Below are 44,603 nucleotides of genomic sequence, written 5' to 3'. Positions count from 1 at the left end.
GGCGAGCTCGCGGCCCTGCTGGCGGAGCTGGTGGAGCGGCACTTCGCGACGCGCCTGACCGACGCCGAGCTCGCCCAGCTCGCGATCCTGATGACGACGTCAGCGACGTCGACGCGCGGTGGAGCGCGCGTCCACGTCCAGCGCTTCGGCACCTTCCTCTCGGGAATGGTCATGCCGAACATCGCGGCCTTCATCGCCTGGGGCTTCATCACGGCCCTCTTCATCCAGACCGGATGGCTCCCGCTCCTCGGCATCGACGCCACCTGGGTCCAGCAGTTCGGCGGCTGGAGCACGGATCCCGACGTGGTCAACACCGGCCTCGTCGCCCCGATGATCACCTACCTCCTCCCGCTCCTCATCGCGAACACCGGCGGCCGCATGGTCTACGGCGCCCGCGGAGGCGTGGTCGGCACCATCGCGACCATGGGCGTCATCGTCGGCGCCGGGATCCCGATGTTCATCGGCGCCATGATCATGGGCCCGCTGTCGGCGTGGCTCATGAAGAAGGTCGACTCGATCTGGGACGGCAAGATCAAGCCCGGCTTCGAGATGCTGGTCAACAACTTCTCCGCCGGAATCCTCGGCCTCCTGCTCGCGCTCCTCGCCTTCGCGGGCGTCGCGCCGCTCGTGGTCGGCCTCTCGACCGCCCTCGGCGCGGGCGTGGAGTTCCTGGTCAACGCGGGCCTGCTCCCGCTGACCTCGCTCTTCATCGAGCCGGCGAAGATCCTCTTCCTCAACAACGCCATCAACCACGGCATCCTCACGCCGCTGGGCGTGCAGCAGGCGGAGGAGGCGGGCAAGTCCTACCTCTTCCTCCTCGAGGCCAACCCCGGCCCCGGCATGGGCGTGCTCCTGGCCTTCGCGTTCTTCGGCGTCGGCGCGGCCCGCGCCTCCGCTCCCGGTGCGGCGATCATCCACTTCATCGGCGGCATCCACGAGATCTACTTCCCGTACGTGCTGATGAAGCCGGCGCTGCTCGCGGCCGTCATCCTCGGCGGTGCGACCGGTGTCGCGACGAACGTCGCGTTCAACTCCGGCCTCCGCGCCCCCGCCTCGCCCGGCTCGATCATCGCGGTGCTCCTGCAGACCGCGAACGACAGCTTCCTCGGCGTCATCCTCTCGGTGATCCTCGCGACCGCCGTGTCGTTCCTGGTGGCCTCGGTCATCATCCGGTCCGGCCGCAAGCGCGACCTGGCCGCGGAGCAGGAGGGCGACGACAAGCTCGCGGCCGCCGTCGCCGCCAACGAGGCGAACAAGGGCAAGGAGAGCGCCGTCGGCTCGCTCATCAACGCCCGCGGCGCCAACGCTCCGCAGGACTCGGCCGGCGCCTCGACCGCGGGGGCCACGGCCACCGCGACCCAGGTCCGGAACATCGTCTTCGCCTGCGACGCCGGCATGGGCTCGTCCGCGATGGGCGCCTCGGTGCTGCGGAACAAGATGAAGAAGGCGGGCTTCGAGGACGTCACGGTCACCAACAAGGCGATCGCCGCTCTCGAGGACGACGTGGACCTGGTCATCACCCAGGCTGAGCTCACGGAGCGCGCCCGCCAGCGCACCCCGGGCGCCATCCACGTCTCCGTGGACAACTTCATGAACAGCCCGAAGTACGACGAGGTCGTCTCGCTGGTCGCGGAGCAGCACGGCAAGTAGTACGCCAACCATTCGGAGGGAACCCGTAGGGTGCGACAGAGCGGACACGCTCCGCTCGCCCCTGCGGGTTCCCTCGCTGTCAGCACCTCCACGGAAGGACGCACCCCATGAGCGACGTGCTCACCATCGGACAGATCGACGCCTCCGGCACCGCCACCACGAAGGAGGCCGCCATCAAGGAGGCCGCCGACATGCTGGTCGGCGTCGGCGCGGTCACCCCCGCCTACTACGAGGCCATGCTCGCCCGCGAGGCGACCGTCTCGACCTACATGGGCAACCTGCTCGCCATCCCGCACGGCACCAACGACGCGAAGGACGAGATCCGCTCCTCCGCCCTCTCGTTCGTGCGCTACTCGCAGCCGATCGACTGGGACGGCAACGAGGTGCGCTTCGTCGTCGGCATCGCCGGCGTCGACAACGAGCACCTCGAGATCCTCTCCAAGATCGCGATCATCTTCTCGGAGGAGGACGAGGTTCAGAAGCTCCTCGACGCCCCGGACGCGCAGTCGCTCTACAGCCTGCTGGGCGAGGTCAACTCCTGATGCCCACCGCCGTCCACTTCGGCGCCGGCAACATCGGCCGCGGCTTCGTCGGCCTGATCCTGCACGGCGCCGGCTACGAGCTCGTCTTCGCCGACGTCAACTCCGAGCTGATCGGCCGCCTCGCCGCCGCCGACAGCTACGAGGTGCACGAGGTGGGGGAGGAGGCGGCCACGCACGTCGTCGACCGCTTCCGCGCGATCGACTCGGCCGCCGACGAGGAGGCGCTCGTCCGCGAGATCGCCGCCGCCGACATCGTCACCACGGCCGTCGGCCCGAACATCCTGCGCTTCGTCGCCCCCGTCATCGCGAAGGGCCTCGCCGCCCGCGACGAGTCGGCGCCGCGGCTGGCGATCATGGCCTGCGAGAACGCGATCAACGCCACGCGCCTCCTGCAGACCGAGGTCGCCGCGAACCTCGGCGCGGACGAGTGGGAGCGCCTGCGCACCCGCGCCGTCTTCGCCGACACCGCGGTGGACCGCATCGTCCCGAACCAGGACCCGGGCCAGGGCCTGGACGTGACGGTGGAGAGCTTCTTCGAGTGGGTCGTCGACCGCACTCCCTTCGAGGGCACCGAGCCGGAGATCCCGGGCGCGACCTGGGTCGACGACCTCGAGCCGTTCATCGAGCGGAAGCTCTTCACCGTGAACACCGGCCACGCGACGGCCGCCTACACCGGCTTCGCGGCCGGAGCGCACAAGCTCTCCGACGCGCTGGCGATGCCCGAGGTGCACGACGCGGTCAAGGCCGCGCTCGAGGACACCAAGGCGCTCATCGTGGCCAAGCACGGCTTCAGCGACGAGGAGCAGCAGGCCTACCTCGAGAAGACGCTGAAGCGCTTCGCCAACCCGTACCTGACCGACACGGTCGACCGGGTGGGACGCCAGCCGCTGCGGAAGCTGTCGCGGCACGAGCGCTTCATCGGACCGGCAGCCGAGCTCGCCGAGCGCGGGCGCACGCCGGAGGGCCTGCTCGCCGCGATCGGCGCCGCGCTGCGCTTCGACGTGCCCGAGGACCCCCAGAGCGTGGAGCTCCACGAGAAGCTGGCCGCGCTCACCCCGGAGGAGTTCGTGGCGGAGGTCACCGGCCTCACGGCCGAGCATCCGCTCTTCGACCGGGTCGTGGCGGTCGTCCGCGGCTAGTCCCGTGGCCGCACGACGGTGAACGACGACGAGGTCCCCTGCTTCCCGCGGGGGACCTCGTCGTCTGCGGCGGCTCGGGCGGAGCGCTAGAACAGCCGCCAGCGCGTGAGCGGCCAGGCCACGGCGAAGACGCGTCCGGTGACCCTGTCGATCGGCACGGTCTTCACGCATGTGTCGATCGGCCCGCCGGCGCCGCGGCACTCGCCGAGCGAGTCGTTGGAGTTCGACCGGTGGTCGCCCAGGACGAAGAGGGAGCCCTCGGGGACGGTGTACTCGTCGAAGCAGCGGAGGGACGCGGGGCTCGTCGTGCAGTCGAGGGTCCCGGGGGTGAAGGGGAAGTCCTCGAACACGTAGGACTCGTCCAGCGGCTTCCCGTCGACCAGCACGTGCCCCTCGGCGTCGCAGCAGGAGACGGTGTGGCCCCCCTCGGCGATCAGTCTCTTGACGAGGAACTCCTCGTGGGAGGGGCCGATGCTGGTGACGTCGCCGAAGGTCTTCACGATCTCGGAGAGGGGGCTGCCGGCCTCGTCGCTCGCGCCCCAGTCGGCGTCGCGCGAGAAGACGACGATCTGCCCCTCCTCCGGCCCGCCCTGGAGGGCGAGGGTGCGGTCGACCAGGATGCGGTCGCCGAAGAACCCTCCGCCCTGGAGGGTGTTCTCCATCGAGCCGGTCGGCACCGTGTACACCTTCACGAAGAAGGTCTGCACCAGGGCGATGACCGCGATCGCCGCCAGGATCGTCACCACCGGGTGCGAGTACCAGCTCCGCCTCGCGGTCGCGGACCTCGTCGTGCGCGCCATGTGCTCTCCCTCCGGCTCGACGGAGCCAGCCTAGGCGGCGGCGGACGCAGGGCCGGGCAAGGGGCGCGCGTCGGGGCGGAGGCGGAGGAGGGGGCGACACGCCCGAGGTGGCGGAGCGGCCGCGATTCGCGTAGCATCGACCCTTGGTGTTTTGCGCGTGCTCCGGCATGCCCGCGAACCCCGATCCGGGCTCTCGCCCGGTGGTGGCTCGTCGCGGAAACATTCGCACGACCAGTACACACACTACTTCCGAACGACAGTGAGGCTATGGCCAAAAAAGACGGTGTCATCGAAATCGAAGGTGCGGTTGTCGAGGCGCTCCCCAACGCGATGTTCCGCGTGGAGCTGACCAACGGACACAAAGTTCTCGCCCATATCTCGGGCAAGATGCGTCAGCACTACATCCGGATCCTCCCCGAGGACCGGGTGATCGTGGAGCTGAGCCCCTACGACCTGACCCGCGGCCGGATCGTCTACCGCTACAAGTAGACGTTCGCTCCGCTGACGTTCGCGACGTGCGTGTCCTGTAAGGAACGGCCCCGGCATCCGCCGGGAGCACGACGCCAGCGAAAACAAGGACAAGAACAATGAAGGTCAACCCCAGCGTCAAGCGCATCTGCGACCACTGCAAGATCATCCGCCGCCACGGCAACGTGATGGTCATCTGCAGCAGCAACCCCCGCCACAAGCAGCGCCAGGGCTAGTCCCGCTGCTTCCGCAAGGGAGCGCAGGGGCGGCGTGCCGCCCCACTGCACAACTGAACACACCCGCAGCACCAGAAATCGCGCAGCACCCCGGCGACCCCGGGGTGGACGGCGAGGACACCTTCGGTCGGAGGCCGAGGCACCGGTGCTGCTTCACACCTCCACTCACTCACAGGAGAAGCCACAATGGCACGTCTGGCAGGAGTAGACATCCCGCGCGAGAAGCGCGTGGAGGTCGCACTGACCTACATCTACGGTGTCGGCCGCACTCGCGCGCTCAAGACCCTGAGCGACACCGGGATCGACGGCAACATCCGCGTCAAGGACCTCAGCGACGACCAGCTCGTCTCGCTCCGCGACTACATCGAGGGCAACTACAAGGTGGAGGGCGACCTCCGCCGCGAGGTCGCCGCCGACATCCGCCGCAAGGTCGAGATCGGCTCGTACGAGGGCCTCCGCCACCGTCGCGGCCTCCCGGTCCGTGGACAGCGCACCAAGACGAACGCGCGCACCCGCAAGGGACCCAAGCGCACCGTCGCCGGCAAGAAGAAGGCCGGCCGCAAGTAACGCGGGCGACACGGACCTAGAGGAGATACAGAATTGGCTACCCCCAAGTCGGCCGCGCGCAAGCCGCGCCGCAAGGAGAAGAAGAACATCGCTGTGGGCCAGGCCCACATCAAGTCGACGTTCAACAACACCATCGTCTCGATCACCGACCCCTCCGGGGCCGTCATCAGCTGGGCCTCGTCCGGTGGAGTCGGCTTCAAGGGCTCGCGCAAGTCGACGCCGTTCGCCGCCCAGCTCGCCGCCGAGTCGGCCGCGCGCCAGGCTCAGGAGCACGGCATGAAGAAGGTGGACGTCTTCGTGAAGGGCCCCGGCTCGGGTCGTGAGACCGCGATCCGCTCGCTCCAGGCCGCAGGCCTCGAGGTCGGCTCGATCAACGACGTCACCCCGCAGGCGCACAACGGCTGCCGCCCGCCCAAGCGTCGTCGCGTCTAAGCAGCACTCGCAGCCGTCGGCCGGCCGCACGAACCGCCTCCGGGCGGGGAGTGCGGCCGGCCGGCGGATCGCGCATTTCTTTCACAACTCCACACCTCGCAAACGCACGTGTCATATAGCGGACACGTGATCGAAAGGAATCATCAGTGCTTATCGCACAGCGTCCGACGCTCACCGAGGAGAACATCTCGGAGTTCCGTTCCCGCTTCGTCATCGAGCCCCTCGAGCCCGGCTTCGGCTACACGCTCGGCAACTCGCTGCGTCGCACCCTGCTGTCCTCCATCCCCGGCGCCGCTGTCACCAGCATCCGGATCGACGGAGTCCTGCACGAGTTCACGACCGTCCCGGGCGTCCGCGAGGACGTCACCGAGATCATCCTGAACATCAAGGGACTCGTCGTCTCCTCCGAGCACGACGAGCCGATCACTGCCTACCTGCGCAAGCAGGGAGCCGGCCAGGTCACCGCCGCGGACATCTCGGCTCCGGCCGGTGTCGAGATCCACAACCCGGAGCTCGTCATCGCCACGCTGAACGACAAGGCGAAGTTCGAGCTCGAGCTCACGATCGAGCGCGGCCGCGGCTACGTCTCGGCGACCCAGAACCGCAGCGAGTTCTCCGAGGCCGGCCAGATCCCGGTCGACTCGATCTACTCGCCAGTGCTGAAGGTCACCTACCGTGTCGAGGCCACCCGTGCCGGCGAGCGCACCGACTTCGACCGCCTGGTCGTGGACGTGGAGACCAAGGCGGCGATCTCGCCGCGCGACGCCATCGCCTCTGCCGGACGCACGCTGACCGAGCTGTTCGGTCTCGCCCGCGAGCTGAACAACGCGGCCGAGGGAATCGAGATCGGCCCCGCGCCGGTCGACGCGGTCCTCTCGACCGAGCTGTCCATGCCCATCGAGGACCTCGACCTCTCGGTGCGCAGCTACAACTGCCTCAAGCGCGAGGGCATCAACAACGTCAATGAGCTCGTCGCCCTCTCGGAGACGCAGCTCATGAACATCCGCAACTTCGGTCAGAAGTCGGTGGATGAGGTCAAGGAGAAGCTGACGGAGCTCGGCCTGTCGCTCAAGGACTCGGTCCCCGGGTTCGACGGCGCCCACTTCTACAGCTACGACGACGAGAGCATCTAGGTCCTCCGCTCCGGAGCCCCGGCTCCTCGCGTCCGACCTGCTGACACCCCTTTAGTACTGGAGTAAACCCATGCCCAAGCCCACCAAGGGCCCCCGCCTCGGAGGCGGACCCGCACACGAGCGCCTGCTGCTGGCGAACCTGGCCGCGGCCCTGTTCACGCACAAGAGCATCAAGACGACCGAGACCAAGGCCAAGCGCCTTCGTCCGCTCGCCGAGCGCCTGGTGACCTTCGCCAAGCGCGGCGACCTGCACGCCCGCCGTCGCGTCCTCGCGACGATCGGCGACAAGTCGGTCGTCCACGAGCTCTTCACCGAGATCGCTCCGCTCGTCGCCGAGCGCGAGGGCGGCTACACCCGCATCACCAAGATCGGCCCCCGCAAGGGAGACAACGCGCCCATGGCCGTGATCGAGCTCGTCCTCGAGCCCGTCACCCCCAAGGCGAAGAAGTCGCGCACCACCGCGGCGCCCGTGTCCGCTCCGGTGGACGAGGCCCCCGCCGAGGAGCCCACTGCCGAGGAGACCCCCGTCGAGGAGGCGCCCGTGCAGGACGCTCCCGTCGAGGACGCCGCGCAGGACGCTCCTGTCGAGGAGACCGGCGCGACCAAGTAGTCACGCCCCCTCTGCCGAGAGCCCTCCGTCCCCTCCGGGGCGGGGGGCTCTCGTCGTTCCACGGGGCCGAGTGGCGAGAATCGTCGCTTACGATGGCACGGCTGCGCTCGTCGGGTGCGGCCGCGTCACGACCGGCGCTCCCGGGGTCCGCCCCGACGATCCTCGGAGGACTCCTGTGCGACTGCCCTCCTCGGCTGCTGCGGCGGTCCTCGCCCTGGCACTCGCGGGCGGAGTGAGCGGCTGCGCCTCCGGCGAGGTGATCGACGTGCCGGAGTCGGCGGGCCTCGCGAGCACGCCTCCGGTACCGTCGGCCGCACCGACCGTGCCCTCCGTGCCCTCCGTGCCGTCGAGCGAGGGCGTGGACTGCGCGACCGCTCTCCCCGCCTCCCTCGTCGAGCAGGAGGCCGGCTCGACGGCGGGTACCGTGTCGATCACCGCCGCGGAAGACACGTGCTCCTACGCCGTCGACGGCGGCGATCCGGTCGTCGTGCTGACGCTGCACCGCGGGCCCCTCGTCGAGACCTTCACCGGTGCGGGCGAGGCGCTCGGCGCCGTGCCGGTCTCGCTGGGCACGGCCGCCTACGGGGTGCAGGGCATCGCCTCCGCTCCCTCCGAGCTGGCCGTGCTCGCAGGCGGCGGGGAGGCGCGGATCGTCTCCTCGGTCGGCGAGCAGTCGACGCTGGTCGGCTGGGCGGTCTCGGCCCTGGCGACTGTCGACGTCCCGCTCGCGGTCGCCTGAGCCGCGACCACGGCGCGCTCTACACTCGTCTGATGCTCCACCGCGTCCGCCTCGACCTGGCCTACGACGGCTCGCACTTCTCCGGGTGGGCCAAACAGCCCGGCCTCCGCACCGTGCAGGGGGTGCTCGAGGAGTCGCTCGCCCTGGTGCTGCGCTCCGAGCAGCACCCGACCGTGACGGTCGCCGGGCGCACCGACGTCGGCGTGCACGCCAGCGCCCAGGTCGCCCACGTCGACCTCACCCCCGAGCAGTGGGGCCGCATCAGCACCGGCCGGCGCCGACCGGGGGAGGAGCCGTTCCCGCCCGCGTCGATCCTGGAGCGGCGGCTCCGCGGGATCCTCGGGCAGTACACCGACGTCTCGGTGCACCGGGTGACGGAGGCGCCGGAGGGGTTCGACGCGAGGTTCTCGGCGCGCTGGCGGCGGTACGAGTACCGGCTGGCCGACGCCTCCTCGATGCGCCACCCGCTCGACCGCACGTACACCACCTGGATCACCGACTCCCTCGACCTCGACGCGATGTCGGCCGCGGCCCGCTCGCTCCTGGGCCTGCACGACTACGCGTCGTTCTGCCGTGCCCGCGCAGGGGCCACCACCATCCGGAGCCTGCTCGACTTCACCTGGGAGCGAGACGCCGACGGAGTCCTGCACGCCCACCTGCGCGCGGACGCCTTCTGCCACAGCATGGTGCGGGCCCTCGTGGGGGCGTGCGTCGCGGTCGGCGCCGGGAAGCTCGAGGCGGGGGCGGTCCCGCTGCTCCGGGACGCCGCCAGACGGACCAACGCGTTCGCGGTGATGCCGGCCCGCGGCCTCATCCTCCGCGAGGTCGACTACCCCGAGGACGACGCGCTCGCCGAGCGGGCCCTGCTCACCCGCGCGAAGCGCACCGTGCGGACCGAGGGGCCGGACCCGGAGGACTCGGAGTGAGGCGAGGGCGCGCGCCCGCGCCCCGCGACCCGTGGCGGCTCGGGTCGCACCTCCCGCCGCCGGAGCCCCTGCCGCCACGATCCGTGCTTGGCCGCACGGGGGCTTTGCTGTAATGTCGACCCTTGGTGTTTTCGGCCGTGTGCCGAGCGCCCGAAGTTGAGCCCTCCACCGGATCGGTTCGGCCCCTCGCGGGTCGAACGGCCACGGAGCGGGATCCACGAACACCTCACTCCGACCAGAAAGCAGCACTCACGTGACTCGCACTTTTTCTCCGAAGCCGGCTGACGTCCAGCACGACTGGATCGTCATCGACGCGTCCGACGTCGTGCTCGGCCGTCTCGCCACCCACGCCGCGGCGCTCCTGCGCGGCAAGCACAAGGCCACCTTCGCGCCGCACATGGACATGGGCGACTTCGTCATCATCGTCAACGCGGAGAAGGTCGCCCTCACCGGCCAGAAGCTCCTCCAGAAGAAGGCCTACCGCCACTCCGGCTACCCGGGCGGCCTCTCGGCCACCACGTACGCCGAGCTCCTCGAGAAGAACCCGGTCCGCGCCGTCGAGAAGGCCATCCGCGGCATGCTCCCCAAGAACTCCCTCGGCCGCGCCCAGCTGCGCAAGCTGAAGGTCTACACGGGATCCGAGCACCCCCACGCGGCCCAGCAGCCGCAGGCGTACGCCTTCACCCAGGTCGCCCAGTAGGCTCCGGCCCTCCCCGACATCCCAGACTTCGAAGACAAAGGATCACCTACACCGTGGCGAAGATCGCAGACCAGATCGACGTGGCTCCCGAGAGCTACTCCACCGAAAGCCCGGCCACCGAGGCGTCCACGACGCCCCGCGCCGTCCTCAACGTCTCCGGCGCAGCCGTGGGCCGACGCAAGCAGGCCATCGCCCGCGTGCGCCTCGTCCCCGGCAACGGCGGCATGACCGTCAACGCCCGCGAGTTCGCGGAGTACTTCCCCAACAAGCTGCACCAGCAGCTGATCACCGACCCCTTCAAGGTGCTCGACCTGATCGGCTCCTACGACGTGGTCGCCAAGATCACCGGCGGCGGCCCCTCCGGCCAGGCCGGCGCGCTGCGCCTCGCCATCGCCCGTGCCCTCAACGAGATCGACCGCGAGAACAACCGCGCGATCCTGAAGAAGGCGGGCTTCCTGACCCGCGACGCCCGCGTCATCGAGCGCAAGAAGGCCGGTCTCAAGAAGGCCCGCAAGGCGTCCCAGTTCTCGAAGCGCTAGTCGACGCGGCCTGACGGCCGCACGACCAGCAGCTCGAGAAGGGACTGCGCACCATGCCGCGCCTGTTCGGAACAGACGGCGTCCGTGGCCTCGCTAATCGCGAGGTCACGGCCGACCTGGCTCTCGGCCTCGCCCAGGCGGCCGCCCGTGTACTCGGAGCGGCCGCCCGGGCCGAGGGCCGTCGGCCCGTCGCCGTGCTCGCCCGCGACCCCCGCATCTCCGGTCAGTTCATCGGAGCCGCGGTCGCGGCGGGTCTCGCGAGCGCTGGAGTCGACGTGCTCGACGCCGGCGTCATCCCGACGCCCGCCACCGCCTACCTCATCGCCGACGAGAACGCCGACTTCGGCGTGATGATCTCGGCCTCGCACAATCCCGCCGCCGACAACGGCATCAAGTTCTTCGCCGCAGGCGGACGCAAACTCCCGGACGAGCTCGAGAACCGCATCGAAGCGGCCCTCGGAGTCCCCCCGCTCACGCCGACCGGAGCCGACGTCGGCCGCATCACCCGCTTCTCCGACGCGGAGGACCGTTACGTCCTCCACCTGCTCGGATCCCTCGAGGGCACCCGTCTCGACGGCCTGCACGTGGTCATCGACTGCGCGCACGGCGCCGCCGCCGGCATCTCGCCCCAAGTGTTCACCGACGCCGGAGCGACCGTCACCGTCATCGGCAACGACCCCGACGGCCTCAACATCAACGACGGAGTGGGCTCCACCCACCTCGACAACGTCGCCGACGCCGTCCGCGCGGCCGGCGCCGACATCGGCATCGCCCACGACGGCGACGCCGACCGCTGCCTCGCAGTGGACGCCGAGGGCCGCATCGTCGACGGCGACCAGATCATGGCGATCCTCGCGACAGCCATGGCCCGCCGCGGCGCCCTGCGCGACGACGTCCTCGTGGCCACCGTCATGAGCAACCTCGGCCTCAAGCTCGCCATGCGCGCCGCCGGCATCCGCGTCATCGAGACCGCGGTCGGCGACCGCTACGTCCTCGAGGCGATGAACGACGGCGGCTACTCGCTCGGCGGGGAGCAGTCCGGCCACGTCATCATGAGCCGCTACGCCACCACCGGCGACGGGGTGCTCACCGGCCTCCAGCTCGCGGCCGAGATGGCCCGGACCGGACGCACGATCGCCGACCTGGCCGCAGTCATGTCCGTCTTCCCGCAGACCCTCCTCAACGTGCGCGGCGTCGACCGCGAGGGCGTCCGCGACGACGAGGTCATCGCCTCCGCCGTCGCCGACGCCACCGCCGAGCTCGGCAGCGACGGCCGCGTGCTCCTGCGCCCCTCCGGCACCGAGCCGATGGTGCGCGTCATGGTCGAGGCGAAGACGCAGGAGACGGCCGACCGCCTCGCCGAATCGCTCGCCGCGGTCGTGCTCGAGCGGCTGCGTTCTTAAGGAGCCGCTCCCTGCGCGGCTCCTCGCGGTCGGCTTGGGGAGGTGGTCGCGATGGGTGGAGCGGGGTGCGTTCGCCGCGGGTGAATCGCTTGGCACGCGGCTGTGTTCGTTGCGGGGCCGCTCCCTGCGCGGCCCCTCGCGGTCGGCTTCGCGAGGTGGTTGCGATGGGTGGAGCGGGGCGCGTTCGCCGCGGGTGAATCGCTTGGCACGCGATTCCCACGACGGCGGTGTTCGTTACGGGGGCCGCTCCCCGCGCGGCCCTTCGCGGTCGGCTTCGCGAGGTGGTTGCGATGGCTGGAGCGGGGCGCGTTCGCCGCGGGTGAATCGCTTGGCACGCGATTCCCACGACGGCTGTGTTCGTTGCGGGGCCGCTCCCTGCGCGGCCCCTCGCGGTCGGCTTGGCGAGGTGGTTGCGATGGGTGGAGCGGGGCGCGTTCGCCGCGGGTGAATCGCTTGGCACGCGATTCCCACGACGGCTGTGTTCGTTGCGGGGCCGCTCCCTGCGCGGCCCCTCGCGGTCGGCTTGGCGAGGTGGTCACGATGGGTGGAGCGGGTCGCGTTCGCCGCGCGGGAATCGCTTGGCACGCGGCGGTGCTTGTTGCGGGGCCGCTCCTTGCGCGGCACCTCGCGGTCGGCTTCGCGAGGTGGTTGCACGGGTGGAGCGGGTCGCGTTCGCCGCGCGTGAATCGCTTGGCACGCGATTCCCGCCGACGGCTCGCGGGTGGTCCCGAGCCTGCACCGATCCTGCGGTGGAGGGGTTCGAGGAGGTCGGTGGCTGCGCGGTGCGCGCGGCGGCGAACAGCGACCGGGGGCGCGGTCAGATCTTGCGGAGGAGGACCGAGGAGACCGTGTGATCGGCCTGCTTGCGGAGGACCAGGCTCGCGCGGGAGCGGGTGGGGCGCACGTTCTGCAGCAGGTTCGGCTCGTTGATCGCGGCCCAGATGCTCCGCGCGCGCTCACGGGCCTCGTCCGGACTGAGCGCCGCGTAGCGGTGGAAGTAGGAGTTCGGATTCGCGAACGCGCCCTGCTGCAGGGTGAGGAAGCGCTCCTCGTACCAGCGCGCGATGTCGCTGGTCCGGGCGTCGACGTAGACGGTGAAGTCGAACAGGTCGCTGACCGCCAGGCCGTGACCGGGCACCGGCGGCTGCAGCACGTTCAGGCCCTCGACGATCAGCACGTCCGGCCGCCGCACGACGATCTCGGCGTCGGGGACGATGTCGTAGGAGAGGTGCGAGTAGAACGGCGCGCGCACCTCCGCGGCCCCGCCCTTCACCTCCGAGACGAAGCGCAGCAGCGCCCGCCGGTCGTACGACTCGGGGAAGCCCTTGCGGCTCATCAGACCGCGGCGCTCCAGCTCGCGGTTGGGCAGCAGGAAGCCGTCGGTGGTCACCAGCTCGACGCGGGGCGTGTCCTCCCAGCGGGCGAGCAGCTCCCGCAGCAGGCGCGCGATCGTCGACTTGCCCACCGCGACCGACCCCGCGACGCCGATCACGAACGGAGTCGGCTGCGCGCGCTCCCCGAGGAACGTGCTCGTCGCGCGGTGCAGGTGCCGCGCGCCACCGGCGTACAGGCTCAGCAGGCGCGAGAGCGGCAGGTAGACCTCCGCGACCTCGGTGAGGCTCAGCCGGTCGCCCAGCCCCCGCAGCTGCACGACCTCGGTCTCCGACAGCGGCAGCTCCGTGGTGCGGGCGAGCTCGGCCCAGTCGGAGCGGACGATCTCGACGAAGGGGGAGGGGTGCGCGTCGCGTGCGGGATCGCGAGGAGACGACGGCATGGGGACCGATCCTAGCGTCCGCCCCGCCGGGTGCCCGACGCCGCGGGAGGCGCCTCCGCGCCGCTTAGAATCGAGCGCATGTGTGGAATCGTTGGATACGTCGGTGAGCGCGACAGCCTGGCCGTGCTGCTCGGGGGCCTGAAGCGTCTGGAGTACCGCGGCTACGACTCGGCCGGCGTGGCCGTGATCGACGCCGACGGGCAGCTCGACAGCCGCAAGCGCTCGGGCAAGCTCAGCGTCCTCGTCGACGACCTCGAAGCGCACCCGCTGGCCGAGGGCACCACGGGCATCGGCCACACCCGCTGGGCGACGCACGGCGGCCCGACCGACCGCAACGCCCACCCCCACCTCGCGGACGAGGGCAGGCTCGCCGTCATCCACAACGGCATCATCGAGAACTTCCAGCCGCTCAAGGAGCAGCTGCTCGCCGAGGGCGCCGTCTTCGAGAGCGAGACCGACACCGAGGTCGCCGCGCACCTGATCGCCCGCGAGTACCGCCGCACCGGCGACCTCGTGCTCGCCTTCCAGGCCGTCGTCGCGCACCTCGAGGGCGCGTTCACCCTGCTCGCCCTGCACCAGGACCAGCCCGGCGTGGTCGTCGGCGCGCGCCGCAACTCGCCGCTCGTGATCGGCCTGGGCGACGGGGAGAACTTCCTCGGCTCCGACGTCGCGGCGTTCGTCGAGTTCACCCGCCGCGCGGTCGCCATCGGCCAGGACCAGATCGTCACGATCACCCCGGAGCTCGTCACGGTGACCGACTTCTTCGGCAACCCCGTCGAGACCGAGCCGTTCGAGATCGCCTGGGACGCGTCGGCGTCCGAGAAGGGCGGCTGGTCGAGCTTCATGGCCAAGGAGATCACCGAGGGCCCCGAGGCCGTCGCGAACACGCTCCGCGGCCGCATCCACGAGGGCGCGATCACGCTGCCGGAGCTCGACGCGCTCGGCCCGGTGCTGACGGAGATCGACCGCATCACGATCATCGCCTGCGGCACGGCCGCCTACTCGGGCATGGTCGCCAAGTACGCGATCGAGAAGTGGGCGCGCGTCCCCGTCGAGGTCGAGCTCAGCCACGAGTTCCGCTACCGCGACCCGGTGCTCACCCCGCGCACCCTCGTCGTCTCGATCAGCCAGTCCGGTGAGACGATGGACACGCTGATGGCGGTCAAGTACGCCCGCGAGCACGGCGCCAGGACGCTCTCGGTCTGCAACACCCAGGGCGCGACGATCCCACGCGAGTCGGACGCCGTGCTCTACACGCACGCGGGCCCGGAGGTGGCGGTCGCCTCGACCAAGGCCTTCGTCGCCCAGATCGCGGCGCTCTACCTCTTCGGGCTGCACCTGGCCGCGGTGCGCGGTGCCGCCTCCACCGAGCTCGTCGCCTCTCAGGCGGCCCAGCTCGCCGCGATCCCGGAGAAGCTCTCCCGCGTGCTCGACGCCTCCGACGACATCGCCCAGCTGGCCGGCTGGATGGCCGACACCCGTGCGGTGCTGTTCCTCGGCCGCCACGTCGGCTACCCGGTGGCGCTCGAGGGCGCGCTGAAGCTCAAGGAGCTCGCCTACATCCACGCCGAGGGCTTCGCGGCGGGCGAGCTCAAGCACGGCCCGATCGCGCTGATCGAGCCGGGCCAGGTCGTGTTCGTGATCGTGCCGAGCCCGAGCGAGTCGTACGAGCTGCAGCGCAAGGTGATCTCGAACATCCAGGAGATCAAGGCCCGCGGCGCCCGCGTCATCGCGATCGCGGAGCAGGGCGATACGGCCGCGATCCAGATCGCCGACGAGGTCGTGCCGATCCCGCTCGCCGACCCGCTGTTCGAGCCGCTGCTCGCCGTCACCCCGCTGCAGATGTTCGCGATGGAGCTCGCCGCCGCCAAGGGCCTCGACGTCGACCAGCCGCGCAATCTCGCCAAGTCGGTCACGGTCGAGTGATCGAGCCGTGATCGTGGGGATCGGGGTGGACGTCGTGGACCTCGCGCGCTTCGAGCGCTCGCTGACGCGCACGCCCCGGCTCCGCGACCGGCTGTTCGCCGAGAGCGAACGCTCGCTTCCCGTCGCCTCGCTGGCGGGCCGCTTCGCCGCCAAGGAGGCGCTGATCAAGGCGCTCGGCGACTCCGTGGGCGCCCGCTGGCACGACATGGTCGTCGAGCGGGACGAGCACGGGAATCCGTCCTTCGCGCTGCACGGCCCGGCCCGGGCGGCCGCGGAGGCGCGCGGGATCACGCGCCTGCACCTCTCGATGACGCACGACGCGGGCGTGGCCTGCGCGTTCGTGGTGGCCGAGTCGTGAGCGTCCCCGCGTCGTACCGAGAGGCGGTGATCGACGTCGACGCGATGGTGGCGAACGCCGCGCGTCTGCGCGAGCTCACCGGCGCCCGCCGGCTGATGGCCGTCGTCAAGGCCAACGGCTACGGGCACGGCGCCCTGGCCGCGGCGCAGGCGGCGCTCGACGGCGGCGCGGACGCCCTCGGCACCGCGGAGCTGCGGGAGGCCGTGGCCCTGCGCGAGGCAGGCGTCGTCGCTCCGATCCTCTGCTGGCTGCACGACCCCGGCGAGGACTTCGACGCGGCGCTCGAGCACTCGATCGACGTCGCCGTCTCCTCCGTCGACCAGCTCGACACGCTCGCGCAGTCGGCGGAGGACCGAGGCGTGCGCGCGGCCGTGCAGCTCAAGGTCGACACGGGCCTCAGCCGCAACGGCGCCGCGGAGGAGGAGTGGCCGCACCTGGCGGAGTCGCTCGCCCGTCACAGCGCTCGCGGCACCGTCCACCTCACCGGGCTGTTCTCGCACCTGTCGAACACCTCGCGCGAGGACGACCTCGCCCAGCTCGCGCTCCTCCGCCGCGCCGAGGCCGTGCTGGCCGCGCACGGGGTGCAGGCGCCGGTCCTGCACCTCGCGGCGACGGCGGCGGCGCTGCGCCTCCCGGAAGCACGCCTCGACATGGTGCGCAGCGGCATCGCCCTCTACGGACTCTCGCCGTTCGAGGACGAGACCTCGCTCCAGCTCGGGCTCGTCCCGGCGATGACGCTGCAGGGCCGCGTCGCCGGCGTCCGCCGGGTGCCCCACGGGACCGGCGTGAGCTACGACTACACCTGGCGGGCCGAGGGCGGGACGACCCTCGCGCTCGTGCCGTTCGGCTACGCGGACGGCATCCCGCGGAGCGCCTCCGGCGTCGCGGAGGTCTCGATCGGCGGCCGCCGCCACCGGATCGCCGGGCGGGTCGCGATGGACCAGTTCGTCGTCGACGTGGGGGATGCGAGCGTCGCGACGGGCGACCCGGTGACGCTCTGGGGCGACCCGACGACCGGCGTCCCCTCGGTCGACGAGTGGGCGCGGTGGTGCGGCACCATCAACTACGAGCTGGTCACCCGGCTCGGGCCGCGGGTCCAGCGGCGGCTGCTGAGCGCGGCGGACGGCCGTGCCTGAGCGCTCCTGGTTCGCGGACCGCGTCGTCGAGGTCGCCGATCCGGAGGCCATGGCGGAGCTCGGCCGCGAGCTCGGCCGAGTGCTGCGCGCCGGCGACCTGCTGGTGCTGACCGGGCCGCTCGGCGCGGGCAAGACGACCTTCACGCGCGGGCTCGGCGAGGGCCTCGACGTGCGGGGTCCCGTGACGAGCCCCACCTTCGTGATCGCGCGGACGCATCCGCCGCTGCACGACGGGCCGCCGCTCGTGCACGTCGACGCCTACCGCGTGGGCTCGCCGGTCGAGCTCGACGACCTCGACCTCGATCCGGCGCGCTCGGTGATCGTCGTGGAGTGGGGGGCCGGGATGCTGGACGGCGTCGCGGAGTCCTGGCTCGACGTGGTCATCGAGCGGCCGACCGCCGGCTCCGACGCCGAGGAGGGCGAGGAGCCGATCGAGCCGCGGACCGTCCGCTTCCGCGGCACCGGCTGGAGCTGAGCCCGCGGGTACCCTGGACGCGTGCTCCTCGCGATCGACACCTCCTCCGGAACCTCCGTCGCCGTCGTCGACTCCGCGGGCGCCGTGCGCTCGGAGCGCACCGAGATCGACACCATGCGCCACGCGGAGGTGGTCGGCCGGCTGATCCAGGAGGCGCTCGAGGCGGCCGACGTGGCTCCCGGGGGCATCGAGGCGGTCGCCGTGGGCATGGGCCCCGGCCCCTTCACCGGCCTCCGGGTCGGGATCGCCGCCGCCCGGGCCTTCGCGCTCGGCCGCGGCGTCCCCACCCTCCCCGTGGTCTCGCACGACGCGATCGCGCTCGCCGCGCTGCGGCACGGGCGCGCCGCGGGCTTCCTCGTCGTCACCGACGCCCGCCGCCGAGAGCTGTACTGGAGCGCCTACGACGGGCTCGACGATCAGGGGCTCCCCGTCCGCCTCGCCGGCCCGGGCCTGGACAAGCCGCCGGCCCTCCCGCATCCGGAGCTCCCGCGCCTGGAGGCCGAGTCTGTCTCCGCCGGCGAGCTCGGAGTCGTGGCCGCCCGCCTGCGCGCGGCCGGTCGGCCCGGTGCCGCGGACGAGCCCCTCTACCTCCGCTCGCCCGACGTCACGCTGTCCGCCGGCCCCAAGCGGGTGACCGCATGAGCGAGGCCGTGCTCCGCGACGCGCAGGCGGACGACCTCGACGCTGTCATGGCGATCGAGGAGTCCGAGTTCGCCGGCGACGCCTGGTCGCGCGGGATGATGGCGGAGGAGATCCGGAGCCGTCACACCCGGTACCTGGTCGCCGAGCAGGACGGCGAGGTGGTCGGCTACGCCGGGCTCCTCTGCCCCGTCGGCGCCCACGAGGGCGACGTGCAGACGATCGCGGTCGTCGCCCGGGTCCGCCGCACCGGCCTCGGCCGCCGACTGCTGCGCGCGCTCCTCGAGGCGGCCCGCGAACACGGCGCCCGCGAGGTCTTCCTCGAGGTCCGCGCCGACAACCCCGCCGCGCAGACCCTCTACCGCTCGGAGGGCTTCGAGGAGATCGGCGTCCGCCCCGCCTACTACCAGCCCGACGGAGTGGACGCGATCGTGATGCGCCGGCCGCCGACCCCGACCCAGGAGACCCCGTGAGCACCGGACCCCTCGTCCTCGGCATCGAGACCAGCTGCGACGAGACGGGGATCGGCATCGTCCGCGGCACGACGCTTCTCTCGAACACCATCGCCTCCTCGATGGAGGAGCACGCCCGCTACGGCGGCGTCGTGCCCGAGGTGGCCGCCCGGGCGCACCTGGAGGCGCTCGAGCCCGCCCTGCACGCGGCGCTCTCCGAGGCCGGTGTCGCGCTCGGCGACCTGGACGCGATCGCGGTCACCAGCGGACCGGGACTCTCGGGCGCCCTCATGGTCGGCGTCGGAGCGGCGAAGGCGCTCGCCGTCTCGCTCGGCCTGCCGCTCTACGCCGTGAACCACCTCGTCGGCCACGTGGGAGCCGATGTCCTCCGTGCAGACGGCAGCGAGGGCAGCCCCGTCGAGGTGCCGACGATCGCGCTGCTGGTCTCGGGCGGGCACACCTCGCTCCTGCACGTGCGCGATCTGGTATCGGACGTCGAGCTGCTCGGCGAGACCATCGACGACGCCGCCGGCGAGGCCTTCGACAAGGTGGCACGAGTCCTGGGCCTGCCCTATCCGGGCGGACCGCAGATCGACCGGGTGGCGGCGGACGGGGACCCGAAGGCGATCCGCTTCCCCCGCGGGCTCAGCCTGCCGAAGGACCTCGAGCGCCACCGCTACGACTTTTCGTTCTCCGGGCTGAAGACCGCGGTCGCCCGCTGGGTCGAGAAGCGCCAGGACGCGGGGGAGGAGGTGCCCGTGGCCGACGTCGCGGCGAGCTTCCGCGAGGCGGTCGCCGACGTCCTGCTCACGAAGGCGCTCGCCGCCTGCCGCGACCGGGGCGTGCCGCGCCTCCTGCTCGGCGGCGGCGTGGTCGCCAACGCCCGGGTGCGCGCGCTGGCGGAGGAGCGGTGCGCGGCCGCGGGAGTGACCCTGCGGATCCCGGCGCTCTCGCTCTGCACCGACAACGGCGCGATGATCGCCGCACTGGCGGCGCAGCTGATCGAGGCGGGGCATCCGCCGTCGGGGCTCGGCTTCGGGGCCGACTCGACCCTCCCGGTCACCGAGATCCAGGTCCGCTGAGGCCTCTACCGGGCGGCGGCCGGGCCGCGCAAGCGCCATCCAGCTTTTTGACAGGCGGATCGTGCCACTGCCACTCTTGGCCGCATCCGCTCGTTCCTGACCCTGGGGGATTCCATGACCACTCCGTACACGCCCGCGTCCGACCGCTACAACATCCTGGCGATCATCGGCTTCATCGCCTCGTTCTTCGTCTCCATCGTGGGCATCGTGCTGGGCTTCATCGCCCTGTCGCAGATCAAGCGCACGGGGGAGAAGGGCCGCGGCCTCGCCCTCGCCGCCGTCATCATCGGCTTCGTCGCGATCATCATCACCATCATCTCGTTCGTCGCGCTCTTCTCGATCGCGGCGACCATGCCCTCGACCGGGTACTGATCGACACGCCTCCGAGGCTCGGGGGCGCCCGCACCACCAGGAGGACACCGTGACCGACGACACCGCGCCCGGACCGCAGACCGGACCGGCGCCCGCGCCGTTCGCCCCTCCGCTCGGCGAGCCGTCGGCGGCCTACCCGCCGCCGACGGCCGCCGCCGGTCCCTACCCCGGTCTCCCGCCCCGCCGCCCGCCGATGAATCCGCTCGCGGTCGCGGCTCTGGTGTGCGGACTGCTGGGGCTGGCGCCCGCCGCCATCGTCCTCGGCCACATCGGCTTCGCCCAGGCCCGACGCTCCGGACAGCGCGGCCGCGGTCTCGCGGTCGCCGGCTTCGTGCTGGGCTACCTCGCGATCGTCCTCGCGGTGATCGCCTACCTCGCCTGGACGGCCTTCGTCGGCGACCTGCGCGACGGCGGCTACCTGCCCGCGTGAGCGGACGGAACCCCTCCGCCGCCGCCCGGGTGCTGGCTAGACTCGCGCCATGAGCGACGACAGCACCCGTCCCGGTCCCGGCTCCGACGAGCAGCACGGCTCCGTCCCGGTCCCGCCGGCCCCGCCCGTCCCCCCGGCCCCGCCCGCTCCGCCCTCGGCCGCGTCGCAGCCGTCGGTGCCGCTCGCCGACTCCGCACCGCCGGCCTACGGGTCGCCGCCGCCGCCCGCGTACCCCTCGGCGCCCGCCTACTCCTCCGCGCCCGGCCACCCCGCCGCCTACGCGGCCGCTCCGGCGCCCGTCGTCCCCCGCACGCTGAGCCTCGTCGGGATGATCCTCGGCATCGTCGGCCTGGTCATCACGCTCTTCGCCGCCGGTTTCGGCTTCCTGCTGTCGGCTCCGGCCGTCGTGCTCGGCTTCCTCGGACGCCGGCGCGAGCCGGCCGCGCGCGGCTTCGCGCTGACCGCGATCATCACCGGGTTCGCCGGCATCGCCGTCTCGCTGATCTACCTGGCGGTCTTCCTCGTCTTCGTCGTGGTCGCCCTCGCCGCCGGCACCTCCGGCTACTGAGCCGGCGCGGGCCGCTCGACGCGCTCCGCGAGCAGCGCGCGGTGGCGCCCGGCGATCCGCGTCAGGATCAGCACCGCGCTGCCGGTGCCGGAGAGGCCCAGCCGCTTGCGGAAGCGGGCGGGGTCGACGTCCACCCCGCGCTTCTTGATCTCGAGCACGCCGATGCCGCGGGTGCGCAGCTCTTTCGCCAGCGTGCGCTCGTCCAGCGGCAGCTCGGCGAGGACCCGGAAGCTGCGGAGGAAGGGCGAGGCGGCCGCATGGTCGCCGGTCAGGTAGGCGATGCCGGGCGAGAGCATCCGCGAGCCGCTGGAGCGCGCGAGCTCGCCCAGGAGGCGCGCGCGGATCGCGGAGCCGTCCGGCTCGTGCACGAACGCGCCGAGGGGGCCGACCTCCTCGTCCTCGCTGTCGCCCGCCGCGGTGAGCTCGGAGGAGCCGGTCGCGCCGAGCAGCAGAGCGGAGCGGCGCACGCCCGGGCGCGCCAGAGAACCGAACCAGAGCCCGGTCTCGACCAGCTCCCCGTCGACCGAGACCCACTGCGCCTCGGCGTCCCGCGGCAGGCGCTCGCGGTCGAAGCCGGGACCCACCTTCACGCCCACGGGACGATGCTCGGCCAGGCCGAACGCGAAGTCGAGCGAGGGGGAGTAGTCGTCCGGATCGTCGAGCCGGCGGGTCTCGCGGTGGCCCGCCGTGCGGCGTGCCGGGTCCAGGTAGACGGCGTCGAAGCCGTCGAGGTCGAAGGCCTCGGCCGTCGAGTGCACGGCGCTCGCCGCGGGGAACGGGGCGAGGTTGAAGCTGGCCAGGGTCGCGGTGACCTCGTCGGCCTCGACGGCGGTGACCGCCAGGTCGATCGCGGCCATCGCGAGGGCGTCGCCGCCGATCCCGCTGCCGAGGTCGGCGACGCGCGCCGCTCCCGCCGCGGCGAACCGGCCAGCGTGCAGGGCGGCGACGCGCAGCCGCGTCGCCTGCTCGAGTCCCGCGTCCGTGAAGAGCATCGAGCGGGCGAACTCTCCGAACTTCGCCTCCGCCTTCTGCCGGAGCCTCGCCTGGGTGAGCACCGCGGCGACGAGGACGGGGGAGTGGCCGGCGGCCCGGAGGCGTGCCACGGCCCGCACCAGGTCGTCGGACCGGTAGCCGTCGAGGGAGTCGAGGAGCCGGAGGCCCTCGGGGGAGAGGAGCTCGACCAGCTCGTCGCGTCGCATCCGGCCATGGTAGGCCACGGCCTCCCGGCGGGTCCGCCGCCCCGCTTGGCACTCTGATTGCACGAGTGCCAGCGGAGCCCCTACGATGGATCTAGCACTCTCGGAGCGTGTGTGCCAGAACCGCGTTCCGCCCACATCGTCGTCAAGAAAGAGGTCAACCGTGTCGGTGTCCATCAAGCCGCTCGAAGATCGCATCGTCATCAAGCAGGTCGAGGCGGAGCAGGTGACCGCTTCCGGTCTCGTCATCCCCGATACCGCCAAGGAGAAGCCGCAGGAGGGCGAGGTCGTCGCCGTCGGACCCGGTCGCATCGACGACAACGGCAACCGCGTGCCGCTCGACGTCGCCGTCGGCGACAAGGTGATCTACTCCAAGTACGGCGGAACCGAGGTCAAGTTCGGTGGCGAGGACCTGCTGGTCCTCTCCGCTCGCGACGTCCTCGCGGTCGTCGTCCGCTAGGCAGCATCCCTCGGAAGGGCCCGTCGACCTCGGTCGGCGGGCCCTTCCGTCGTTCCCGGTCCTCCTCGCGACCAGTGGCCTGATCCGCCCGCTGCGGGGCCGTCCTCCCACCCCGCGCCTGCGTAGCATCGGGGGAGTGACCAGCTCCCGCACCCCTGCCGAGGCCGTCTCGCCGTCCCCTTCGGACGTGCCCGTCGGCGAAGGAGTGGAGGCGCTCGGAGCGGCGGGACGCCCGGGCGGGATGTCCGGCACGGGGCTGCTGTTCGCGTTCTCGGCCTACCTGCTCTGGGGTGCGATGCCCCTCTACTTCATCGCGATGGCGCCGGCCTCGCCGTTCGAGATCGTCGCGTTCCGGGTGCTCTTCTCGCTCGTCTTCTGCGTGATCCTGCTCACGGTCCTCCGCGGCTGGCGCTCCTTCGGCGCGCTGCTGCGCCGCCCCCGCCTGCTCGGCGTGATGGCGATCGCGGGCGTGCTCATCTACGTCAACTGGCAGGTCTACGTGATCGCCACGACCACGGGCCACGTCATCGAGGCGGCCCTGGGCTACTTCATGAACCCGCTGGTCACGGTGCTGCTGGGCGTCCTGGTGCTGCGCGAGCGCCTCCGGCCCCTGCAGTGGGCCGCGATGGGCGTCAGCGCGGTCGCGGTGCTGGTCATCGCGGTGGGCTACGGATCCTTCCCGTGGATCTCGCTCGCCCTCGCCTTCTCGTTCGGCCTCTACGGCCTGGTGAAGAGCCGCGTCGGCGGCACGGTGGACGCGGTCGGCGGGCTGACGCTCGAGACGCTCTGGCTGACGCCGCTCGCCGTGGTGCAGCTGGCGGTCGTCGGCTCCACGGTGGGGCTGACCCTGACGACAGAGGGGACGGGGCACGCCCTCATCCTCGCCTCGGCCGGGATCGTCACGGCCGTCCCGCTGCTCCTGTTCGCGGGCGCCGCCCGGCGCCTCCCGCTGTCGATCGTCGGCTTCGTGCAGTACCTGACGCCGTTCCTGCAGTTCCTCGTCGGGGCCTTCGTCCTGCACGAGGAGATGCCGCTCGAGCGCTGGATCGGCTTCGCGCTGGTGTGGGCCGCCCTGGCGATCTTCTCAGGCGACCTCGTCGCCGCGGAGCGCAGACGGCGCCGATCCTCCGTCTGATCTGCGGAACGCGTCGTCCTGGCGCGGCGCGACAGCGGAATGGTAACGATCCGGTCGCGAAACGTATTGGTAACACCCCTGTATTGTTCACGGCTGCTTCGAAGGTTAGGTTGGCCGAGCGGTTGCCACCGGCGCCGCTCCCACTGACACACACCTCTCAAGGAGCAACATGGGCGTTTACGCGAAGGCCGGCTCGGCCCGCGCGCGGTCCCTCCGGGCAACCCTCGGCGGCGTCGCCATTCTGGGCGCCAGCGCTCTCGTCCTCGCCGGCTGCGCCGGCGGCGGCGACAGCGGATCGAGCGGCGACAGCGGCTCGGGCGACCTGTCCCTCAAGATCGGCACGATCCTCCCGCAGACCGGCACCCTCGCCGTCCTCGGCCCGCCCGAGATCGCGGGCGTCGACCAGGCGGTCGTCGACATCAACGACGCCAAGGCCGGCATCACGATCGACGTGGAGCAGAAGGACTCGGGCGACACCACGACCGACATCGCGACGCAGTCGGCCACGTCCCTCATTGCCGACAACGTCTCCGCCATCATCGGCGCGGCGTCCTCGGGCGTCTCGAAGACCTTCATCGACCAGGTGACCCAGGCGGGCGTCGTCCAGATCTCGCCGGCCAACACCTCGCCGGACTTCACGACCTACGACGACGACGGCTACTACTGGCGCACCGCTCCCTCGGACGTGCTCCAGGGCCGCATCCTCGGCAACAAGATCCTCGGCGACGGCAAGACCAACGTCTCGATCCTGTACATGAACGACGCGTACGGCACCGGCCTCGAGAAGAACATCAAGGAGACCCTCGAGGCGGGCGGAGCATCCGTCGCGGCGGAGGAGATCTTCGAGCCGGCCTCGACCGACTTCAACTCGGCGCTGACCTCGGTCCTCGCCCCGAACCCCGACGCGCTGGTCGTCATCTCGTTCGACGAGATCAAGACCATCGCGGAGCAGCTCTCGGCCAAGGGCTTCGACTTCTCGAAGCTCTACGGCACGGACGGCAACTACGGCGTCATCGGCGAGTCCGACACCAACGTCGACATCGCCGGCGCCCAGTTCACCAACCCGGGCGTCCAGGCGTCCGAGGACTTCCAGGGCAAGCTGCAGTCGCTCGTGGAGTCGCAGGGCAACGACGCGCTGACCGTGTTCAGCTACGCGCCGGAGTCGTACGACGCCACGGTCCTGACCGCTCTCGCCGCGCTCCAGGGCAAGGCGACGGACGGTGCGACCATCCGCGACAACCTCATGTCGGTCTCGGAGGGCGGCACCAAGTGCACGACCTTCGCCGACTGCGCGAAGCTCATCGCCGACGGCGAGGACGTCGACTACGACGGCCTCTCCGGCCCGATCTCGTTCGACGAGAACGGCGACACCAGCGAGGCCTCGGTCTCGATCTACAAGTACGGCACGGGCAACACCACCTCCTTCGAGGAGACCGTCGAGGGTTCGCTGAACTGACGACGCGGTGACGCGGCTCCTGCCGCATCCCTGAGGGGCTCGGTCTTCGGACCGGGCCCCTCCGCCGTTCCCGGAGCGGAGAGCAGGAGACGCGCCGGTCGTGCGGACGCAGCGAGGCGCGGCGGTCGTCCGGGAGGGTGGCCGCTGTCGGGTGCGGGCGGACGGCTCCGCGGCGTCCAGGGCCCGGCGTGGCGTCGAGGAGCCACCCGGGAGGAGGAGCGGCTCTGACGGCCTGTACGCGCCTCCGAGCGCCTCTCCCTGCCTCGAGGGGGCGCCCTGCCGAACCGCGGGCGGGAGCGACGACGTCGAGCGGGAACGCAGAAGCGCGCGCCCTCCAGTGGGAGGACGCGCGCTCGTGGAGTGCGGAGGGCCTAGGAGGCGCGGAGCAGCTCCGCCTCCTGCGCCAGGCGGTACGTGACGAAGGAACGGCTGTAGTTGCGGCGCTTGCCGCCGGTGGTCTCGGCGATGACGACCTGGGCGTAGACGCCGACGACGCGCCAGCGCTCGTAGTCGCCGATCGCACCGGTGCCGAAGCCGGCTCCGAGTTCCACAGGGGCGGGGGTGTATCTCTTCATGGTCGGCTCCTTCGAGGCGGACGACGCGGCGCTCGAGGCGCTGCGGGGAGGGGAGGAGATCGGCGGCCGATCGCGGTCCCTACCGGGGGAGAGGGGAGCGGGACGTCCCCCTGCAGGGCTGTCCCGTGTACCCAAAACTACGGCAGGCAGGGCGATATCCTGTCCCCCTCGTGGGTGTCGCTGGTGCGGAGAGACTCTCGCTGTCCTGCCCTCGTCCCGCGGACAGGAGACCGAGGGTCCGGCCCGCCGTTCCGCCGGCTTCCCGGGGGTTCGGCGGGCATCGCGGAGAGACCGGTGAAGGCCTGTCCGCGCCGGGAGAGCGGCCCCCCCGCCTCCCTTCTGCGGCACCCCTTGCCGGCGCGTCTCCGGGCACCGAGCCGCCTGCCTTCCCGCCCTGCTCGGAGTGGTCTCCGAGCCGCCCGGCGCCCTGCGCGAGCGGCCCCGCCTCCGCCCCGGAGCCGCACCGGCCCCTCGGCCCGCTCGCGCCCGCTCCGCGCCCCGGCAACGACGAAGGGCCCGCCGTCCGGAGACGACGGGCCCTTCGCAGCGGGGGTCAGCCGCCGACGGTCGGGGTGCTCGTGGTGACCTCGTTGGTCGTCGCGAGCGTGCCCAGGTAGAGCTCGATGACCTTCGGATCGTTCATCAGCTCCCGGCCCGCGCCCTCGTAGGCGTCGCGGCCCTGGTCGAGGACGTAGCCGCGGTCGCAGATCTGCAGCGCCCGCCGCGCGTTCTGCTCGACGATCATGATCGAGACGCCCGCGCGGTTGATCCGCTGCACGTTGACGAAGGTCTCGTCCTGCCGCATCGGGGACAGGCCGGCGCTGGGCTCGTCGAGCAGCAGCATCGACGGGTCCATCATCAGAGCCCGCGACATCGCCACCATCTGGCGCTCACCGCCCGAGAGCGACCCCGAGCGCTGCTTGAGCCGCTTGCTGAGCTCCGGGAAGAGCTCGGTGACGAACTCGAGCCGCTCCTTGTACAGCTTCGGCTTCTGGTACATGCCCATCTCGAGGTTCTCCTCGATGGTGAGCGACGGGAAGACGTTGTTGTTCTGCGGCACGAAGCCCACGCCCTTGGACACCAGCTTGTCGGCCTTGAGGCCGGTGATGTCCTCGCCGTTCAGCAGGACGGTGCCCCGGCGGATGTTGACCAGGCCGAACATCGCCTTCAGCAGCGTCGACTTGCCTGCACCGTTCGGGCCGATGATCCCGACGAGCTCGCCGCGCTTCACGTAGACGTTCGAGCCGTTGAGGATGTTGACCCCCGGCACGTAGCCCGCGTGCAGATCGTGCGTCTCGAGGGTGTTCGGAGTCGTCGTGTCGGCGGTCATCTCTCGTCCTTCTCGAATTCGACGGCCGGGGCGTCGGTCGTCGGGGCGACGCTCGTCGGCGCGGAGGCCGACGGGGACGCCGTTCCGGCGGCCGGAGCGTCGTGGCCGGGCGTCGGGACGCCGGCCTGCTCCGCCTGCCGCTCCACGTCCTCGCGGACGAGGTCGGAGTCCATCTCCTCGGCGATCTCGAGCTGGCCCTCGATCGTGCCCAGGTCGGTGTCGTGGTGCGCGCCCAGGTACGCGTCGATGACGGCCGGGTCGTTCATCACGGTCGAGGGCGGGCCCTCGGCGACGACCTTGCCCTCGGCCATCACGATCACCCAGTCGGCGATCGTGTTGACCATGTGCATGTCGTGCTCGACGAAGAGCACGGTCATGCCCTCGTCCTTCAGGTTCACGATGTGGCCCAGGAGCGACTGCGTCAGCGCCGGGTTCACCCCGGCCATCGGCTCGTCGAGCATGACGAGCTCGGGCTCCGACATCAGCGCCCGCGCCATCTCGAGCAGCTTCTTCTGGCCGCCCGACAGGCTCGACGCGTAGTCGTCCCGCTTCGTGTCCAGCTTGAACTTCTCGAGCAGGCGGATCGCGCGCTGCTCGATCGAGTCCTCCTCCTTCGACCACAGCGGGCGGATGAGCGAGGTGAAGATGTTCTCGCCCTTCTGCCCCTTCGCGCCGAGCAGCATGTTCTCGAGCACCGTCATGCCGCCGAGCGCCTTGGTGAGCTGGAACGTGCGCACCATGCCCATCCGCGACACCCGGTAGGCCGGGACGTTGGCGAGGTTCTTGCCCTTGAAGTTCCACTTGCCGGTGTTGGGCTTGTCGAAGCCCGTCAGCAGGTTGAAGAACGTGGTCTTGCCGGCTCCGTTCGGGCCGATCAGGGCGGTGATGGATCCGCGGGGGATCTCGAGGTGCTCGACGTCGACCGCGGTCAGGCCGCCGAAGCGGCGGCTGACGTTGTCGGCGACGACGATGGGGTCCTTCTTCCTGACCCCGGGGACGATTGCTTCCTCGGTGATGTCCGAGACCGGCGTCTTAGGCAAAGTGCAGATCCTTCTTCTTGCCGAAGATCCCCTGGGGTCTGAAGATCACCAGGAGCATGAGGGCTACCCCCACCACGATGAACCGGATGGGTCCGGTCTGCACGGTGGTGAGGCGGATGAGGTCGTTGTTGAGGACCCCGGTGTCGATCCCGAGCGTGAGCAGTCCGTCGGTCAGACCGAGGACGACCCAGAAGATGATCGAGCCGACGACGGGTCCGAAGACCGTCGCGGCGCCGCCCAGCAGCATGATCGTGTAGAGGAAGAACGTGAGCTGGGTGCCGTAGTTGTCGGGCTGGAGCGAGCGGGGGAGGATGAACAGCGCTCCTGCGAGGCCTCCGAGCACGCCGCCCAGGATGAGCGCCTGGATCTTGTACGAGAAGACGTTCTTGCCGAGCGAGCGCACGGCGTCCTCGTCCTCGCGGATGCCCTTGATGACGCGGCCCCAGGGGCTGCGCATCAGGAGGAACACCAGGAGGCAGGCCAGGAGCACGAGGCCCCAGCCGACGATCCGCACCCACCACTGGTCCTGGCTGTAGGTGAGGACGCCGATGCCCCAGCGGCCCTCGGGGAGCGGGTTGAGGTCGTTGAACGCCTTCGCCGCGCCGTTGATGCCCTCCGAGCCGCCGGTGATCGCCGAGAACTCGGGGGTCTTGACCGAGAGCCGGATGATCTCCGCCGCCGCGATCGTCACGATCGAGAGGTAGTCGGCCCGCAGCCGGAGCGTCGGGATGCCCAGGATGAGCGCGAAGACGGTCGCCGCGACGATCGTCGCGAGGAAGGAGCCCCAGACGGGCCACTCGAACTTGACCGAGGTGATGGCGAAGGCGTAGCCGCCCACCGCCATGAAGCCGGCCTGTCCGAAGTTGAGCAGCCCCGTGAATCCGAAGTGGATGACCAGGCCGATGGTCGCCAGCGCGTACGCGGCGACAGTGGGATCGACGATCTGCCCGATCGCCAGCCAGATGAAGTTGAGGTTCATGGTGTCCTAGCCGATCCGTTCCTTGCGGCCCAGGATTCCCTGCGGCCTGACCAGGAGGATGATGATCATGAGAACGAGCGGAGCCACGTACTTGAGATTCTCCGGGATCCAGATCGTCGAGATGTTCATCATCAGTCCGATGATGAGCGAGCCGACCAGCGCGCCGTAGGCGGAGCCGAGTCCGCCGAGCGTGATCGCCGCGAAGATCAGCAGCAGGATCGACGCTCCCGTGTCCCAGCGCAGCGACTGGTAGTAGCCGATGTAGACGCCCGCCAGCGCGGCGAGAGCGCCCGACATCACCCAGACGACGCGGATGACGCGCTCGACGTTGATGCCCGAGGCGGAGGCGAGGGCCCGGTTGTCCGAGACCGCCCGCATCGCCTTGCCGATCTTCGTCTTCGTGAGGACGTAGGCCACGGCGACGATGCAGACGACGCCGACGACGGCGCCGACGATGTCGGTGAACTTCAGGCTGATCCCGAGCTCCGGCACCGTGAAGAACGGAGCGGTGCTGTTGGGGAGCGAGAGGCGGTCGGCTCCGAAGAAGAAGACGAACACGTAGCGCAGGGCCAGCGAGAGGCCGATCGTCACGATCATCAGCGGGATGAGCTGGATGCCCTTCTTCCGCAGCGGCTTCCAGAGCAGCCCGTCCTGGACGAAGCCGAAGGCCCCGCCGAGGATCACCGCGATCGGGATGGCCAGCAGCGCCGGGAGTCCGAAGACCCCGGAGAAGAGGTACGCCATCAGCGCCCCGAAGGTGACCAGCTCGCCGTGGGCGAAGTTGTTCAGGCCGGTCACGCCGTAGATCAGCGAGGCGCCGATCGCCGCGAGGGCGATCAGGAGCCCGAAGATCAGGCCGGTGACGACCTTCGGCCAGAAGATGATCCAGAACGTGTCGGCCGACACCGGCTGGTTCACCGCGTTGGACGTCCCGTCGGGGTTCGTCGCGTCGTTGCCGGTCGTGCCCTCGGTCGCGGGGCTCGTCGGAGCCGCGGAGTCCGTCGGGACCGGGACGGTCGCTCCGGAGCCCTTCGGGTTGGCCGTCGAGACGATGAAGTTCACGATCTGGTTCTGCGAGGCGACGATCTTCACCTGCTTCGGGTTCTGACCTGCGGCGGGGTAGCCCTTGTCGGCGGGCAGGGACTCCTCGTCGACGGTCACCGTGTAGGTGCCCGCGGCGTCGAGGGGGAACGTGGCCCGGCCGTCCTCGCCGGTGGTCACGGTCGCGGAGGCGTCGCCGCCGATCTCGACGGTCACCCCCGTCAGGTTCTCGTTCGTCCCCTGCACGCGGACCCAGGCGATGATCGACTGGTCGGCGGTGGTGGCGGCGAGTGCGGCGGGGGCCGCCGCGGCGATCCCGGTGAGGGTCGCGGCGAGCAGACCCAGGGACAGGAGCCGGTCTCGGAGCCTCGGGCGTCTCCTATCCACGGGGCGCCTCCCGGTCCGTCGGATGCAGGGTCGTCGAGCGCTGGCGGCGCATCGAACGGCTGGCTGTGAGCAAGACGTCTACCTCTCGTCAGGGTGCACAGACGGATGGGGTCTCCGGGCACGCCCGAATCGCCGTCGTCAAACAACGTTGGTTGACCATACGTTCCGCATGTGTCGGCGGTGTTTCACCGTCCGCACTTACGCGTGACGACATTATGAGGGAGAGGAGAGCGCTCCAGCGCCCATCCGCGGCCCGGCGGCCGCGCCGTCGAGGAATACCGCGAGCCTCCCGGCGCTTAAGATCGAACAACCGTGGCGCTCGTGAGCGGACTCCTCCCGTCCTCTCCGGGCTCCCGCACTCGACCTGCTAAGGGGCATTGATGGACCAGCCGGATCCCTTCGGATTCCTCGGACTCACCTACGACGACGTCATGCTCCTCCCGGGGCACACCGACGTCATCCCGAGCGAGGCCGACACGGCCTCCCGTCTCACCAAGCGCATCAGCGTGGCGACCCCGCTGCTCTCCGCGGCGATGGACACCGTCACCGAGGCGCGCATGGCGATCGCGATGGCCCGCCAGGGCGGCCTCGGCGTCCTGCACCGCAACCTCTCCATCGCCGACCAGGCCGACCAGGTCGACCGGGTGAAGCGGAGCGAGTCGGGCATGGTCTCGAACCCCGTCACCACCACCCCGGACGCCACCGTCGCCCAGGTCGACGACCTCTGCGGCCAGTACCGGATCAGCGGCCTCCCCGTCGTCGACTCCACCGGCGTGCTCGTGGGCATCATCACCAACCGCGACATGCGCTTCGTCTCGCCGTTCGAGAAGGCGACCACGCTCGTCCGCGACGTGATGACCAGCACCGGCCTGATCACGGGCCGCGTCGGCATCCCCGACAGCGAGGTCATCGCCCTCTTCGCGCAGCACAAGATCGAGAAGCTGCCGCTCGTCGACGCGCAGGGCAAGCTCGCCGGCCTCATCACGGTCAAGGACTTCGACAAGTCGGAGCAGTACCCCAACGCCACGAAGGACGACGAGGGCCGCCTCCGGGTCGGCGCCGCGATCGGCTTCTTCGGCGACGCCTGGCAGCGCGCCACCGCCCTGCTCGACGCGGGCGTCGACGTGATCGTCGTCGACACCGCCAACGGCGACTCCGCCGGCGTGCTCGACATCATCCGCCGCCTGAAGTCCGACTCCGCGTTCGCCGGCGTCGACGTCATCGGCGGCAACGTCGCGACCCGCTCCGGGGCGCAGGCCCTCGTCGACGCGGGCGCCGACGCCATCAAGGTCGGCGTCGGCCCCGGCTCGATCTGCACCACCCGCGTCGTCGCCGGCGTCGGAGTCCCGCAGGTCACCGCGGTCTACGAGGCGTCCCTCGCCGCGCGCGAGTCCGGCGTCCCCGTCATCGCCGACGGCGGCCTCCAGTACTCCGGCGACATCGCCAAGGCGCTCGTCGCCGGCGCCGACACCGTGATGCTCGGCTCTCTCCTCGCGGGCTGCGAGGAGAGCCCCGGCGACCTCGTGTTCCAGAACGGCAAGCAGTTCAAGACCTACCGCGGCATGGGCTCCCTCGGCGCCCTGCAGACCCGCGGCGAGCGGACCTCCTACTCGAAGGACCGCTACTTCCAGTCCGACGTGCCCACCGACGACAAGCTGATCGCCGAGGGCATCGAGGGCCAGGTGCCCTATCGCGGCCCGCTCGCGAACGTGGCGTACCAGCTCGCCGGCGGGCTCCGCCAGTCGATGTTCTACGTCGGAGCGCGCACCATCCCCGAGCTGAAGGAGCGCGGGAAGTTCGTGCGCATCACGGCGGCCGGGCTGAAGGAGTCGCACCCGCACGATGTGCAGATGGTGGTGGAGGCGCCGAACTACCGGCGCTGAGGGGTCTGGTGGGGGCCGGCGGCGGATCGGGATCGCGGCCCCTCTGCCCGATGGGCCTGCGGCCCATACGCCCACCACGCCGGAGGGGCCGCGATCCCGATCCGCCGCCTCCCTCCGGGAGACGAGCACCGATTCTCGGCTGAGGGGCGGGGGACGCAGCGCGAGCGGCGCGGGGCGCCGCCGCGACTGCGGGGGGAGGGCTTCCGCCTTTGTTAATGCGGGGGAGTGGTTGTGCACCGTGCGCGAGCGCGACGGAGTGGGGACGGGCTTCCCTCGTTGCAGCGAATCGTGGTGGCGGCCGCGCTGGCTCTACCTGCTGGTGGTGTGCGCCCGCTCGCGTCGATCGCGGCCTGGTGCGGAGCCCGGTGGGAGCGGTGACCGGCGATCCGCGTTCCAGCGGATCGTTGAAGCGCGGACGCAGGACGCTCCGCGGAACGCGATCGCCGGTTCGGGCCGACCGCGGGCGAGCGGCGAGCGGAGCGAGGAGCGAGCCACAGCTGACACCGCTCAGCGGTGAGCGGCGGTCCGCGTGCGAGCGGATCGGCGTAGCGCGGACGCGGGACGCTCTGCGGAACGCGACCGCCCGCTCGGGCCGACCGCGGGCGAGCGGCGAGCGGCGAGCCGAGCGAGGAGCGAGCCACGGCTGACGCCGCTCAGCGGTAACCGGCGATCCGCGTGCGAGCGGATCGTCGTAGCGCGGACGCGACCCGCTCCGCGGACCGCGACCATCCGCTCGGGCCGACCGCGGGCGAGCGACGAGCGGAGCGAGGAGCGAGCCACAGTAAACTCAGCGTCATGGAGATCGAGATCGGGCGCGCCAAGCGCGCCCGCCGCGCGTACGCCTTCGACGACATCGCCGTCGTCCCGAGCCGCCGGACGCGCGACCCCGAGGTCGTGTCGGTGAAGTGGTCGATCGACGCGTACCAGTTCGCGACGCCGATCCTCGCCGCGCCGATGGACTCGGTGGTGTCGCCGGCGACGGCGATCCGGCTCGGGCATCTGGGGGCGCTGGGCGTCCTCGACCTCGAGGGTCTGTGGACGCGGTACGAGGACCCGGAGCCGCTGCTCGAGGAGATCCGCCGGCTTCCGGCCGAGACCGCGACGCAGCGGATGCAGGAGATCTACTCCGCTCCGATCCGCCCCGAGCTGGTGACCGCGCGCCTGGCCGAGATCCGCGCCGCGGGCGTGACCGTCGCCGGGGCCCTGTCGCCCCAGCGGACCGCGGAGCTGTACCAGACCGTCGTCGACGCCGGGGTCGACGTGTTCGTCATCCGCGGCACGACCGTCTCGGCCGAGCACGTCTCGCGCGATACCGAGCCGCTGAACCTCAAGAAGTTCATCTACGAGCTCGACGTGCCCGTCATCGTCGGCGGCGCCTCCACCTACACCGCGGCCCTGCACCTCATGCGCACGGGCGCCGCGGGCGTCCTCGTCGGGTTCGGCGGCGGTGCCGCCTCCACCACCCGCACGACGCTCGGCATCCAGGCTCCGATGGCGACCGCGGTCGCCGATGTCGCCGGCGCTCGCCGCGACTACCTCGACGAGTCGGGCGGACGCTACGTGCACGTCATCGCGGACGGCGGCCTCGGCACCTCCGGCGACATCGTGAAGGCCGTCGCGGTGGGCGCGGACGCCGTGATGCTCGGCTCGGCGCTGGCGCGCGCGACCGACGCTCCGGGCGGCGGCTGGCACTGGGGCGCGGAGGCGCACCACCCGCAGCTGCCGCGAGGCCGCCGCGTCGAGGTCGGCACCGTCGGCACCCTCGAGCAGGTCCTCTACGGCCCGGCGACCGGCGCCGACGGCACGGCGAACCTCATCGGCGCCCTGCGCCGCTCGATGGCGACGACCGGCTACTCCGACCTCAAGGAGTTCCAGCGGGTCGAGGTCGTCGTCGCGCCGTACCAGCCCAGCTGACGCTCACCGACCGAGGCGATCCTGACCGTCGAGGCCACCGCGAACAGCGGGCTCCCTCGACGGCCCGGGGGTCCCTGGACGCGGCGGACGCCGGCGCGGGCCGGCCGGACGTGCTGGCGTCGTAGCCCTCGCGCCAGCCCGGCGGACGACACTGCGCACCCGCGCGCGCGGATCCGGTCTTCCCGGCGCTTCTGGGCGAGAAGCACGTGCTCGGGCGAGCGGTCCCGGAGGAACGCCGGGGCGATTCGGATCGACGGCGGTCTGCGCCAGATCCGAGACGGCGCGTCCGTCGATCAGTGCGGGTGGGGGCGGACGCGCGCTCCGCGACGCCGTTCCACCTCCGGCTGCCCAGGTCCGTCGCCCCTCGACATGCACGGTCTCCGCGAGCGGCTCGACCAGGGGGGTCCCGGACCGCCGCCGCCGACTCGCGGAGGACGAAGGGCGCGCTCCAGGTCGCGGCCACGGCGTCGATCCGCGCCCGCTGCCGCTCGTCCGCGGAGGCCCTCGCCCACTCGCCGGCCCGCGCGTACCGCGGCGCAGCCGCACGGACTCGTCCGACCGGCGGCACGCCCCGTCTCGACAGATCCCCACTGCACGCTTCCGCCCCCCTTTCCCTCCCTCCGCTCCTCCTGTGGAGACTCCCCCCCACCACCTGTGGGCAGCGAGGGAACGCAGGACCGCCGAGCCGGCCGGGAACCGCGGGATCCCTCGACGGGTCGGGGTTCCCTCGGCAGGAGGGCTCCGCACGCGCCTAAGCTGGAAGTCCCGAGTGGGAGCGCCGCACGGCGCGGAGGGAGCACGCATGGTCGAGGTCCGCAGGGTCAAACTGCCCGGTGTCGGCGTTCTGCACACGTTCCTGACGGCCGACGGCGGCAAGGTCGGCGTCATCGCCCACCGCTCCGGCCACAGCGACCTGATCACGTTCGCCGAGGGCGACCAGGACGGCGCCAAGGTGTCGCTCCGCCTGAGCGACGACGAGGCGCACACCCTCGCCGAGCTCCTCGGCGGCACGCAGATCACGGAGTCGCTGACCGCGCTCGACCAGATCCCGGGCCTCTCGATCGACTGGTTCACCGTCGACTACGACGACCACATCGCCGGACAGCAGCTCGGCAAGCCCGCCGACCGCGGGATCGTCGGGCTGACCGTCGTCGCCGTGGTCCGGGGCGACGCCGCCAATCCGGCGCCGGCCCCCGACTTCCGCGTCTTCCCCGGCGACACCCTCGTGGTCGCCGGCAGCCCCGAGAAGGTCGCCAAGGCGTTCGCGTTCTTCCGCACCGGCAGCTTCGCCAAGACGGTCGATGCCCCGCCCGGAGCCTGAGGATGCACCACGGCGAAGACCTCATCGTCCTCGGCGTCCTGTTCGTCGTCGCCTACGTCCTCGGCCGGCTGGGGAGGACGATCGGGCTCCCGGCCATCCCGATCTACATGGTCGTCGGGCTCCTCGCGAGCCCGAACTTCCACCTCTTCCCACTCGACTTCGAGTCGAGCTACATCGAGCTGACCGCGGTCTTCGGGCTGATCCTGCTGCTGTTCAATCTCGGCCTGGAGTTCGACCAGGACGAGTTCTTCGGGAACGCCGGCCGTCTGATCCTCTCCGGCGGCTCCTACATCGCGGTCAACATGGCCGTCGGCCTCGGCTTCGGCTTCGCGCTGGGCTGGGGGAGCCGCGAGGCGCTGATCATCGCCGGCATCACGGCGACGAGCTCGAGCGCGATCGTCACCAAGCTGCTGATCGAGCTCAAGCGCCTGGCGAACCCCGAGACGCCGATGATCCTGGGCGTCACGGTCGTCGAGGACATCTTCATCGCGGTCTACCTGGCGATCGTGTCCGTGGTGCTCTCGGGCGAGACGGAGCCGTGGCCGGTGGTGCTCAAGCTCGTCATCGCGTTCGCGTTCCTCGTGGTGATGTTCGCGATCGCCCGCTGGGGCGGGAAGGTCGTCTCCCGCTTCTTCCGCACTCGCGACGACGAGCTGTTCACGATCCTGTTCTTCGGTCTCGCCATCCTGTTCGGCGGGATCGGCGAGGTCCTCGGAGTGACGGACGCGATCGGCGCGTTCCTGATCGGACTGGTCATCGGAGCGACGCGGTTCCGGTCGAGGGTCGAGCACATCGCGATCCCGCTGCGCGACGTGTTCGGAGCCTTCTTCTTCGTCAACTTCGGTCTCGGGCTGGATCCCGGTGCGTTCCCGAGCGTCGTGGTCCCGGTGCTGATCGCCGCGGTGATGACCATCGTCCTGAACCTCGGCGCGGGGCAATTCGTCGCGTGGCTCAACAAGCTCGGACCGCGCGCGGGCCTGAACGCGGCGTTCATCCTGCACAACCGCGGCGAGTTCGCGCTCATCCTGGCGACGCTCTCGCTCTCGGCGGGGCTCGACGAGCGGATCCAGCCCTTCGCCGGCCTCTACGTGCTGATCATGGCGATCGTCGGGCCGATCCTCGCCTCGCGCTCCGAGAGCATCGGCGCGTTCCTCTCGCGGCGGCGGCACCGCCCGGCACCCGCAGCGGCCACGGCCATGGACGAGGAGGACTTCGCGCTCGTGGAGGCGGCGATGGCCGCGCCCGCCGTCTCCGCGGAGGAGGTTCCCGCTCCTCCGAGGCGCCCCGCGGAGCCGGACGAGCTCGACGACGAGTTCCCCGATCCGATGCGCCAGGCGCTCATCGACCAGGCGATGCAGCAGTCCGACGGCGCCGACGACGCCCGGCCCCGCCGCCCGAGGGAGCCCGACTACTGATCCCACGGAGCTCCCACACTCACGGGTTAGGCTCGATCCGGCCCGCGGGACACCGCACGGATCGAGGGCGGACGAGGGACGAATGACGCAGAGCACGGTCGGGCAGGTGGCCCGGCGCCCGCGCTGGATCGCCGCGCTGGCGCTCGCACTCCTGATCGCCGGGCTCTTCGCCGCGCTCGGGCAGTGGCAGGTCGGCCGCGCGGTCGAAGCCGCCGCGCCCGACTCCGGAGTGTCGGAGACGACGCTCCCGCTCGCCGAGGTCGCGACCCCCTCCCGCTCGATCACGGCGACCGCCGACGGACAGCGCGTGGAGGGCTCGTCCGTCTTCGTGCCGGGCGGTGCCGAGATCCTCGGCGGCCGCCTGAACGGCGAGCAGCCGGGCTGGTGGGTCATCGCCCGTACCCGCACCGCCGACGCCGACCTGGTGCTCGCCTACGGCTGGACGCAGGACGAAACGCAGGCGCAGTCCGTCGCGGACGCGCTCAACAGCGGGAGCGAGCAGGCGCCCTCCTCCTTCACCGGCCGCCTCGTGGCCAACGAGGCCGCGGAGGCGCCGGCGGAGGGCCTGGACCCCGCCACCCTCACCGCGCTCTCCGTCCCCGCGCTGATCAACCGCTGGCCGGATCCGCCGCAGGACGTCTACCAGGGTTACGTCGTCGTCGACGAGCCGGTCGCCGGCCTCGGGGCCATCGACTCCCCGGCGCGCGTGAGCGACGTCTCGCTGAACTGGCTCAACGTCTTCTACGCGATCGAGTGGGTCGTCTTCGCCGGCTTCGCCCTCTACCTCTGGTTCCGCCTCGTCAAGGACGCGTGGGAGCGCGAGGCCGAGGAGGCGCTCGACGCCGAGGAGCGCGCCCGCGCCGACCTGGGCGACCGGGCCGAGGCCCCCGCCCCCGCACCGTAAACTGGTCGTCATGCCCCTCGAGCCCAAGCCCGCGCAGTTCCCTGCGATCCGGAGCGCGCTGCGCTTCTACCGGGTGACCTCGATCATCACCGGCGTGATGCTGCTTCTGCTCTGCGCGGAGATGCTCCTCAAGTACGTCTTCCACCTCGAGCTGTTCGCCTTCGGCCAGCAGGGCGTCCTGCACTTCGCCCCGATGTACGAGGTGCCCGGAGGCGAGTTCACGTCGAGCGGCACCGGCGCGAACCTGTCCACCGGCATCCTGATCGCGCACGGCTGGTTCTACGTCGTCTACCTCTTCGCCGACTTCCGCCTGTGGAGCCTCATGCGCTGGCCGTTCACGCGCTTCGTGCTCATCGCGCTCGGCGGCGTGGTGCCCACCCTCTCCTTCTTCGTCGAGACCCGCATCGCCCGCGAGGTCGAGCAGTACCTCGAGCGCCGGACCGCCGGTACCGACCCGAAGACCCCGACCGACTCCGTGGAGGCCCCCCATTAGCGAGCAGCCCACCGCTCCCCAGCCGCACCTGGCCGCGCAGCCCGTCCTCGTCGTCGACTTCGGCGCGCAGTACGCGCAGCTGATCGCCCGCCGGGTCCGCGAGGCGAACGTCTACTCCGAGATCGTGCCCTCCGACGCCACGGCCGCCGAGATCGCCGCGAAGTCGCCCGTCGGCATCATCCTCTCGGGCGGCCCCTCCAGCGTGTACGAGGAGGGCGCCCCGCAGCTCGACCCCGCGATCTTCGACCTCGGGATCCCGGTCCTGGGCATCTGCTACGGCTTCCAGGTGATGGCGAAGACGCTCGGCGGCGAGGTCGCCAACACGGGGCTGCGCGAGTACGGAGCGACGGACGCCGCCCTCTCGACCGACGGTGGCGTGCTCCTCGGCGAGCAGCCCGCCGACCAGACGGTGTGGATGAGCCACGGCGACTCGGTCGCGCAGGCGCCCGAGGGCTTCGAGGTCCTCGCCTCCACGAGCTCCACCCCGGTCGCGGCCTTCGGCAACGACGAGCGCCGCCTCTACGGCGTGCAGTGGCACCCCGAGGTCAAGCACTCCGCCTACGGCCAGGCCGTCATCGAGAACTTCCTCCACCGTGCCGCGGGCATCCCGGCCGACTGGAACTCCTCCAACGTGATCGACGACCAGGTCGCCGTGATCCGCGAGCAGGTCGGCACCGGACGCGTGATCTGCGGCCTGTCCGGCGGAGTCGACTCCGCCGTCGCCGCTGCGATCGTGCACCGCGCCATCGGCGACCAGCTCACCTGCGTCTTCGTCGACCACGGACTCCTCCGCAAGGACGAGCGCCGCCAGGTCGAGGAGGACTACGTCGCCGCGACCGGCGTCCGCCTGGTCACCGTCGACGCGCGCGAGCAGTTCCTCGACGCGCTCGCCGGCGTCAGCGACCCGGAGCAGAAGCGCAAGATCATCGGCCGCGAGTTCATCCGCACCTTCGAGGCCGCCGCCGAAGCGCTCGTGCTCGAAGCCCAGGGCGAGGGCGAGACGATCGACTTCCTCGTCCAGGGCACGCTCTACCCCGACGTCGTCGAATCCGGCGGCGGCACCGGCACCGCCAACATCAAGTCCCACCACAACGTCGGCGGACTCCCCGAGGACCTGCAGTTCGCGCTCGTCGAGCCGCTCCGCACTCTCTTCAAGGACGAGGTCCGCGCGATCGGCCGCGAGCTCGGCCTCCCCGAGGTCATCGTCGGCCGCCAGCCCTTCCCCGGACCCGGCCTCGGCATCCGCATCGTCGGCGAGGTCACCCAGGAGCGGCTCGACCTCCTCCAGGACGCCGACGCCATCGTCCGCGCCGAGCTCACCGCCGCCGGCCTCGACACCGAGATCTGGCAGTGCCCCGTCGTCCTCCTCGCCGACGTCCGCTCCGTCGGAGTCCAGGGCGACGGCCGCACCTACGGCCACCCCATCGTCCTGCGCCCCGTCTCCTCGGAAGACGCGATGACCGCCGACTGGACCCGCCTGCCCTACGACCTCCTCGCCCGCATCTCCAACCGCATCACCAACGAGGTGAGCGGCGTGAACCGGGTGGTGCTGGATGTGACGTCCAAGCCCCCCGGCACCATCGAGTGGGAATGATTCCGCGGGTCTCCGCACGGTCATCTGCGGCGTTGTCGGCGGTTGCGATACCTCCGGTATCGCGCCCTTCTCCGCCTTGCAGCTGACCGCGCGGAGACCCGCGGAACGTCAGGAACGGCTCCCGTCGAGGGGGCCGTTTCTTGTTGAGGGGAGAATGTGGGGGAACGAGCCCCTGCGGGGCCGTTCCCGCGTGCAGGTAGAGGGAACGAGCCCCTGCGGGGCCGTTCCCGGGATGCAGGTCGGGGAACGAGCTCAGGTGGCTGTTCAGGGAACGGGTGGCCGCGGTGCGGCCGGGGGATCGGTGAGGGGTGACCGGTGCCTGGCGAGGCGTACCGAGTGGCGGTCAGGGGAACGAGGCCGTGCGGGGACGTTGCAAAGGTTCCGCTCGAGAGGCGAGCTCCTGCCGGGTGGTCGGGGAACTCGGGTCTGCGCGGCGGTCCGGGGGCCGGGGCGCAGGCGGAAGGCGGCAGGCGCGCGAGCGCGGGTCAGGCGGGGGTGTCGAGCACGCCGATGAAGCGGGTGCCGATGCCGTCGTACTCGTCGCGGCGGTGGCCCTCGGGGTGGTGCGGCCAGGAGGCGGGGGAGTGGTCCTCGCAGACGAGGAACGTGAACTCGGGCCACCACTTCTTCGGGCGGGCGGCCTCGGAGCGGCCGCAGACGGCGCAGTCGAGGGTCACCCACACGGGACGCCTGCCGGTGCGGTTCGCGCGCGACTGGACGAGCCAGGCGGGCGGATCCTGCTCGAGGGCGGCGAGCTCCTCCTCCGACAGACGGGTGGGGATGCCGTGCCGCGTCGCCATCTCGAGGGGGATGTCGAGGCGCTGAGCGGCCTCGCGACGCGTGATCATCCGGCCACCCTAACCCAGCGCCGCGCGCGGTCCCCGAGGTCGCAGCGACGCGCGCGCGAGCAGCCACTCCAGCGGGCCCTGCCCCACGAGCCGCCTCCAGAGGAGAGCGGCGACGATCGAGCCGACCACGAAGACGCCGAGCAGCGTCCAGCTGCGCCACGCCTCGAAGTCGAACGGCTCGTACGGGACCAGGTACACCGCCAGCGCCACGAGCTGCAGCGAGTAGATCGTCAGCGGCATCGCACCGACGGCCGCGATCGGAGTCGCCGCCCGTGCCAGGAGCGGCAGCCGCTGCAGCAGAGCCGTCAGCGCGCCGAGGACCACGCAGGCGACCCCGCCCGCCCCGAGGAGCTCGGCGGTGGTGCTGGCGTGCGCCTCCACCGCCTCCGGACCCCCGAGCAGCAGCCCGCCGCCGTAGCCGAGCACGGCCGAGACGGCGCCGCCGACGACGACCCAGCGCTGGGTGGTCGCGGACCGGACGTCGCAGCGCGCGATCAGGAGGCCGAGCACCACGTACGCCAGCCACGACGGCACCGGGTAGTACTGGGTGAGCCAGATGAGGGGCTGCGCGGCCAGGAGCGCCTCGTCGGGCGACAGGGTCGAGAGCCAGGAGCCGCCGGCGCTCGTCAGCGCGTCGACCGCGAGGGGCCCGGCGATCGCCGCGACCGCGACCAGCACGGCGAGGACCCCCCGCGGCAGGAAGAGCAGCAGCGCCGCGACGAGGAACATCACCCCGTAGTGCGGCAGGATCACCGCGATCGGCGTCCCGAGCAGGGTGAGGGCGACGCCGATGACGAGCAGGTACAGCCCGCGGAGCAGGATCGATCCCGTGTCGTGCCAGGGCCGCGAGGAGCGCTGTGATCCGCCCGTCATCAGCCCGATCGACACTCCCGCCAGCACGGCGAAGAGGACGGAGCTGCGGCCGTTCCAGAGCATCTCGCTCTCGACCGGGGCGAGGTGGGCGGCGAACATGCCGAGGACGGCCAGGCCGCGAGCGACGTCGAGGCCGACGATCCGGGAGTCTGCGGCGCTCATCCCTCCATCGTGCCAGGCGCTCCCGGCAGTGCACCGGGAACGACGCTGGGGCCGGGAACGACGACGGGCGCCCGACCCGGAGGTCGAGCGCCCGTCGGACGTGGTGCGCCGTGCTACTCGCGGAAGATCGCGACGAGGCGCAGGATCTCCAGGTACATCCAGACGACGGTGACCAGGATGCCGTAGGCGCCGGTCCAGCCGTAGATGCGGGGGAGGCGGTTGCGCACGCCCTGCTGGATGAACTCGAAGTCCATCACGAGCGAGTACGTGGCGAGCGCGACGGCGATGAGGCCGATCACGATGCCGATGAAGCCGGTGCGGAGACCGAAGCCGCCGCCGACGCCGAAGAGGCCGAGGCCCAGGTTCACCAGCGAGAACACCGCGTAGCTGATCATGCCGATGAAGAAGATCTTGTTGAGCTTCGGCGAGGTGCGGATCTTGCCGTTCATGAACAGCGCCAGGGTGACGCCGATCACGATGACGGTCGCCATGAGGGCCTGGACGACCGCTCCGGCGTACGCGCTCTCGAAGAACTTCGAGATCGCGCCGACCGCGATGCCCTGGGTCGCGGCGTAGCCGAGGATCAGGGCGGGCGACGGCTGCTTCTTGAAGGCGTTGACGATGCCCAGCACCAGCGCGACGAGCACGGCGGGGAGCATCAGGCCCGGGACGAACCAGCCGACGGCCGCACCCGCGAGGAGCACGACGAAGGCGAGGGCGGTCTTGGCGAGGGTGTCCTCGACGGTCATCCGGTCGGTCTCGACGGAGCCGGCGGCCGGACGGGAGTACATCTGGTCGAGCGTGCCGGGGGAGACGTCCGGGAGGTCCTGCACGCGGCCGGCGTAGCCGCGGTTGCTGAACTCCGGGCGTCCGAAGGCCGGATTGTTGCTTGCCATGGTTCCTCTTCTCTCAGGTGCGCTGGTCTCCGAGGGAACTCGCGGATCTGAGTCGCTGTGGGTGCGGGGTGCGCCGCGGATCCGAGAGGACTGCGACGATGGACACCACCTTATCTGAGAGCACCTCTCAGAGTCTGGCTGTTCTCTTCGAGCGGACCTCGACTCCGCTGCGAGCCGTGCAGAGCCGCCCGTAGGATCGCGGCATGCCCGCGCGCCAGTCACCGCTCGTCATCGGCCACCGCGGAGCGAGCGGCTACCGACCGGAGCACACCCGCTCCGCCTACGAGCTGGCGATCGCGCTGGGCGCCGATGCGCTCGAGCCCGATCTGGTGGCGACCCGCGACGGCGTGCTCGTCCTTCGCCACGAGAACGAGATCTCCGGCACGACGGACGTCGAGAAGCGCCCGGAGTTCGCTGCACGCCGCACCACCAAGCGGATCGACGGCCGCGAGATCACCGGCTGGTTCACCGAGGACTTCACCTGGGACGAGCTGTCGGAGCTGCGGGCCCGCGAGCGGCTGCCGGCGGTGCGCAGCTCCAGCGCCACGTTCGACGGCCAGTTCCCGCTGCTGCGCTTCAGCGAGCTGCTGGCGCTGCTGGACCGGGCGGCGGAGGACGATCCGCTCGCTCCGCCGGGGCTCGTCGCCGAGATCAAGCACGCGACGTACTTCGCCGGGATCGGGCTGCCGCTGGACGTGCTGCTGCGCGAGGAGCTCGCCGCCGCGGGCTGGGGTCCGCGCGACCCGCGGCTCACGATCGAGAGCTTCGAGAAGACCGTGCTGGAGCGGCTCGCGGTGAGCGGAGTCGGCACCCGCCGGATCTACCTGCTCGAGTCGCGCGGCGCCCCGCCCGACCTCGTGGCCGCCCACGGCGCCGACGCGGCCCCCTACTCCGCCTTCACCACGCCGGCGGGACTGCGGAACCTCGCCGGAGCCGTCGACGGGATCAGCGTCGACAAGAGCATGCTCTTCTCGCGGGACGCGGCCGGCCGGGCGACGGGGACCGGTCCGCTCGTCGAGGACGCGCACGCGGCCGGGCTCGAGGTCTACTGCTGGACGCTGCGCGCCGAGAACCGGTTCCTCGAGAAGGTGCACCGCCGCGGGAAGGACCCGGCGGAGTACGGCGGCTGGCAGGAGGAGTTCGCGATGATCCTCCGCTCGGGAGTGGACGGCGTCTTCGCCGACCAGCCCGATCTGGCGATCGAGGCGCGGGCGGCCGAGCAGGAGCGTCTGCTCCGCGGCTGAACCCGGATCGTGATCGGGCGCTCCTCCGGCGCGTGCCGAGCGGACGCGGAGGCTGCGCTGGCATCATCGGCTCACCACCGCCCGCCCGACCCTCGAGAGGAGGCCCCGTGTCCACCCGAGAGCGCATCACCCGCCGCTGGATCACCACCGCCGTCCTCGCCGTGATCGGCGTCGCCGTCGTGTACTGGCTCGCCGTGCTCACCCCTCAGGGCCAGGGCGTCGAGAACTCGGGGCTCCGGGGCGCCGACCTCGTCTTCGGCCGCGCCACCGGCGCCGCCGCGGGGGCGCTCGCGGACGTCACCCCGCTCTCCATGGTCGTCGGCGCCCTGCTCGTCGCGGCGATCGCACTGATCCGGAGGCG

The 44,603-nt window shown here is 71.4% G+C and carries 47 protein-coding genes; 36 read left to right on the top strand and 11 right to left on the bottom strand.

The genetic code is table 11. The features are described 5' to 3' along the window. From C5C37_RS15085 to C5C37_RS15075, 3 genes are all read left to right on the top strand, one after another. Positions 1–1,650 (top strand): PTS mannitol transporter subunit IICB (locus C5C37_RS15085; RefSeq protein WP_308471057.1); only part of this gene is annotated, 1,650 nt, incomplete at its 5' end. A gap of 107 nt (positions 1,651–1,757) precedes the next feature. Then, positions 1,758–2,192 (top strand): PTS sugar transporter subunit IIA, encoded by a 435-nt coding sequence (locus C5C37_RS15080; protein ID WP_104310056.1) that lies wholly within the window; start codon positions 1,758–1,760, stop codon positions 2,190–2,192. Then, a complete protein-coding gene (locus C5C37_RS15075) occupies positions 2,192–3,331 on the top strand; it encodes a mannitol-1-phosphate 5-dehydrogenase (protein WP_104339189.1) in 1,140 nt (379 codons plus the stop codon). Before C5C37_RS15080 ends, C5C37_RS15075 begins: the two co-directional genes overlap by 1 nt. Before the next feature lie 86 nt (positions 3,332–3,417). Here the strand turns inward: C5C37_RS15075 and lepB are convergent, their stop codons facing one another. Then, complete coding sequence (gene lepB, locus C5C37_RS15070; RefSeq protein WP_104224998.1) at positions 3,418–4,131, bottom strand: signal peptidase I; 714 nt, start codon at positions 4,129–4,131, stop codon at positions 3,418–3,420. Between the two features lie 267 nt (positions 4,132–4,398). Between lepB and infA the strand changes: the two genes are divergently transcribed. The 11 genes from infA to glmM all read left to right on the top strand — a co-directional run bounded on the left by infA (position 4,399) and on the right by glmM (position 11,884). Continuing rightward, positions 4,399–4,620: a translation initiation factor IF-1 gene (gene infA / locus C5C37_RS15065; protein WP_022883252.1), complete on the top strand. Its 222-nt coding sequence runs from the start codon at positions 4,399–4,401 to the stop codon at positions 4,618–4,620. Positions 4,621–4,718: 98 nt separating this feature from the next. Beyond that, positions 4,719–4,835 (top strand): 50S ribosomal protein L36, encoded by a 117-nt coding sequence (gene rpmJ, locus C5C37_RS15060; RefSeq protein WP_055787164.1) that lies wholly within the window; start codon positions 4,719–4,721, stop codon positions 4,833–4,835. A 186-nt stretch (positions 4,836–5,021) separates the two neighbouring features. Then, the gene (gene rpsM, locus C5C37_RS15055; RefSeq protein WP_068251511.1) at positions 5,022–5,402 is read left to right on the top strand and encodes a 30S ribosomal protein S13; all 381 of its coding nucleotides are present in this window, start codon (positions 5,022–5,024) and stop codon (positions 5,400–5,402) included. 33 nt (positions 5,403–5,435) lie between these two features. Beyond that, on the top strand, positions 5,436–5,834 hold the full coding sequence (gene rpsK / locus C5C37_RS15050) for a 30S ribosomal protein S11 (RefSeq protein ID WP_055787170.1): 399 nt from the start codon (positions 5,436–5,438) through the stop codon (positions 5,832–5,834). A 146-nt stretch (positions 5,835–5,980) separates the two neighbouring features. Continuing rightward, positions 5,981–6,967, top strand: coding sequence for a DNA-directed RNA polymerase subunit alpha (locus tag C5C37_RS15045; protein WP_104224999.1), 987 nt, complete (start codon positions 5,981–5,983; stop codon positions 6,965–6,967). A gap of 70 nt (positions 6,968–7,037) precedes the next feature. Further along, on the top strand, positions 7,038–7,577 hold the full coding sequence (gene rplQ, locus C5C37_RS15040; RefSeq protein ID WP_104339188.1) for a 50S ribosomal protein L17: 540 nt from the start codon (positions 7,038–7,040) through the stop codon (positions 7,575–7,577). A gap of 175 nt (positions 7,578–7,752) precedes the next feature. After that, positions 7,753–8,316 carry a hypothetical protein gene (locus tag C5C37_RS15035; protein ID WP_104339187.1) on the top strand — a complete coding sequence of 188 codons (564 nt, stop codon included), beginning with the start codon at positions 7,753–7,755 and terminating at the stop codon, positions 8,314–8,316. A 32-nt stretch (positions 8,317–8,348) separates the two neighbouring features. Next, entirely contained in the window at positions 8,349–9,242 is an 894-nt protein-coding gene (locus C5C37_RS15030) for a tRNA pseudouridine(38-40) synthase TruA (protein ID WP_104256576.1), read from the top strand. Between the two features lie 253 nt (positions 9,243–9,495). After that, positions 9,496–9,942 (top strand): 50S ribosomal protein L13, encoded by a 447-nt coding sequence (gene rplM / locus C5C37_RS15025; RefSeq protein ID WP_104225003.1) that lies wholly within the window; start codon positions 9,496–9,498, stop codon positions 9,940–9,942. 53 nt (positions 9,943–9,995) lie between these two features. Continuing rightward, positions 9,996–10,481, top strand: a complete 486-nt coding sequence (rpsI, locus tag C5C37_RS15020; protein WP_104225004.1) for a 30S ribosomal protein S9 — start codon at positions 9,996–9,998, stop codon at positions 10,479–10,481. A 53-nt stretch (positions 10,482–10,534) separates the two neighbouring features. Then, entirely contained in the window at positions 10,535–11,884 is a 1,350-nt protein-coding gene (gene glmM / locus C5C37_RS15015; RefSeq protein ID WP_104248196.1) for a phosphoglucosamine mutase, read from the top strand. 817 nt (positions 11,885–12,701) lie between these two features. Here glmM and coaA read toward each other — a convergent pair. Continuing rightward, entirely contained in the window at positions 12,702–13,658 is a 957-nt protein-coding gene (gene coaA, locus C5C37_RS15010; protein ID WP_104234153.1) for a type I pantothenate kinase, read from the bottom strand. A 78-nt stretch (positions 13,659–13,736) separates the two neighbouring features. Between coaA and glmS the strand changes: the two genes are divergently transcribed. From glmS to C5C37_RS14960, 10 genes are all read left to right on the top strand, one after another. Beyond that, a complete protein-coding gene (gene glmS / locus C5C37_RS15005) occupies positions 13,737–15,584 on the top strand; it encodes a glutamine--fructose-6-phosphate transaminase (isomerizing) (protein WP_104339186.1) in 1,848 nt (615 codons plus the stop codon). Between the two features lie 7 nt (positions 15,585–15,591). Further along, positions 15,592–15,942: a holo-ACP synthase gene (locus C5C37_RS15000; protein ID WP_104248197.1), complete on the top strand. Its 351-nt coding sequence runs from the start codon at positions 15,592–15,594 to the stop codon at positions 15,940–15,942. A gap of 26 nt (positions 15,943–15,968) precedes the next feature. Continuing rightward, positions 15,969–17,078 carry an alanine racemase gene (gene alr, locus C5C37_RS14995; RefSeq protein ID WP_258072460.1) on the top strand — a complete coding sequence of 370 codons (1,110 nt, stop codon included), beginning with the start codon at positions 15,969–15,971 and terminating at the stop codon, positions 17,076–17,078. A 49-nt stretch (positions 17,079–17,127) separates the two neighbouring features. After that, positions 17,128–17,553 carry a tRNA (adenosine(37)-N6)-threonylcarbamoyltransferase complex ATPase subunit type 1 TsaE gene (tsaE, locus tag C5C37_RS14990; protein ID WP_104227417.1) on the top strand — a complete coding sequence of 142 codons (426 nt, stop codon included), beginning with the start codon at positions 17,128–17,130 and terminating at the stop codon, positions 17,551–17,553. Positions 17,554–17,574: 21 nt separating this feature from the next. Further along, positions 17,575–18,195: a tRNA (adenosine(37)-N6)-threonylcarbamoyltransferase complex dimerization subunit type 1 TsaB gene (gene tsaB / locus C5C37_RS14985; protein ID WP_104339185.1), complete on the top strand. Its 621-nt coding sequence runs from the start codon at positions 17,575–17,577 to the stop codon at positions 18,193–18,195. Next, complete coding sequence (gene rimI, locus C5C37_RS14980; RefSeq protein WP_104339184.1) at positions 18,192–18,665, top strand: ribosomal protein S18-alanine N-acetyltransferase; 474 nt, start codon at positions 18,192–18,194, stop codon at positions 18,663–18,665. The genes tsaB and rimI overlap by 4 nt, the downstream gene beginning before the upstream one ends. Continuing rightward, on the top strand, positions 18,662–19,726 hold the full coding sequence (gene tsaD / locus C5C37_RS14975) for a tRNA (adenosine(37)-N6)-threonylcarbamoyltransferase complex transferase subunit TsaD (RefSeq protein ID WP_104225013.1): 1,065 nt from the start codon (positions 18,662–18,664) through the stop codon (positions 19,724–19,726). The genes rimI and tsaD overlap by 4 nt, the downstream gene beginning before the upstream one ends. Before the next feature lie 114 nt (positions 19,727–19,840). Next, positions 19,841–20,098: a DUF4190 domain-containing protein gene (locus C5C37_RS14970; protein WP_104225014.1), complete on the top strand. Its 258-nt coding sequence runs from the start codon at positions 19,841–19,843 to the stop codon at positions 20,096–20,098. Positions 20,099–20,147: 49 nt separating this feature from the next. Beyond that, positions 20,148–20,528, top strand: a complete 381-nt coding sequence (locus tag C5C37_RS14965) for a DUF4190 domain-containing protein (protein WP_104339183.1) — start codon at positions 20,148–20,150, stop codon at positions 20,526–20,528. 49 nt (positions 20,529–20,577) lie between these two features. Next, a complete protein-coding gene (locus tag C5C37_RS14960; protein ID WP_104274232.1) occupies positions 20,578–21,096 on the top strand; it encodes a DUF4190 domain-containing protein in 519 nt (172 codons plus the stop codon). Here the strand turns inward: C5C37_RS14960 and C5C37_RS14955 are convergent. Further along, a complete protein-coding gene (locus tag C5C37_RS14955) occupies positions 21,090–22,295 on the bottom strand; it encodes an SAM-dependent methyltransferase (RefSeq protein ID WP_104309418.1) in 1,206 nt (401 codons plus the stop codon). The two genes, C5C37_RS14960 and C5C37_RS14955, sit on opposite strands and share 7 nt — an antisense overlap. A gap of 160 nt (positions 22,296–22,455) precedes the next feature. On the opposite strand from C5C37_RS14955, the gene groES reads away from it, so the two are divergent. The 3 genes from groES (at position 22,456) to C5C37_RS14940 (ending at position 25,343) form a co-directional block, all read left to right on the top strand. Next, positions 22,456–22,752 (top strand): co-chaperone GroES, encoded by a 297-nt coding sequence (groES, locus tag C5C37_RS14950; protein WP_097167691.1) that lies wholly within the window; start codon positions 22,456–22,458, stop codon positions 22,750–22,752. Positions 22,753–22,993: 241 nt separating this feature from the next. Next, the gene (gene rarD / locus C5C37_RS14945; RefSeq protein ID WP_104224726.1) at positions 22,994–23,887 is read left to right on the top strand and encodes an EamA family transporter RarD; all 894 of its coding nucleotides are present in this window, start codon (positions 22,994–22,996) and stop codon (positions 23,885–23,887) included. Positions 23,888–24,056: 169 nt separating this feature from the next. Further along, positions 24,057–25,343 (top strand): ABC transporter substrate-binding protein, encoded by a 1,287-nt coding sequence (locus C5C37_RS14940; protein ID WP_104234163.1) that lies wholly within the window; start codon positions 24,057–24,059, stop codon positions 25,341–25,343. Positions 25,344–25,714: 371 nt separating this feature from the next. On the opposite strand, the gene C5C37_RS14935 is transcribed toward C5C37_RS14940, so the two are convergent. The 5 genes from C5C37_RS14935 to C5C37_RS14915 all read right to left on the bottom strand — a co-directional run bounded on the left by C5C37_RS14935 (position 25,715) and on the right by C5C37_RS14915 (position 30,695). After that, complete coding sequence (locus C5C37_RS14935) at positions 25,715–25,918, bottom strand: hypothetical protein (RefSeq protein WP_146076626.1); 204 nt, start codon at positions 25,916–25,918, stop codon at positions 25,715–25,717. 553 nt (positions 25,919–26,471) lie between these two features. Next, complete coding sequence (locus C5C37_RS14930) at positions 26,472–27,248, bottom strand: ABC transporter ATP-binding protein (RefSeq protein ID WP_104273403.1); 777 nt, start codon at positions 27,246–27,248, stop codon at positions 26,472–26,474. Further along, positions 27,245–28,288, bottom strand: coding sequence for an ABC transporter ATP-binding protein (locus tag C5C37_RS14925; RefSeq protein WP_104224730.1), 1,044 nt, complete (start codon positions 28,286–28,288; stop codon positions 27,245–27,247). Before C5C37_RS14925 ends, C5C37_RS14930 begins: the two co-directional genes overlap by 4 nt. Continuing rightward, positions 28,281–29,267: a branched-chain amino acid ABC transporter permease gene (locus C5C37_RS14920; protein WP_104224731.1), complete on the bottom strand. Its 987-nt coding sequence runs from the start codon at positions 29,265–29,267 to the stop codon at positions 28,281–28,283. Before C5C37_RS14920 ends, C5C37_RS14925 begins: the two co-directional genes overlap by 8 nt. Positions 29,268–29,273: 6 nt before the next feature. Continuing rightward, positions 29,274–30,695, bottom strand: a complete 1,422-nt coding sequence (locus tag C5C37_RS14915) for a branched-chain amino acid ABC transporter permease (protein ID WP_104269416.1) — start codon at positions 30,693–30,695, stop codon at positions 29,274–29,276. A gap of 380 nt (positions 30,696–31,075) precedes the next feature. Here C5C37_RS14915 and guaB point away from each other — a divergent pair, with 380 nt between their 5' ends. The 7 genes from guaB (at position 31,076) to guaA (ending at position 40,219) form a co-directional block, all read left to right on the top strand. Then, the gene (gene guaB, locus C5C37_RS14910) at positions 31,076–32,578 is read left to right on the top strand and encodes an IMP dehydrogenase (protein ID WP_104224733.1); all 1,503 of its coding nucleotides are present in this window, start codon (positions 31,076–31,078) and stop codon (positions 32,576–32,578) included. A 795-nt stretch (positions 32,579–33,373) separates the two neighbouring features. Continuing rightward, complete coding sequence (locus C5C37_RS14905) at positions 33,374–34,492, top strand: GuaB3 family IMP dehydrogenase-related protein (protein WP_104224734.1); 1,119 nt, start codon at positions 33,374–33,376, stop codon at positions 34,490–34,492. 802 nt (positions 34,493–35,294) lie between these two features. Beyond that, on the top strand, positions 35,295–35,813 hold the full coding sequence (locus tag C5C37_RS14900; protein WP_068256939.1) for a cation:proton antiporter regulatory subunit: 519 nt from the start codon (positions 35,295–35,297) through the stop codon (positions 35,811–35,813). Between the two features lie 2 nt (positions 35,814–35,815). Next, positions 35,816–37,228: a cation:proton antiporter gene (locus C5C37_RS14895; protein WP_104224735.1), complete on the top strand. Its 1,413-nt coding sequence runs from the start codon at positions 35,816–35,818 to the stop codon at positions 37,226–37,228. Between the two features lie 82 nt (positions 37,229–37,310). Continuing rightward, on the top strand, positions 37,311–38,132 hold the full coding sequence (locus C5C37_RS14890; protein WP_104238461.1) for an SURF1 family cytochrome oxidase biogenesis protein: 822 nt from the start codon (positions 37,311–37,313) through the stop codon (positions 38,130–38,132). Between the two features lie 10 nt (positions 38,133–38,142). Continuing rightward, positions 38,143–38,625 carry a DUF3817 domain-containing protein gene (locus C5C37_RS14885; protein ID WP_104234169.1) on the top strand — a complete coding sequence of 161 codons (483 nt, stop codon included), beginning with the start codon at positions 38,143–38,145 and terminating at the stop codon, positions 38,623–38,625. 28 nt (positions 38,626–38,653) lie between these two features. Beyond that, a complete protein-coding gene (gene guaA, locus C5C37_RS14880; protein WP_104269419.1) occupies positions 38,654–40,219 on the top strand; it encodes a glutamine-hydrolyzing GMP synthase in 1,566 nt (521 codons plus the stop codon). Between the two features lie 485 nt (positions 40,220–40,704). Here guaA and C5C37_RS14875 read toward each other — a convergent pair whose 3' ends face one another. From C5C37_RS14875 to C5C37_RS14865, 3 genes are all read right to left on the bottom strand, one after another. After that, positions 40,705–41,067 (bottom strand): DUF5997 family protein, encoded by a 363-nt coding sequence (locus C5C37_RS14875; protein WP_104224739.1) that lies wholly within the window; start codon positions 41,065–41,067, stop codon positions 40,705–40,707. Positions 41,068–41,076: 9 nt separating this feature from the next. Continuing rightward, the gene (locus C5C37_RS14870; RefSeq protein ID WP_104288767.1) at positions 41,077–42,102 is read right to left on the bottom strand and encodes a DUF418 domain-containing protein; all 1,026 of its coding nucleotides are present in this window, start codon (positions 42,100–42,102) and stop codon (positions 41,077–41,079) included. A 113-nt stretch (positions 42,103–42,215) separates the two neighbouring features. After that, complete coding sequence (locus C5C37_RS14865) at positions 42,216–42,998, bottom strand: Bax inhibitor-1/YccA family protein (protein ID WP_104224741.1); 783 nt, start codon at positions 42,996–42,998, stop codon at positions 42,216–42,218. Positions 42,999–43,201: 203 nt separating this feature from the next. Here C5C37_RS14865 and C5C37_RS14860 point away from each other — a divergent pair, with 203 nt between their 5' ends. Together C5C37_RS14860 and C5C37_RS14855 are read left to right on the top strand one after the other, a co-directional pair. Continuing rightward, on the top strand, positions 43,202–44,242 hold the full coding sequence (locus C5C37_RS14860; protein WP_104224742.1) for a glycerophosphodiester phosphodiesterase family protein: 1,041 nt from the start codon (positions 43,202–43,204) through the stop codon (positions 44,240–44,242). 107 nt (positions 44,243–44,349) lie between these two features. Next, the coding region (locus C5C37_RS14855) for a hypothetical protein (RefSeq protein WP_219814495.1) at positions 44,350–44,603 on the top strand (254 nt) is incomplete at its 3' end.

This window comes from Rathayibacter sp. AY1F9, from assembly GCF_002932155.1.
In the GTDB taxonomy this organism is placed as follows: domain Bacteria; phylum Actinomycetota; class Actinomycetes; order Actinomycetales; family Microbacteriaceae; genus Rathayibacter.
The sequence above is the reverse complement of the archived record's forward strand: the minus strand, read 5'-3'. Positions and strand labels throughout refer to the sequence as shown.

What these genes read in the sequence shown, in the direction of transcription:
- C5C37_RS14865 (WP_104224741.1), bottom strand. Translation starts at nt 42,998, where the DNA reads ATGGCAAGCAACAATCCGGCCTTCGGACGCCCGGAGTTCAGCAACCGC.
- rimI (WP_104339184.1), top strand. Translation starts at nt 18,192, where the DNA reads ATGAGCGAGGCCGTGCTCCGCGACGCGCAGGCGGACGACCTCGACGCT.
- C5C37_RS15030 (WP_104256576.1), top strand. Translation starts at nt 8,349, where the DNA reads ATGCTCCACCGCGTCCGCCTCGACCTGGCCTACGACGGCTCGCACTTC.
- C5C37_RS14955 (WP_104309418.1), bottom strand. Translation starts at nt 22,295, where the DNA reads ATGCGACGCGACGAGCTGGTCGAGCTCCTCTCCCCCGAGGGCCTCCGG.
- C5C37_RS14905 (WP_104224734.1), top strand. Translation starts at nt 33,374, where the DNA reads ATGGAGATCGAGATCGGGCGCGCCAAGCGCGCCCGCCGCGCGTACGCC.
- C5C37_RS15080 (WP_104310056.1), top strand. Translation starts at nt 1,758, where the DNA reads ATGAGCGACGTGCTCACCATCGGACAGATCGACGCCTCCGGCACCGCC.
- tsaE (WP_104227417.1), top strand. Translation starts at nt 17,128, where the DNA reads ATGGCGGAGCTCGGCCGCGAGCTCGGCCGAGTGCTGCGCGCCGGCGAC.
- C5C37_RS14940 (WP_104234163.1), top strand. Translation starts at nt 24,057, where the DNA reads ATGGGCGTTTACGCGAAGGCCGGCTCGGCCCGCGCGCGGTCCCTCCGG.
- C5C37_RS14860 (WP_104224742.1), top strand. Translation starts at nt 43,202, where the DNA reads ATGCCCGCGCGCCAGTCACCGCTCGTCATCGGCCACCGCGGAGCGAGC.
- C5C37_RS14885 (WP_104234169.1), top strand. Translation starts at nt 38,143, where the DNA reads ATGCCCCTCGAGCCCAAGCCCGCGCAGTTCCCTGCGATCCGGAGCGCG.
- rpsM (WP_068251511.1), top strand. Translation starts at nt 5,022, where the DNA reads ATGGCACGTCTGGCAGGAGTAGACATCCCGCGCGAGAAGCGCGTGGAG.
- lepB (WP_104224998.1), bottom strand. Translation starts at nt 4,131, where the DNA reads ATGGCGCGCACGACGAGGTCCGCGACCGCGAGGCGGAGCTGGTACTCG.
- C5C37_RS14935 (WP_146076626.1), bottom strand. Translation starts at nt 25,918, where the DNA reads ATGAAGAGATACACCCCCGCCCCTGTGGAACTCGGAGCCGGCTTCGGC.
- C5C37_RS14930 (WP_104273403.1), bottom strand. Translation starts at nt 27,248, where the DNA reads ATGACCGCCGACACGACGACTCCGAACACCCTCGAGACGCACGATCTG.
- coaA (WP_104234153.1), bottom strand. Translation starts at nt 13,658, where the DNA reads ATGCCGTCGTCTCCTCGCGATCCCGCACGCGACGCGCACCCCTCCCCC.
- glmS (WP_104339186.1), top strand. Translation starts at nt 13,737, where the DNA reads ATGTGTGGAATCGTTGGATACGTCGGTGAGCGCGACAGCCTGGCCGTG.
- C5C37_RS14970 (WP_104225014.1), top strand. Translation starts at nt 19,841, where the DNA reads ATGACCACTCCGTACACGCCCGCGTCCGACCGCTACAACATCCTGGCG.
- C5C37_RS14870 (WP_104288767.1), bottom strand. Translation starts at nt 42,102, where the DNA reads ATGAGCGCCGCAGACTCCCGGATCGTCGGCCTCGACGTCGCTCGCGGC.
- glmM (WP_104248196.1), top strand. Translation starts at nt 10,535, where the DNA reads ATGCCGCGCCTGTTCGGAACAGACGGCGTCCGTGGCCTCGCTAATCGC.
- C5C37_RS14920 (WP_104224731.1), bottom strand. Translation starts at nt 29,267, where the DNA reads ATGAACCTCAACTTCATCTGGCTGGCGATCGGGCAGATCGTCGATCCC.
- C5C37_RS14875 (WP_104224739.1), bottom strand. Translation starts at nt 41,067, where the DNA reads ATGATCACGCGTCGCGAGGCCGCTCAGCGCCTCGACATCCCCCTCGAG.
- C5C37_RS14895 (WP_104224735.1), top strand. Translation starts at nt 35,816, where the DNA reads ATGCACCACGGCGAAGACCTCATCGTCCTCGGCGTCCTGTTCGTCGTC.
- rpmJ (WP_055787164.1), top strand. Translation starts at nt 4,719, where the DNA reads ATGAAGGTCAACCCCAGCGTCAAGCGCATCTGCGACCACTGCAAGATC.
- C5C37_RS15075 (WP_104339189.1), top strand. Translation starts at nt 2,192, where the DNA reads ATGCCCACCGCCGTCCACTTCGGCGCCGGCAACATCGGCCGCGGCTTC.
- C5C37_RS14900 (WP_068256939.1), top strand. Translation starts at nt 35,295, where the DNA reads ATGGTCGAGGTCCGCAGGGTCAAACTGCCCGGTGTCGGCGTTCTGCAC.
- C5C37_RS14890 (WP_104238461.1), top strand. Translation starts at nt 37,311, where the DNA reads ATGACGCAGAGCACGGTCGGGCAGGTGGCCCGGCGCCCGCGCTGGATC.
- rplQ (WP_104339188.1), top strand. Translation starts at nt 7,038, where the DNA reads ATGCCCAAGCCCACCAAGGGCCCCCGCCTCGGAGGCGGACCCGCACAC.
- rarD (WP_104224726.1), top strand. Translation starts at nt 22,994, where the DNA reads ATGTCCGGCACGGGGCTGCTGTTCGCGTTCTCGGCCTACCTGCTCTGG.
- guaB (WP_104224733.1), top strand. Translation starts at nt 31,076, where the DNA reads ATGGACCAGCCGGATCCCTTCGGATTCCTCGGACTCACCTACGACGAC.
- infA (WP_022883252.1), top strand. Translation starts at nt 4,399, where the DNA reads ATGGCCAAAAAAGACGGTGTCATCGAAATCGAAGGTGCGGTTGTCGAG.
- C5C37_RS14960 (WP_104274232.1), top strand. Translation starts at nt 20,578, where the DNA reads ATGAGCGACGACAGCACCCGTCCCGGTCCCGGCTCCGACGAGCAGCAC.